We start from the raw sequence: 41,572 nt of genomic DNA, 5'->3' as shown, positions 1-41,572 counted from the left end.
GGCACGGCGCTCCGCGCCCTCCGAGACGGCGCGCGCCACGGCCGATGGGCTCGTCCCGGGCACGCGACCGCCGGGACGCTCCTTCAGCGGCCAGCGGAGCAGGATGCCGTTCGGCGAAGCGGCAGCGGCCGCAGCCGCCGCGGCGGCCGGCGACAGCGGGGGCGCCGGCGCCGCATCGCCTTCCGCTCCTTCGCTCTGTTCCCCGGCCGGCGCCGCCGGCAGCTCCTCCAGCTTAATCCCGGCCCCTTCCGGGATCGTCGCCGGGTCGGCCTTCTCGAGCACGAAATAGGCGCAGCCGAAGTTGCAGTATTCGTTGATATAGTCGGCGAGGCTCGAGATGAGCGCCTCCCTGGACGCCTTCGGCTGCTGCTCGCGGAAGAATCCTCTCAGTCGAAGTTGACTGTAGCCCCAGTCGCCGACCACGTAATCGTAGCGTTCGAGCACTTCGCTGAATCGCTCCCGGAACGCCTCGGCGTTCCAGCCGCTTTTGTGGTCGTGCACGAGCTTGTATGCGTTTCCTCCGGCCCAGTAAATCACGAGAGGCCCTCCTTCCACCACGCCGTTTCCGGCTCCCTTAGATTAGGCCTTGCCTGCCGCGGTGGCGCCGGATGCGGCCGCGGACTTCACTTGCGCGTGCGCATGGTATGAGCTGCGCACCATCGGACCGGACTCGACATGCGAGAATCCGCGCGCGAGACCCTCCTGCTTGAGCTTGGCGAATTCGTCCGGGTGGACGTACCGCTCCACGGCCAGATGCGCGGGGCTGGGCTGCAGGTATTGGCCGAGCGTCAAAATATCGCAATCGATCGCGCGCAGGTCGTCCATCGCCTGCACGACTTCTTCGTAGATCTCCCCGACGCCGAGCATGATGCTCGATTTGGTGGGGATGTCCGGCTGCTGAAGCTTGGCTTGGCGCAGCAGCTCGATCGACCGCCGATACTTCGCCTTCGCCCGGACGCGGTCGGAGAGGCGCTCGACCGTCTCGATGTTGTGGTTCAAAATGTCGGGCTTGGCGTCCATGACGATGCGCAGCGCTTCCCAGTCGCCCTGGAAATCCGGGATCAAAACCTCTACGCTGCAGAACGGCAATCGCTTGCGGATCGCCTTGATCGTCGCGGCGAAGATCGAAGCCCCCCCGTCCTTCAGGTCGTCCCGCGCCACGGACGTGACCACGCAGTGCTGCAGGTTCATCTGCTCGGCGGCTTCGGCCACCCGGTCGGGCTCCTGCAGGTCGAGCTCGGTCGGAAGCCCCGTCTTGACCGCGCAGAAGCGGCAAGCGCGGGTACAGATGTCTCCCAAGATCATAAAGGTGGCCGTTCGGTTGGCCCAGCATTCGTATATGTTCGGGCACCTCGCCTCTTCACAGACGGTGTGCAGCTTCTTCGTGCTCATCATTTGCTTGATTTCCTGGTAGTTCTCCCCGGTCGTCAGCTTGATGCGAAGCCAGTCGGGTTTGGGCGTCTTGGCGCTAGTCTTCATACGTATTCCCCCGCTTTCTGTCCTTCATTATAACATGAATCACATAAAAACCAATGATTTGCAAACCCTAGCCGTATGCGAAAAAAGGAGGGGGAACGTATGCAGAAGCAACCTGGGAAAGCCCGCGGCCGGGGCCCGCTGCTCCGCCGGCTGGCCGCCGCCGCGACGCTGGCCGCCGTTCTGCTGGATGCCGCGAGCGCGTCGGCCGCCCCTCGCGCGGCGAAGAGCGAGGCGCCGCAGAACCCGTATCCGGCCCGGCGCGAGCTGTACGACCGGATCGGCCTGGCGACCGGGCTGGCTTGGTACGACCTCGCGGCCATCGACCAGTACGAGCGGACGATGTCCCGGGCGCATCCGCGAACCCGGCCGCTGCGCGAAGGCGCGGTCAGCGGCGTGTACATTCCGCCAGAGCGGTGGGCGGGACCGCTCAATCCGGACGAGAACGACAAGCAGCCGCTGTCGATCCGCGTCTTCCAGGGGATCGGTCAGGACGGCTCGGGCGACGGAAGGGCCGACCGGACGAACGACGCCGACCTGCTCTACGCCGTCGCCAGGCGCGTCATGGTGCAGGGAAGCACGCGCGACGACTTCGCCATCGGCGTGTGGGAATATTACCACAATACCCGGGCCGTTCAGCGCATCCAGCAATTTTCCAAGCTGTACCGGACCTTCGGCAAGCTCGACCTGGTCCAGCACGTCTTTCCGCTTCCGCAGGGGACCGTCTATGCCTATCGAAGCACGTGGGGCAACCGGCGGGGCTGGGGCGGCGCGCGCATTCATGAAGGCACGGACATCTTCGCCGGCTACGGCGTCCCCGTTCGCAGCACCTCCTACGGCGTCGTGGAGATCAAAGGCTGGAACCGGTACGGCGGCTGGCGGATCGGCATCCGCGACCTGGACAACCTCTATCACTACTACGCGCATCTGTCCGGCTTCGAGAAAAGCCTGAAGCCCGGCGACGTCGTCCGCCCGGGCCAGTTGATCGGATGGGTGGGCAGCTCGGGCTACGGCAAGCCGGGCACGCAAGGCAAATTCCCGCCTCATCTCCATTATGGGGTATACCGCGACCGCGGGCTCGTCGAGTGGGCATTCGATCCCTATCCGCTGCTGCGCAACTGGGAGCGCGCGGAGCAGCGCTCCCTGCGCGTGCACAGCTGAGCCGACCCGGCGGGGGCGGTCATTGGGACAGCAGATCCTCGATCTCTTCGCGCGACGGGATCGAGCTCTGGGCGCCTGCCCGAGTCACTGCGATCGCCGCGGCAGCCGCGCCAAACCGGAGCGCCTCCCGCGTCTCCAGGCCATCGGCGCGCGCCGTCGCGAAAGCGCCGATGAACGTATCGCCCGCCGCCGTCGTGTCGACCGGACGGACCCGAAAGGCCGGGGTCTCCCAAGCTTCGCCGCGATCGTTCGAATAGTAAGAGCCCTTGCCGCCCAGCGTGACGATGACTTGCCGGATACCGGCCTCCGTCAGCGCCCGGGCGGCTTTTGCCGCGCTCTCGATGCCGTCCACCGGAATGCCCGTCACCGTCTCCGCTTCGGTCTCGTTGACGACGAGCGTATCGATGAGCGGGTAGGCCTCCTGCGGGATCGGAGCTGCAGGCGCCGGGTTGTAGATGATCTTGGCGCCGATGTCACGGCATAGCGCCATAACCTGCCGGTTCGTCTCCCACGGGATTTCGTTCTGCAGGAGCACGAGATCGACCCCGTTCAGCTTGTCTCCGGCGACGTCTTCCGGGGTCAGCTTGCCGTTGCTCCCCGCGGACAGGATAATCTGGTTCTCCCCCGCCTCGGACACGGTAATGAACGCGAGCCCCGAGGTGCCCTCCTTCACGAGCACGCCATCTGCGTCCACGCCGCCCTCCCGCAGCGAGCCGGTCAGCGTCCCCCCGAACGGATCCTCGCCCACCGCGCCGATCATCCGGACCCGTCCGCCGGCGCGGGCCGCCGCGACAGCTTGGTTCGCTCCCTTGCCGCCCGGCTGGTACGCCGTCCCCCGGCCGTGGATCGTCTCGCCCGGCTGGGGAAAGTCCCGTATCTGGTTGACGATGTCCATGTTGATGCTGCCGACGACGGCAATTCGTCCTGTCGATGCCATATCGATATGCCCTCCGTTCCATCAAGTCTTCCATAGCCATTGTCCGGTTCCGGGCCGGTCTTGTCAATCCGGCGGGCGGCTCGCCCTGTTTCGAGCGCCGGGACTCTCGTTTCATGGCGGTTTGCGGTTTGCAGTCTGCGGGATGCCGTGCCTTGCCTGATGCTTCGCAAAACTTTGGCGGGAGGACGAGCAAAAGCCGCCCCGGCCGCCAGCGTCTTGCTGTGACAGCCGGAACGGCCCGATTCGGCGTCCGTTTCCGATATCCGATTAGCGCACCATCCAGCCGCCGTCGACGCAGAGGACGTGCCCGTTCATATAGTCCGAGGCGCGGGACGCCAGGAACACGGCGGGGCCCGCCAAATCCTCGTCGGCGCCCCAGCGGCCCGCCGGGATGCGCTCGAGAATTTGGCGGCTGCGGACGGGGTCGTTGCGCAGCGCCTCCGTGTTGTCCGTGCTCATATAGCCGGGGGCGATGGCGTTCACCTGAATGCCCTTCGGCGCCCACTCGTTGGCCAGCGCCTTCGTCAGGCCGGCGATTGCGTGTTTGCTAGCCGTGTAGCCCGGGACGTTGATGCCGCCCTGGAAGCTCAGCATGGACGCCACGTTGATGATCTTGCCCGCGCCTTGGGCGATCATCGTACGGCCGACCGTCTGGCTCAGGACGAATACCGCGTTCAGATTGACGTCGAGCACTTCTTGCCAATCGGCGTAGGCATGCTCGGCCGCCGGCGTGCGTCGGATGATGCCGGCGTTGTTGACCAGTATGTCGATTTTGCCGAAGGCGTCCAGCGCCGCGTCGGCGATGCCCGCGAGCCGGTCGCGGTCGCCGACGTCCGCCTGAACGGCAACGGCGCGTCTGCCTGCCGCCTCCACCCGGCGCTTCGTCTCCTCGGCCGGCGTGCGGTTCGTGACGAGCAGAACGTCGGCGCCCGCTTCGGCGAGGCCGACCGCGATGGCCTGTCCGAGGCCCCGGCCCGCGCCGGTCACGACGGCCGCGCGGCCCGTCAGATCAAAGAACTCTTTCAATGCGCGTCGCGCCTCCTTCTTCGTAGCGGCGGACGGACTCGTCGTCCAGCCCGCCGTCGGTGATGAACGTATGGATATCCTTCAGCTCGGCGAACGTGAGCAGCGCCGCGCGTCCGAACTTGCTGTGGTCCGCGACGCAGTAAATTTCCTTGGCGTTCGCGAGATACGCTTTTTTGAGCTCGATCAGCTCGCCCGTGAACACGGTCAGCCCGTATTTGTCGTGCACGCCGGTCGCGGAGAGGAACAGCTTTTGCACGTTCAGCTTCGCGAGCCAGTCGAGCGCCTCGTTGCCGATCAGCACGTTGCGCTGGCGGTAGCCGCCGGGCACGACGAGCCGGATCCGGTCTTTGCCGATCAGCTCCCGCATGATGTGCAGATCGTTCGTCAGCACCGTCAGCGGCTCGTTCGGCAGGCGCCGCGCGATCTCGAGCGTCGTGCTGCCGGCGTCGAGCGCGATGACGTCGTCCTGCCGGATGTAGCGCAGCGCGTGGACGGCGATCGCTTCTTTCTCGGAAAGATGCTTCGTATTCGGAATCTGCAGCGGCAGCAGCGGCTCCGCTTCCTCCGCGGGCGACACCGCGCCCCCGTGGGTCCGGACGAGCAGCCCTTTTTCCTCGAGCTTCTCGAGGTCCTCGCGGATGGTCTTCGGCGTGACCCCCATCCGTTCGCTGAGGTCCGAAACCTGGACGCTCCCCTTCTCCTGGAGCCTCTCCAATATCGCTTGGTGTCGTGCGGCGGCCAGCATCTTCCGTTTCCTCCCTATGCGCGTCCCGTTCGCGCGTCGTTGCTTTTTACTTTAACCGATCCATCGGGACGGCGTCCATGTCCTTGAACGTATAGTTCTCGCCGGCCATCGCCCAGATGAACGAATAATGGCGGGTACCTGCGCCGGAATGGATGGACCAGCTCGGCGAGATGACGGCCTGCTCGTTGGCGACGACCAGATGGCGGGTCTCCTCGGGCTGTCCCATCAAATGAAAGACGCGCGTGTCGTCCGTCAGATCGAAATAGAGATAAGCCTCCATCCGCCGGTCATGCAGGTGCGAGGGCATCGTGTTCCAGACGCTGCCGGTCTTGAGCTGGGTGATGCCCATCATGAGCTGGCAGCTCTGCACCCCGTCGGCATGGATGATCTGGTTCAGGTCGCGCTCGTTGGACGTCTCCAGAGACCCGAGATGGAGCGTGTTTGCTTCCTTGATCGAGACCTTGCGGGTCGGTATGGACGCATGGGCAAGCGCGGAGCAGAAGTACAGCTTCGCAGGCGCCGAGGCGTCTTTGCTGGCGAGCCGCACGTCGCGGACGCCTTTGCCCACGTACAAAGTGTCAAGCCGCTCAAGCGCGAAGCGCTCGCCGTCCACCGTAATTTCGGCGTCTCCGCCGATGTTGACGAAGCCGACCTCGCGGCGCTCCAGGAAATACTCGGTCTTCAGCGCGTCGGCCGCTTCGAGCGTCAGCGTCATCTCCACAGGCAGCGCGCCGCCGATGATCATACGGTCTTCGTGCGAATAGGTCATGCGGACGCGATCGGCTTCGAACAGCTTCTCGATCAAGTAATGCGCGCGCAGCTCTGCGGTGTCGTAGCGCTTGGCGTCGGACGGATGCGTGGCGTGCCGGATATCCATGGGGGAGCCTCCTCGTTTGTTTATGTTCGATTTCATCATAACACACATTAACGAACATTTACGAACATAATTTTTCAGCCAAGTAAACACGGCTCCGCCGTCTTCAAGGAAGATGGCGACACGTTTTTATCGGAGGCCCTATTAAAAGAGGGAGTCTCAAAGGTAAGTCTGTTCACAGGACAGACAGTTCTCCTCCATCCCTAAACGTGTGAATACGAAGGAATGGCGGTGTTTGGGGAGATGATCCCTGCGCCGCCGTTTCTCGCTTTCGATCCACTGCTTTCTTCTTCGACAAAAATGATGGGCAAGCGAAAACCATCCGACCTCCAAGCTTACCTTCGACAAGACGCGAAGCAGCAAACGCCGGAATCCGCTTTCCGTGTCACCTATCCCGCATCCAATGATATAGATGCAAATGTACATCTAATTTTGCTATATTCCCTGCTTAACGGTCACTTAGTTGCAAAAGTACAACTAAATCTCCGTTTTCTGCGTATAGGCCGGATTTACGATAAATTAGATGTACTTTTACAAGTAAACCGCTCCACCCTCCTGAAATGGCCCTAATTAGATGTACGAATGCAACTAATTGACTGAGCGACCCCGAACCGAGCGCAAACAAGGCCAATTGGCATACGCCAGAGTTGGGAACCATCGGCAGGAATCCGACGAATTTGCACCAAAACCCAACTGATTCATTCGAAACCAGCACGTAGAAGGCCACGCGTCCGAGGCAGCCGTCAGGAGTGGAAAGATCGTCAATTGATGTCAATTGAGCCGCATTGAAACTCGCGCTGCTGACTCTAGGGCCCCGTTACAACCTTATGAGGCAGCCTCTTCTAATTGGCAAGTAAAAACGGCTTCGCCGTCTTCAAGGAAGATGGCGGCACGTTTTTGTCGGAGACGGAACAGCGAAGGATAGGTGAACTTACTTTCTGATCCGTCGAAAATAGACGGACCCGCTCGCGGCGTCGGCCGCGAGACGGGTCCGCCGTCTTCGCACGTAGTTCTCGATATGCCGTTACTTCTCCCCGACCAAGAAAACGATGTCGCCTTCCTTGCAGTCGATGGTCAGCTTCTTCTGGTCCAAAAACCAGACGTCCTTGTTTTCCATGTAGAAGGTCATGCGCTCCGCGACGACCGTCGTCGCCGGGTCCATCGGATCGTCCAGCATGATGCCGAAGCCGTAAGGCTCCGTACCGCCGCTAATATAGCGGACGAAGATGCGAATGCGGTCTCCTTGACGGTATCCCCACTCTTGCTGAAAACAGGTAACGGCGGATGGCGAGACGCTCAGCTCCAAACCACACACCTCTTTTCCGGGATCGTAAAATGCCGGCTCGGGCCCGCTGCGGACCCGCCGGGAATCGGTTGCGCCTTCATTATAGCAGTCGGGCGGATGGCCCCACAACTGCAATCCCCATCGCGGATCGCGACTCATTCGTTCGGTTCAATGTCCATCCCGCCGGTAGGCGGACGGGCTGCTCCCGTAGGCGGCTTTGAACAGCGCAGCGAAGTGGTTGTAGTGGTTGAAGCCGACATCTCCGGCCACGTCCTCCGCGCGCCGGGTCGTGTGCCGGAGGAGCAGGGCAGCCTGCCGCAGGCGCATCCGGTTCAGCGTGTCGATGATCGAGGCGCCCGTCTGCTCCTTGAACAGATGGGACAGCCGGGAGGCCGACAGCCCGACCGCGCGCGCGAGCTCCTCGACTTGCAGCGGCTCCTTCATTCGGGCGGACAACAGATCCAGCGTCTCCGCGACGCGGGCATCCATGGGCGGCCGCGCCTGCTCCTGCTCGAGCAGGAGCAACATTTCCTGGAGGGCGTTCATCGCCAGCAGCTGGGCGTGCAGCCCGGATTGCCGGCTATCCTGCACGACGCGCCGGAAGGCGCGAAGAATGCGCTTGCGCAGCTGCGGATACGCCACGCTGCGCAAGACGAGCCCCTCGGACGCTTCGGGGAGTCCGTTCCAGCGGTACGCCATTTCCCCCGGTACGAAGTGGGCCCAAAGGAAGTTCCAGACCGCGCCGTCCGGCGTCCCGTAGCGGTGCGGAAATTCCCCTTTGACGATGGCGAGGTCTCCGGCGAACTGCCGCCTTTCGACGCCTCCGGCGACCTCGATGCCCCCCTCGCCGGCCAGCGTGTAGATCATGATCCAGTCGGCCATCCCCGCCGGCCGGCGCACCTCGTAGTCGTCGCGCTCCTCGAAGTGATCGGCGATGACCCGGCCGCTGCCGTCCCCGGACGGGCGGGCGGGATCCACGCGTTCGCGTCTGTCCATTTCGGCTCCGGTACGCTCCTTTGCGCGCCTTGATTCGCGCGCTATCCTTCTCCTCACGATAGCGGAGTCGTACGCCGTCCGCAAGCCCCTTTAACGGCCGGTGCCGGCGTTCGCCGAATCGGCCTCCCCGGACGAGCGGCCGTCGACCGCCTCGCCGTCCGTTTTCTCCCCGTGGGACCCGCCGCCGGCCGTGCCTCCCGGGGCAGCGCCGGCGCTTTGCGCCGCGTTCGGCAGCGCGAGCGCGGGCGCCTGGGAAGCGCCGCTGCCGACGGGATTGCCTTTTCCGTCGTAGTAATACATCGGCGTATCCCCGACGACGAGCAGATAGGAAAGCGGGATGTCGGTCTCGATCGTGTTCGGCTCCCGGTCGAACGGAATGACGATGGCGATGTCGGTCTTGATGTGGATATAAACCTCTACGAGCAGCATATTGATGCCCGCGCTGGATTGCCGGGTCCTCACTTCGGCCAGCACCGCGCTCATCGGATGGAAGCGGACAGACACCGCTGGCCCGAGCGAGGAAAGAAAAGGACTGTCGATCGCGTGGCCGAGCGGGATGCGCTCGTGGATCGCCTCCTGCGCCTTCAGGGCCGCATCGACGACCCGCACCGTCTCCGCGGTGATTTTCATTTGTTCCTTGTAGTCGATTAAAAACCCGGCCGTCTTGCCCGTCTCGTCCGTCTGCCAATGCACCATCTTGCTGCTGTCGGCGCCTGCGGCGATATTGTCGGTGATAGCCGTGTTGATCGCTTCGGTCGCCATTTGCGTGATTCTGACCTTGGCCAAAAACATGAGCGGCTGTCGCAAGTAGCGGTCGAGGAACAGAAACGACTGGATCGTGACAAACAGGCAGATGAGCGTCATGATCAGCCAAAAGTGCCGGCGGCGCATCCGCCGTCGCGGCCGGGTCACCCACCCTTGGGAGGGCGGCGGGCCGCCGACTCTTACCGTCTTCCGATTCCGGCCGCCCGCCACAAAGCCCCTGCTCTTCGGCGCATGCGGGCCGCCCATCCGCAGCCGCGGCCCCCACGCTCTCGGCCGCGGGCCCCAACTCTTCGGCGGGGCCGTCCATTTCCAGTTAAACAACGATGGCCGTCCCCATCTTCTCCGCATGGCTAACCTCCCGCGCTGTCGCCTTGTTCGCAAGTAAACCATGCTCATACCTATGCGAAAATGGGACAAAAAAGAAGACGCCCCGCCTGCCAGGCGGAGCGCCGTCCCTACATCCGCGGCAAAAAGCCGACGATTTCGTCTGTCTCGGCATCGATAATCGTCACGTGCGGGCCGAGGAGCGCATCCATTTCCGTATGGAAGGTGACGGAGACGAGCGGCTTTCCTTCGAGCGACGCGGTCTTTTCCGCCTTCGCTTGCCCCTTCGGATCCGGCGCGATGAGCCACTCGGTCGAATCCGTATACGGCTCGACCGCTGCCTCCCGCCAGTCCTCCGTCACTTGCCGTCGCTCGGTGTCGCTCAAGACGTCCCATGCCATCTTCCGGTAGGCGGCCGCTTTGTCGGTATCCACCGCCGGCTTGCCTTCGACCTCCAGGAAGTACGGGACCCTGCCTTCCGGCCATTCCGCGTTCACGACGTACAGCCGTTTGCCCGCCGCCGCCGCAAAGCCGCCGTCCCGGATTTCCACCGACTCGGCCAGCTCTCCCCCGCGATCTATCGAGAGCTGCAGCGAAGTCGGCGCCCGATCGAACGCCAGCTTTACGATCTCGCCCGCCTGCACGGCAACGGACGCGCCCGCCTCCGCCAGCTTCGGCGGATAGGGCATATCCGCGCATACCCCGCGCCCCTCCGAACTCCAGCAATAGCTGCCAAGCGGCGCTTCGAACGTAGCGGCGCCCGCCGTCACCCGCAGCGGCGGCGGCTGCGGAAAGTCCTCTTCCGCCTTCGCCTCCGGCAGCGGCTCGCCGGACGAAGAGGAGGCAGGTGGCTGCGCCCCCGTCTTCGTCCCCTGTTCCCCGCAGCCGGCCAGTCCGACGATCGCCAGCAGCAGGAGCAGAGCCGCCAAAGCGGCGGCGCCTTTTCTTCGCAAACGCATGCGGATCCCCCTCATTTTCCCAGCTTTACATTCTGGACGCGAGAGGAGGACGAAAGGTTGCAGCCGGCGCGTCAGATCCCGAGCAGCGCGATGACGACCGCGACCGTCACGGTGCTGAGCACGGTCGAGACGAATACCGCCTGGGATGCGAATTCGGGCTCGTTGTCGAACTCGACGGCGAGCAGCACGCTGCTGAGCGAGGTCGGCACGGCGGACGAGACGATCAGGGCGGCCGCCATGAGGCCGTCCATCCCCATCAGCGTGACGGTCGCCCAGGCCAGCAGCGGGCCGCCGACGAGACGCAGCAGGACGGCGGTACCGACGTCTGCAAGCATCGCGCGCCGGATCGTCCACGACATGCTGCCGAGCTGGACGCCCAAGGTGATGAGCGCCGTGCCGATAAAGGCGTTCGACAAGTACTCCACGGCCGTCCCGGCCGAATCCGGCAGCGGCACGCCGAAATACCGCATCACCAGCGCGATCGGAATAACGTAGATGACCGGCATCGACAGGATGACGCGGCGGATTTCCCGCCAGTCGGCCTTGTGCGCGTTGACGTTGTAGACGCCGTACGTATTGGGGATGAGCGACTGCATCATCATGATGAGCACTTGGACCGAAAGCGTGTACGGATTGTTGGCGAAGGCCAACTGGTTCAGCGGAATGCCGTAATTGGCGCTGTTGTAGAACAGCACGCTGTTGCGCATCGCGCTGCGCATCCCGGGACCGTACCGCCTAAGGCGCACGGCCGCTTCGACCATGCCGTACTGCAATGCCATGAAGAGGACGAAAAAGAGGATCACTTGACCGAACAGCTGCAGCGAGATCGCGGTTCCGTACAGGAGCTTGAACATGATAGCCGGCGAAAACAAGTAGAAGTTCAGCTTGGACAGCGTCCGGATATCCAGATTGAAGCTGCGCTGGAGCACGATGCCAATGCCGATCAAGAGGGAGATGGGCAGGACGTTGTCGCGCAAAATGGTCAGAAAAATGGTCATGAGGACTCCCATCCCGGACAGTGTGAAATCGCTAGCGTCAATGCCCTATTATAGCATCGAATCGCATCCGCGAGAGATGCGATTCGTTGCGCCGCTAATGCGCGGAAGCGTCAGACGGCGGTCCCGGACGATGCCTCCACCCGGCGGTCCAGCCCGCGCTGGCGAAAGAGAAGGACGGCGGACAGGAGCAGGATGGCGCCGTTAACGACGAAAATCCAGCGGATCGGGATCCACCCGGCGAGCGCGCCGCCGACCATCGGTCCGAGCATCGTCGCGAGCTGCGTGGAGGACTGGCTGAGGCTGAACGCCCGTCCGCGGAACGCCGGCTCGGTAACGCGCACGATCATCGCGTTCAGCGCCGGGTAGACGCCCGCGAAGAACAAGCCGTAGACGAAGCGGAGCGCGCCGAACTCGGCATAGTGGCCCACGAAAAATTGCAGCAAGTTGCCGAGGCCGCCGCCTAGCAGCCCGATGATCAGCACTTTCATAAAACCGAAGCGCTGCCCGAAGCGTCCCCACTGCGGCGCCGCGATGAGCGTGGCGATCCCGACGGCCGAGAAAATAATGCCGGACTGCAAGGACGCGTCGTGCTGGCTGCCGCCGATCTCCAGGACGTAGACGGTCAGCAGCGGCTCCAGGATCATCACCGAAAAGCTGCTGATCCCGACCAGGAGAAGCAGGTTGACGAACGTGCGGTTATGAAGCGCGTGCTTCAGATCGTCGCGGATGCTGGACCGTTTGCCCGAACGATTGAACTTGTCCTCGCGGACCAGAAAGGTGGCGATCAGCGCCGCCACGAGCACCACCCCGCCCGAAAAGAGAAACGCCTCCCGGTTGCCTATCAGGTGGCTCACGAAACCGCCGACGAGCGGGCCGAGAATGCTGCCCGTGGCGCCGGACGTCGCCATGACGCCGAGCGCGTAGCCCGACTTTTCCTCCGGCGTGTTGGTCGCCACGAGCGCGATCGAGGCGGGAACGTAGCCGGCCAACAGACCCTGAAACACGCGGAGGACGAGAAACAGGTACGGATCGTGCACGAAATAGGTAAGGACGTACAGCGCGGCCAGGCTGTATCCGGAGCGGATAAGCATCGGCTTGCGTCCATACTTGTCGGCGAGCGAGCCCCAGTAGGGCGCGATCAGCGCGCTGGCGAGAAACGTGATGCCGAACGCGAAGCCGGACCACAGCTCGAGATGGGTGGAGACACCGAGATCGTGACGGAGAAACAGCGGGATGAACGGAATGGAGATGGAGTAAGCCGTGCTGCAAAAAAAGACGCCCAGCCACAAGACGTACAAGTTCTTTTTCCAGGAAAATGACACCCGTCTACCTCCTCTGGCTGTCGTGCCCTTCCCGCGAGCAAGCAAAAAACGGCTTCGCCGTCCTCATGAAAGAGGGCGAACCCGCGCTTGCCGGGGAGAATGAAAGCGAGAGGCGGCATCGCGCAGCCTCTCAACAAAAGATGACCCCTCGTCGAGGAGTCCGTTCTTTTGCCATTATAGCATATCTGGAGGGCAGGCCCTACGGTTCTTGCCGAATTAGGCGCGGGAAGCCGCCCATTGATCGAGCTGCCGCTGCGCCTCGGCGATCAGTCGGTCGATGCCCGCCTGCCGCAATTCGCGATTCAGCGCGGGGAGCGCTTCGTCGGGATCGACCGCCCCCGTAACCAGCCCGGCCCGGTGCTTGCCCATCACCGAGGCGCACCGCGCCAGCTCTTCCCGGACGTCGGACGGATCGAAATGAAAGCCGAGCAGCGGGGAGCGCGGCGCCTCGGCGTTGCGCGCCGGTCCGGCCTGCAGCCAGGCCTTCTCCCGATGGGCACGGGGGAGCGCGCGAAAGGGGTTGCCGAACCGCCAGCCCGCATCCGCATGGTAGCCGCTATCCGCGATCGGCTCGGCGTAGTCGCCGTCAACCAGATTGTAGTGCACGCCCTCGATACCGTAGCTCATCAGGCTGTACAACTGCGGATCGGAATAGAGCAAATTGCACAGCATGAGCGCCCGCGCCGGATCCGCCGAGCTTTGGGGAATGGCCGTCAGCGAGCTGCCGATCGATTCGTTACCGATTTTTGCCGGGCCGGCGATCGGCTGAATTACGTATCGACTGTCGGCGTCGTCCGACCAATCGGAAGCCGGCGTCGCGATATACCGATCTGCGGCGACATCCGCCGCATCGTCGACGATCGTCGGCGCGTCCTTGCGGATCCACCCTTTGTCGTACCACTCGTGCATCAGCTGCAAATAGCGGACATACGACGGCTGTCCGTACAGATTGACGGCCCGAAGGCGTCCGTCCTCTTCCGTCGCGACGGCCGGATTGCCCTCGCCCAGCGATTCGATGCCCAGCGCCGCTTCGTATGCGGACGGGTAATCGGCTGACGCGTCGGCTCGAAATCCGAACTTTTGAGCGCCTTCGTAAGACATCGCCTTGTCCAGAAAAGGGGTCAGATCGCCCAAGTCGCGGATGTTCAGCGCCTGGAGATCGAACATATCGGCCATCTCCCTGGATACCCGAATCGCCGGCTTCTTCGTCCAAAGCTGCACGTTGACGATCCCGTACAACCGGCCATCCACGCGGGCGGCATCCCAAGCGTAATCCGGGACCTGCTCCCGAATGCCCGATCCGTATCGGGAGAGCAGATTCGTCAGATCCCGAAGCTCGCCCGCGCGCGCGTGCGCGGCAAAATCGTCCTTCCGGTACGAGAGGAAAACGAGATCGGCCTTCGCTCCGGAAGCCAAAACGGCTTCGAGCTCGTCCGCGTAATGCGCCTCGTCGATCCATGTCAGATCGACGGTCGCGTTGATTTTCGTACGCAGGATCCGGTTCATCTCGTCCAGCACGCGGCGCCCGTCCGCTTGCGGATGTCCGGGCAAATACCATTTGATCACGTACGGAGGGAGCCGGACCGCCGCGGACGAGCCGGACGGCGCGCCTTGCCTCGGCTCCTCGTCCGCGCCGCATCCCGCGATCAGCAGCAGGCCGGCGATCGCCGCAGTCCCTAGAACATGTGCTCCCGCCCGCATCCGCCGCTTCATCCTCGATCCCTCCCCCGCTTCCGTTCTTGCTTTCCGTGCCGTCAGGGCGTGAGACGCTTGCCCGCGAGCTGCGAGACATAGTCCCGCGGACCGAAGCCGTACCGGGCTTCGAACTGCCGGTGGAAATGTCCGACGTTCGTCCAGCCGGTCAGCCGTACGATCTCCTCCAGTTCAAGCTTCGTATTTTCCATCAGCTCCACGGCTTTGTCGATCCGTACGTGATGGATGTATGCCGGAATGGCCATGCCGTAGCTCGACTCGAACAGAAGATTCGCGAAGGGCACCGTCCGATCGAATGCGGCCGCGATCTGGGCTACGCCGAGATTCGGATCGGCATGTCGGTCGAGGATGTATCGCCGGATCGACTCTGCGAGCGCCGTCTCCTCGTCGCTGGGAAGAACCGCCGCTTCGAACGTCTCATTGACGGCTTCGATCAGCCGCTGCCGGAATTCTTCCATCGTCTCCTGCTCGAACAGGCGGCGGCTGTCGAACAGCTCGTCAATCTGCGGAGCGCGCAGCGGGATCGTGTCCGCCTCATAGAGCGCGTGCTTCAGACTGTTGACCAGATGCAGGAGCAGATAACGCATGTCGTGATACGCCATCTCGGAGACGAGCCGCAGAAGCACATCGAGCTGTTCGCCCGCCGGACGCAGGTCTCCCCGGATCAGCAGGCCGATGAACTTCCGCTCGATCTGGAAGACCGCGTCGACCGAAAGCGGCACGACGCGGCGCGAAACGTCGGCGGGCACGAGGAAGGCACGCTTGCCTTGGACAAACCGGTAATGCGAGATCTGCTCGGCTTCATGGCAAGCCGTCGGCGCTTGACCGACATCCTGGACGAGGCTGCTGCAGGCGACGGTGACCGATACCTTGAACCGCCGCATCAGGTGCTGTTGGGCTTCCCGAATGCGCGCGCCCAGCCGCTCTGCGTCCGCATCGGCCTCCTCCTTGTTCCGGGAAAAAGCGACGATCAACGCCGTCCGGTCGTCGCCCAGATCGACCGCCTCGACCGCGAATTCGCGGGAGACGATCTCGGTCGCGGCTTGTCCGACTACGAAACGCATCGCGTTCAGCTCGTCCGGCTGCATGCGGCGAGCCTGGCTGGCATAGTCGTCGATCCGCAGCAGACAGACGAGAATCGGCGCCTGCGGCGTCAACCGCAAATCGTATTGCCGTCTCGCGCGCGCCAGCTCGTCCTCCGTGACGGCGCTGCCGCTTTCCAGCAGCCGGCGCAGGAAATATCGCTTCATGACGCTCCGGCTCGACAGCCGTTCCCTCATAAGCGCCCGGATGTCTTCGCCGGCTTCCTCCAGGACGCGGAGAAACCCGGCGGCGTCCGCCGGTTCCGGTCCGGCGCCCTTCGCTTTCTGCTGCCCCTCGGGTGGAAGCCGGTCCATCAGCGGACCCGGCGGCTGCAGCACCTTGCGGGCGAGAAGCCGATAAGCAAACGAGAGCGCGGCGAGCAGCGCTGCCGTTCCGACGATCGCGCCGGTTCGCACCGCGTGCAGAGCCGGAGGCTCCGGCTCTGCATATGCGGCATACAGCAGCACCCACCCGGTACCCGGGTCGGCGGCGGCGACGCGATAGGTTTCCCCGTTCGCGCGGACGGTGAAGGTGCCGACGTGCGCCGACGTCTCCGCCGAGCTGGAGGACGCGGCGGCCTCATAGCGAGCCTGCACGGCCCGGCCCACCTGTTCCCCCGCTTCGTCCGCGGAGGCGGACAACGGCACGAAGCGACTGCGAGCATCGTAGACGAATACGCGATCTTGGCGACCACCCGCTTCCTCGTCCGCGTCGTCCCGGAAGCCGGGCAGCGCGTCCAGCCGTACGTTTAGGATGACCGCGCCTCCTGCGTTGCGCCCGCCCGTGCTATCCTTCATCAAATAGGTGAGGACACGCGCTGCCGTCGCATCCGATCCTCCGCCGTCCACCGGGTTCCAAACCCGGATGATCGGCTGGAGAACGGGCAGCTCATCATCCGAGGACATCAGCTTGTCCCATTCGCGATCGCGGTCGTTCAGCCTGCCCGACGTCGAATAATATTGCGCTTTCAAAGGATTGTAGATCCAAATCGATTGAATCTCGGGATGGCTCTTCAGATAGGTCGCGTTCAACGCATTCAGCACGCCGAGCCGTTCATAGTCTTCTTCTCCGGTTAAGTACATCAGCGCGCGCACGTCGTTGTCGGCGTAGAGCATCACGCACAGCCGTTTCATCGCCTGGTCGAGGGAACCGAGCTGCGCTTGCCACTGGGCGGCCATCTTGCGGCTTCCGGCGGCTTCCCCGTCCGCGATCCGATCCCGGACGTAGCCGCAGACGAGGGTGGTCCCGATTCCGGCCGTCAGGACAAGGGCCGCGGCGAACCCGAAAATAATCTGGACCAAAGTATTCCGGGAACGCATCCAACGCTTGAAAAACATGATGATCACCCTCGTGCGGATCGTAAGCAACTATTCTTGTTCCATCCTATCACACGACCGGCTATATGGACTATCGGGATAAAAATATACACCGCCCTCCCGCGAATCGCGAGAGAGCGGTGCTTTTATCCGATGCCGTACAGCACAAGCGAGCTAGTGACATTCTCGAGGCGATTCGGCCGATTAAGCGACCGTTTCGGCCTCTTGGCGTTGCTCCGGCGCCCGTTGGCCCATGATGGCAATCATCGCCACACCGCCGATCAGGAACAGAATGCCCGCGCCCATATAGATGGAGACGAGGGAGAACGAATCCTTGAGCGAGCCGGCCACCGACATGGAGATGACCATCATGCCGACGAAGAGCGGGTTCAACACCCCGTTGACCCGGCCGACGATCGAGGCGTCCGACCATTTCAGGATCATCGTGCTGATCCCGATATGGATGCAAGGGAAGACGAGCCCGTTGATGAATTGAATGACCATCGTCAGCGGCACGCTCGTCGAATAGCCGACGATGATCGTGCAGATCGCTCCGGACAGCATCCCGATCGCCAACAGTAACTGTGGAGGGACGCGCTTGGCGAACATGGCGACGATGCCCCCGCCGATGAGCATGGCGGCCCCGCTCACCATGAGCAAATATTGCAGAAAGTCCTTCGATTGCTGAAGACGCTCCGTCACGATAAACAGCGTGAGCGCCTGCGTCACGCCTACGGCGAGACCGGCCAGGATAAAGGCGAGGCCCAGCATCCGCAGCACCTTGCTGTTCCACACGTAGCGGAAGCCTTCGGCGAACTCTTTGCGGAATTGTCCTTTGCCCTGCGCCCCGCGCGATTCCACCTTGTCCTTCGGCAGACGGACAAGGACGAGCGCGGACAGCAGAAACGCCACGCCCATGACGGAGATCGAGTCCTCGAGCCCGAACTTGCTGTACGCGAAAGTACCGAGCATCGGACCGAGCACCATGAAGATCGCCATCAGCGATTGGAACAGCGCCATCCCTTGCTGCATCTGCTCCTCGGGGACGTGCTGCTTAAACAGCCGCATGCCGGAAGGCTGCGAAAATTGAGAAAGGATGGCCGAGATAAACGTCACGAGAAAGACGGATTTCCAGGAGCCGAAGTGAATCGTCAGCAGCACGGCAAAGACCGATACGGCGGATAGCAGATCGCACCAGATCATCGTCCGCCGGGGCCGCCAGCGGTCGGCGAACGTTCCGCCGATGAACGAAAAGACGAAGATGGGCGCGAACTCCGCCACGCTGATCAGCGAGATGGCGTACGGATCGTTGTTGGTCTTGTCCGCGACAAAGAGCAGGATGGCGAAGTTGCGCACCCAAATGCCGATTTGCAGCAGCACGTTGGAAAGAAGAATGGTCTGGAGGAAGCGGTTGCCGAACAGGCTCGGGCCCTTGGCGGCAGTCGTTGTCGTACCCAGTTCTAACACTCCTTTGAAAATGGTGTGGTCGCTTCGCGAAAAAGGCGAACCGACGTTCGATTGGCGGCTTTCCTAGAATAGCATGCAAGTCATTCGGTCATTTCTTCTGGATTGCGGAATTTGCGTAGTCGGCGGAGAGAAATGATGGGTGAACGCGGACGCGATTCACCGCTTCGAAAGGGCAGAATTTTATATTAGGGCAAACGAAGGCGATTTGTCTACCGGCATTTTTAAATAAACTCGTTTTTTCCCAATTCCCGTTTTTTCCTTTGCCGGATACGCCACTTTGAGGGGAGATCGTCGATTTTTCCGCACATCTCCGCACCGGACACGCCACTTCGAGAGGAGTTAGTCGATTTTTCCGCACATTTCCGCGCCGGACACGCTACTTCGAGGGGAGTTAGTCGATTTTTCCGCACATCTCCGTGCCGGACACGCTACTTCGAGGGGAGATAGTCGATTTTTCCGCGCATCTTAGCACCGGACACGCCTCTTTGAGGGGAGATAATCGATTTTTCCGCACATACCGGCAAGCAGATTGCAATGCGGATGAAAGAAAAAACGATATCGTCCGGCAGAGGGCCGGACGACATCGGTTTCGGCAAGTCAGGTCCCGCGGGACGGGGACGCGGACAACGATGGAGATGCCTGCGAAAGACGCTGGCGCTGGCACTCGAACAGCAGCACGGTCGCGGCCATCGCGACGTTAAGCGATTCGGCGCGGCCGCTCATCGGAATGATGACGGGACAATCGACCAAAGCTTCGATCGCGGGAGAAAGGCCGCTGCCTTCGTTGCCGAAAAGCAGCCAGACGCCCGGGGCCGCGAGGTCGCACGCATAAACGGACTGCTGCGCCTGCAAGCTCGTGCCGAACAACTTCGCGCCGCGGTTCCGGGCCTCGGGAAGCAGCGCGGTCAGCTCGGCTTCGACGATCGGCACGCGGAACAGCGTCCCCATCGTCGCGCGCAGCGTTTTGGCGTTGTACAGATCGGCCGTCCCCTTGCCGAGGACGACCGCAGCCGCACCGCTGGCGGCCGCGCTGCGAATGATCGTGCCGACGTTGCCGGGATCCTGGACCCCGTCCAGGACGACGACCGGTCCCTCGCGTTCCCCGTCCAAAAGGGCGGACTCGTCGGCGGGGCGTTTTACCGCGATCGCGAAGACCGGCTGCGGCGTCTCGGTCTCGCTGCATTTCAGGATAATATCCGGCGACACCGGAACCCACTCGGGACCTCCGGAGGCCCGCTCCAGCTCCGCGTAAGGGAGCAGCTCGTCCGGCAAGCCCAGGCCTTCGTCGAAAGCGACCGCCTCGAGAGGCCAACCGGCTTCGAGCGCTTCCTTGACCAAGTGGACGCCCTCGAGCTTGAATCGGCCTTCCTGGTTGCGGTACTTGCGTTCGGACAGCTTGGCCCAAGCTTTGACCCGCGGATTCTGCACGGAGGTCAAGGCGGGTTCCCAGTTACGCATACGCCTGCTCCAGCTTCGTGAGCTGCTCGTTGCGCCCGACGATCACGAGGATATCCTCCTCGGTGATCGCTTGGTCCGCGCTCGGCGCGACGTTCATGTCGTTGCCGCGTTTGATGGCGAGGACGTTGCAGCCGTATTTGGCGCGAACGTCCAGCTGCTTCAGGTTTTTGCCGATCATCGAGGCCGGCACCCGGAGCTCGACGATGCTATAGTCGGTCGATAGCTCGATATGCTCCAGTATGTTCGGTGAAATCAAGTGGTGCGCGACGCGCAGTCCCATATCCCGCTCCGGGAACACGACCTTGTCCGCGCCGATCTTGTTCAGCACCTTGCCGTGCAGCTCGTTTTGCGCTTTGACGATCAGCTTGGGAACGCCCAAGTCTTTCAGAATCAAAGTGGTCAGAATGCTGGCTTGAATATCCTGACCGATCGCGACGACGACGACGTCGAAGTTGCGGACGCCCAGCGCCCGCATCGCCTCTTCGTCGGTGGAATCCGCCGATACCGCGTGGGTGACGGTATTGGCGACATCCTGGACGCGTTCTTCATCCTCGTCGATGGCGAGCACCTCGTAGCCCATTTGGGACAAAAAAGTGGCGACGCTCGAGCCGAACCGGCCGAGGCCGATAATCGCAAATTGTTTTTTGGGCATGTGCGACGGTTGCTCCTTCCTCTTCCCGTATCCGCTATGATTCCCATTATAACACAAGACGCTTCCGGGATAACCGGAAGCGCGGCGGGGGAATCTAGATCGGACTGCAAGACTGCAATACGTTGATCATGCGAAGGGGGACACCTGTATGAAGACGGTCACGCTGCGCGAAGCGATCATCATGCGCGTGCAGGGCAAAAGCGAGCAAGACATTCGGGAAGTGATCGAGGATTCGGTCGGCAATGCGGAAGTAACGCTGCCCGGTCTGGGCGTCCTGTTCGAGATCATCTGGACGCACAGCGATCCCGGGCTGCAGGGGCAGATGATCGCCACCCTGCACGGACAGCTCCCGCAGGAGGCACCGTCCGCGGAAGCTTAAGCCGTGTAATCCCCGGTAGCCAACACGATCGTGCCGTTCACGATTGTGTGGGTCGCGACCGGGCAATCTCCGATTTTGCGAACGAGGAGCACGTCCGCCAGCTTGCCCGGCTCCAGTGAGCCGAGCTCGCCGTCCCGGCCAAGCGCGCGGGCGGGCGCCAGCGTCGCCATCCGAACGGCATCGGCTAGGGCGACGCCTTCCCGCTCCAGCACGAAGATCGCCTGCAGCAGCGAGGCCGGATGATAATCGGAGCAGACGATCGCCGCCGACCCTTGGCGAATCGCTTCGAGCGCGGATAAGTTATGATCATGCGACCCGCCCCGGACGATGTTCGGGGCGCCTACGCATACTTGCAGCCCCTGATTCGTAGCGTACGACGCCGTCTCGAGGTTCAACGGAAACTCGGATACGCCCGCGCCGAGTGCCATCGAATGATTCACCTGTTCGACCGTATCGTCGTCGTGCGAGGCGACGGCGATGCCGCTGCGCCGGGCCTTGCCGGTCAGCGCGTGGAGCTTGGACCAGTCGATCCGCCTGCGCCGCTCCTGCAGCTCCTCGATAATGCGCGCGCACTCCTCCGCATCGACGCCCTGGTTCTTCATCACATAACGCTCGAAAGCGCCCGGGCGTTTGTACTGGCCCTGTCCCGGCGCGTGATCCATGAGCGAGAGATAGTCGATCATCCCCTGCTCGATGAGTCGTTCGGCCAGCCCGAAGCCGGTTAAATGCGACACTTCATAACGCAAATGAACGCCGTGGCGAATCATAGCCCGCTCTTGCGAGCAGCGATGAATCGTCTCCACCATGTCCGCGACCAGATGCTCTCCCCGCAGGCTGAGCCCGACGCCTAGCGACAGCGAGTGGAACATGGAGGTGATGCCGTGGCCCGCCAGCTTGCGTTCAAACTGCAGAAACGCCATCGCAAGCGGGAACAGCGTATTGGGCCGCGGCTCCGCTTCCTTCTCGATCGTATCGCAATGGATATCGACGAGACCCGGAAGCACGTATGCCCCTTCCGCCTCCAGGACGCGATCCTCGGGCCGCGCCCACTCGCGCGCCCCGTCCGTCGCGATGGCGGCGATCCGGCCGTCCGCCAAGAGCAGATCGGCCGTCCGCGCTTCGTCCGGCAGGACGACGGTTCCTCCCCGTATGATGAGCCGGCTGGACATCCCCATTCTCCTTTACCTTGCGATGTTACCTGCATTGTCACCCTAGTATTCCACATCGGGCGCCAATCGGCAAATCGCTTAGGCGCCGAAGCCTCCCGTAGGCATGATTTCCGGACGCTGCGGAAAGTCCGACAGGAAGACGTGCTTGTCGCCCTCGGACGCATCGAGCAGGCCGTGCATGGCTTCGAGCACGTGGAAGGCAAGCTGTCCGGACGCGCGGTGCGGACGCCCTTCCCGGATGGCCCGCGCCATGTCGATGACGCCGATGCCCCGCATGTTGTCGTCGTATCCGAACGCGAGCGGCACTTCCTCCCAATCGCCGCCGGGCTTGCGGAGCAGCACCGGCCCGCCGAACGTATTCGGATCCGGCACGCGAAGCGTTCCTTCCGTCCCGTAGATTTCGATGTTCGGCAGCCCGCTGCCCCCGGCGATGTCGAAGCTGGTCACGAGCGTCGCAACGGCGCCGGACTTGAAGTCCAGCACGCCGGCGATATGGGTCGGCGTCTCCACCTTGACCTTGGTGCCGTACTTCGGCTGGCTCGTGATCGTCCGCTCCGGCGTCGGGATCGCCGCCGACGAGGTGACGCGGCGGATGCCGCCGAGCAGGAAGATGAAGGCGGTCAGATAGTAAGGGCCCATGTCAAACAGCGGTCCGCCGCCGACTTGGTAGAAAAACGCGGGATCGGGATGCCACGACTCCGGTCCGCTGCCCATCATGAAGCCGGTCGCCGCGATCGGACGCCCGATGGCGCCTTCGTCGATCAGCTTGCGGCACGTCTGGATGCTGCCGCCGAGGAACGTCTCCGGCGCGCAGGCGACGCGCAATCCTTTCTCCTCCGCCAACGCGACGACGCCGCGGCCTTCCTCCAGATTCACCGCCAGCGGCTTTTCCACGTACACATGCTTGCCCGCTTCGAGTGCCTGGCGGCAAACGCTGGCGTGGGAAGCCGGGATCGTCAAGTTCACGACGATGTCGACGTCGGGATCGGCCAGCAGCTCCTCCACGGAATACGCCTTCGGCACGCCGAACTCCCGAGCCCGGGCGCGGGCGCGCTCGAGGTCGATGTCCGCGCAGGCGATCACTTCCACGTCCGCCGACGCCGTCAGATTTTTCAAGTAGATCGCGCTGATATTGCCGCAGCCGATCAAGCCGATTCTGTTCTTCGCCATCTTTGCAACATCCTCTTTCGTATCGGAATGATGATGGAACGGGTAACGTTTTCATTATAACCCGAGCCGCGATTGCCGCGTTTGTCCTTTCCTTCTTCGATTTGGTCATTCTCGGTCCGAAACGCGCCAAAAAAACCGCCCCCGGATTTCTCCGGCGGGCGGCTTGGCTTGCGCCGGGCGTACGGCTTAAGGGGCCGTTTCCAGGAACGTCACGTCCGGCATGCGCTCGATTGCGGTGCGCATCGCGTATTCGTTTTCGAACAGCGCCACGTCGTTGTCGTTTTTGTCCTTGACGAGCGTGGAGTTGATCCGGAACTTCGTCGGATCGAGCTTGGACGCGACGACCCAACGGGCGAACTGGAACGACGTGCGCGCGAGCTGGATGTCGACGCCGTACTCGTTTTTCATCCGATACTCGAAGACGTCGAACTGCAGCTGGCCGACGACGCCGAGATACGTATCCTCGAACGGGCCGACCGAGCGGAACACCTGCACCATGCCCTCTTCCGTCAGCTGGTCCAGACCTTTTAAATATTGCTTTTGCTTCAGCGCGTTTTTCACCGATACTTTGGCGAAGATCTCCGGCGAGAACGTCGGCAGCTCGTCGAACGTCATGCTCGCGCTTTCGGCGAGGCTGTCCCCGATGCGGAAAATGCCCGGATCGAACAAGCCGATGATATCGCCCGGATAAGCGGTCTCGACGATATCCCGGTCCTGCGCGAGGAACTGCTGCGGCTGGGACAGCTTGATCTCCTTGCCGACCCGGACGTGGCGGACGGCCATGCCGCGCTGGAACTTGCCGGAGCAGATGCGGAGAAAGGCGATCCGGTCGCGGTGCGCGGGATTCATGTTGGCTTGAATTTTAAAAATGTAGCCGGAGAATTTCTCACTCTCGGGAGAGACTTCTCCTTCCGTCGTCTTGCGGGACGTCGGCGCGGGCGCGAGCTGGAGGAAGTTCTCGAGGAACGTCTGCACGCCGAAGTTGTTCACCGCGCTGCCGAAAAAGACCGGCGTCAGCTCGCCCGCCCGCACCTTTTCGTAATCGAACGGGTCGCCCGCGACGTCCAGCAGCTCCAGGTCCTGCGCAAGCTGGTCGGCGAGATAGTCGCCCGCCATCTCCCGGATGGCCGGATCGTTGTAGTCCGCGGCCGGACGAACCTCGATCGTGGAATGGTCGTTGCCCTGGAACAGCTCCACTTGCTTTTTCATCCGATCGTACACGCCGCACAGCTCGCGGCCCATGCCGATCGGCCAGTTCATCGGCACCGAGCGGATGCCGAGGACGCGCTCGATCTCTTCAAGCAGGTCGAACGGATTTTGCCCTTCGCGGTCGAGCTTGTTGATGAACGTGAAGATCGGAATGCCGCGTTTGCGGCACACCTGGAACAGCTTGATGGTCTGCGCCTCGACGCCTTTGGCGACGTCGATCAGCATGACCGCGCTGTCCGCGGCCGTCAGCGTGCGGTAGGTGTCTTCGCTGAAGTCTTGGTGGCCAGGCGTGTCGAGGATGTTCACGTGCTTGCCGGCGTACTGGAACTGCATGACGGACGAGGTGACGGAGATCCCCCGCTGCTTCTCGATCTCCATCCAGTCGCTCGTTGCGTGGCGCGCCGCTTTGCGCGCCTTGACGGAGCCGGCGGTATGGATCGCGCCGCCGAACAGCAGCAGCTTTTCGGTCAGCGTCGTTTTCCCCGCGTCGGGGTGGGAAATAATCGCGAAGGTGCGGCGCTTGGCCACTTCCTGCTGAAGTTCTTCGCGGACGGTTTGGCTCATGGATCACGGTTTCCCTTCTTCAAGTAAAAATGGCTTTGCCGTCTTCCCGGACGGCAATACGTTTTTATCGGAGGTGATACAGGAATGGATAGGCAAAAAACCTATGCATGCTGTATGACGAACAAAATGACAGCTTTCATTATAGCACAATACGCAAGCAAAAAAGGCTTCGTCATCGTCCCGGAGCGGAACCGAACGTTTTCATCGCATTAGGCGAAAGCGGCGGCGCGAAAAACGCCGCCCTTTCCCGACGGGAGGGCGGCGTCAAACGCGGCGAGTTTTACTATGCTTGCTGTGAAATCCGGCCCGCTCGCCGCACCGCGTCGGCCGGATGCCGCTCTAGCCTTCTACGAAACTGCCGCCTGCGCTTCCGGAGCACCCGCCTCCGCCTCCCGCTTTTTCAGCACCTCGTTCTTCATGAACCAGCAGATGAGGAACGCGGCGATGACGAAGACCAGCGCGATGCCGTAGATATGCTGGAAGGCGTGCGCGAACACCGCGCGCACGTCCTCCAGCAGCGACGGCGACAAGCCTTCCGGGATGCCTCCGGTCATGATATCATCCGACGTGCCGGCCGGGAATTGATCCTTCATCCCCTGAACGCCGGTCTTGATGTTGTTCGCCAGCAGGCTGCCGAAGATGCTGAGGCCGATCGTGGCGCCGAGCGACTGGAACAGCTGAACCGTCGATAGCGCGATGCCGCTGTCCGCTTTGTCGACGGACTCCTGTACGATCAAGTTGTCGCCCCCGAACAGCGCGCCCATGCCGATGCCGAGGATAAAGAAGCTGACGATTACATAGAGAACGGTAGTGCCGACGCCGAGCTGGGATAGCAGATAAAATCCGATGATCGGCAGGATAAACGAGACGATGAACAGCGTGCGATAGGGTACCTTCGTGATGATAAAGCCGTTCACGATGCTCGCCGGGATCGCGCCCGCCATGAAGGCGAGCATGAGATAGCCGGCCGCGGTCGGTGTCAGCCCCATGACGTTTTGAGCAAAGAACGGGAACGAAGCGATCCCGCCCATAATGCCGAGCATCAGGACGAAAACGAGCAGGGACAGCACGACGACCGTCCGGTTTTTGAACAGATGGAGCGGAATGATCGGCTCCGCTGCGCGCTTCTCGATCCGGACGAGCAGGCCGACGAGAAGCGCGGAAAGCGCCAGCAGGCCGATAATGAGCGGCGACGACCACGACAGGCCTTGATTGTCGATCAGCACCGGCGCCAGCAGGAACGTGAGGAGCGCGAGCACGAGCGTCGCCGAGCCGGCCCAGTCGATCCGTTTCTTCTCCTCGCCGCGCGTCTCCCGCATGCCGGCCGCGATGACGGCGGCCGCGAGCAGGCCGACCGGAATGTTGATGAGAAATACCCAATGCCAGTTGACATGGCCGACCAGATAGCCGCCCACCGTAGGGCCCAACAGCTGCGGCAGGATCATGAGCGGACCGACGAGGCTTTGGATTTTGGCCCGCTGCTCCAGCTCGTAGGTGTCCCCCAGGATGACCATGGCGAGCGGCATGAGTCCGCCCGCTCCGATCCCCTGGATTCCCCGTCCGAGCAGCAGGATCGGCATGGAATGCGCCAGCCCGCTCACGATCGAGCCGGCCATGAACAGTGCCAGACAGGCCAGATAGACGCGCTTGCGGCCGTACAGGTCGGCTAGCTTGCCCAGGATCGGCATGAACAGCGTAACGGAGAGCATGTAGACGCCCGCTACCCAGCCGTACAGGGACAGGCCGTGCAATTGCTTGATGATGGTCGGCATCGCCGTCGATACGATCGTCTCGTCGAGCTCGGCGAAGATCAATCCGAGCATGAGCCCGATCAGGACGAGCACCTTGTTGTTTTTATTCGGAACCGCTGTGGTCATATTGCCTCCCCTATCTCTCTTAATGCATAGCGGACACGCTGCTCGCGGCTGCTGTCCCCTTCTCTTCCGGTTGGTCCGTCGACTTCTTCAGCATGCGATCCCCGCCCATGAATAGGCTGCAGGCGAATCCGATCGCGATCGCGATGATGCCCGTGAGGAATACGCCGGTCACCCCGTGCGAGAACGCCTTCTGCAGCTCCAGCAGCAAGTCGGCTGGAATCTTCGCGCGGGCGGCTTTGTCCAGCAGCGCCTGGGGATTCAGGAACGCCTTCAGTTGGTCGGCCGGCACGGAAGCGAACTTCTTCGCCACCGACGGCATCTCGGCGGTCAGCCTGTTCGTCATGACGACGCCCATGATGCTGACGCCGATCGTGCCCCCGATGGACCGGAAGAACTGCGGCAGCGAAGAGACGATGCCCCTCTGCTCCGGTCCGACCGCGCCGATGACCGCCGTATTCAGCGTCGGCATGATGAGCCCCATGCCGAGTCCCGCCAGAACCATGTACAGGCTGACTTGCAGGTTGGTCGTCTCCACGTCCATCGTTGCAAACAAGGCAAAGCCGGCGGCCATCAGGACCATGCCCGTAAGGATAAACGTCCGGTAGGAGAACCGGTCCAAGAACCGTCCGCCCACGACCGCGGTGAACACGACCGCCAGCATCATCGGCGTCAGGATATAGCCGGCGATGGACGCCTTCACGCCGATGACGCCCTGGACGAACAGCGGGATATAGGTGATGGCGCCGAACAGGCCGACGGTGCTGAAGAAGCCGACGAGCGACGCGACCGCGATCGTGCGTTTGCGGAACAGGTGCAGCGGGATGAGCGGCTCTTTGACTTTGGTCTGAATCCATAGGAACGCTGCGAGCAAGACGGCGCCGATCACGAACAGCCCGATGATCTGTCCGGAGCCCCAGGCATAGTGCGTGCCGGGAGATTCCGTATTGCCGCCGAGCACGAGCGCCAGCAGGATCGAGATGATCGAGCCGCTGAGCGTGATCGCCCCCAGCCAATCGATCGAACGCTTCTTCTTGCTTACGTTTTCGTGCAGCGCGATGCCCAAAATGACCATGGCCGCGATCCCGAACGGCAAGTTAATATAGAACACCCAATGCCAACTCAGATGATCGACGAACAAGCCGCCGATCGCAGGTCCGATGATGCTCGCGATCGTCATGACGCCGCCGAACATCCCCTGCATCTTGCCCCGCTGCTCGAGCGAGACGACATCGCCGATGATCGTGATGGCCAGCGGCATGAGCGCGCCCGCCCCCAGGCCCTGGATGCCCCGAAACGCGATCAGTTCCGTCATGTTTTGCGACAGCCCGCTGAGCGCGGAACCGAGGATGAACAGTCCCATCCCGATCATATACATCCGTTTGCGTCCGTACAGGTCCGCCAGCTTGCCGAAGATCGGCATGCTCGTCGTCGACGTCAGCATGTAGATGGAGAACACCCAACTGTAATACGTAAAACCGCCCAGGTCTTCCACGACGGTCGGCATCGCCGTCGCCATGATCGTTTGGTCGAGCGCGGACAACAGCATGCCCAGCATCAGCCCGACGATGACCAGAGGCAAATTGGTCTTTGATTGCGACATACGCCAGCTCCACTCCTTTTCTCTCCTTACAAGGACTGGTGCTAGCGTACGACGGATTTATGAACTCAATATGAACCGAATCTCCTCATTCTTCCAGCGCGCGCGTGCCGGCGACGACCAGCGTCTGCCGCTCGGCTTAGTGCCCTGCGCCCCAATCCGCCTTCGCGCCTTGTTCTCCCTTGGCCGGCAAGATCATGCGGGCTTTGCCCATGAAGGCGACCGCGATGAGCGCCAGCACGGCCGGCACCAGCGACCACATGAACATGTGCGCGATCGAAGACGACATCGCGTCGATGATCTTGTTCAGAATATCCGGAGGGATCGCCTTGCGTTTCTCCGGAGACAGCGTCTCCCGAATATCGCCGATCGGCGCCGCGCTCGCATCCCCGCCGCTGAACGCATCCGTCAGCTTGCCGGTCAGCGTATTCCGCTGCATGATGCCGAATATGGTCAGGCCGACCGTCATGCCCAGCGACCGCACGAACGACATGGTCGAGCTCGCCGAGCCCCGCTGCCGTGCGTCGAACTCGTGCATGCTGGACATCCCCAGCACGGAGAACGAGAAGCCGACGCCGACGCCCGTAATGATCATGTAGATGACCAGCGTCGTCTTGGACGTGTCCGGTGTAATCGTGGAGAGCAGCGCAGCCCCGAGGATGAGGATCAAGGCGGACGCAATCATGACGTTGCGGTAGGACGTCTTCATCGCGGCGAACGCGCCGATCTGCGATGAGAAGACCGAACCCAGCGTCAGCGGCAGCAGGATGAGCCCGGAATTCGTCGCCGACCCGCCTCCCACTCCTTGCACGAAGATCGGGATGTACATCGCGAACGTGATGAAGGCGGCGCCGTAAAAGAGTCCGGCCAGCGTCCCGAACGCGAACAGCCGCTTGCGGAACATGCCGTACGAGATGATGGGTTCGGCCGCTTTGGTCTCGACGAATAGGAAGACCGCAAGCAGGATGGCCGAGACCGAGAACAAGCCGATGATTGGCGTGGAATTCCAGGCATACTCATGGCCGCCGAGCTCCAAAGCGAACATCAGGCAGACGATGGCGCCGACGAGCGTCGCCGCCCCCCACCAGTCGATCCGCTGCTTTGCATGCTCGACCGACTCCCTGTAGAACAGCAGGATCAGTCCCAGCGCGACAAGACCGAGCGGCAGGTTGATGTAGAAGATCCATTGCCAGGCGATATGATCCGTGATATAGGCGCCGAGCAGCGGACCCGCCAGACTCGACGTGCCGAAGACGGCGCCGAAAATGCCGGACATCGCGCCCCGCTTCTCCGTCGGGACGACGTCGAACAGGATCGTGAACGCGACCGGGACGAGTGCCCCGCCGCCGATGCCCTGGATCGCGCGGTAGATGCTCAGCTCGACGATGCTGGTCGCCGTGCCGCACAGCACCGATCCGAGCAGGAAGACGATGATGCCGAAGACGAAGAACCGTTTGCGGCCGTACATATCCGACAGTTTGCCGAAAATCGGCATGCCCGCCATCTCGGTGACAAGATAAGCCGAGGTGACCCAGACGATCTTGTCGTAGCCTCCGAGATCGGAGACGATGGTCGCCATCGCCGTGCCGACGATCGTATTGTCGATCGCCGCCACGAAGATACCGAGCATGAGGGCGGCCAGCACGATGCCCATATGACTTTTGGCGTTACGCGCCATGCGATTGCACTCCTTTTTGATCTTGCTTTTGATAGGCCCGGCGGATGAACAGACCGAGGAAGGACTCCTTGCTGTACGTTTGTCCGGTTAAAGCTGGATTCGCTCTTGGACGTTGGAATGCCGGTCGACGCGCAGCTCCTGCCGGTATTCGATCCGGCCGATGCTGCACCCCGGTCCGACGATAACACGGTTGCCCCGGACGACGCCGGCCTCGGTATAATTCACCTCGACGACGTCGCCTTCGATGACGTCCGCTTCCAGCAGCGGCCCCCTCGTGCCGATGATTCCTTTGAGCGCCGCGAAGCGGCTCCTGCGAATGCGGATGGCGCCTCCGCCAATCTCCTGCGCGCGGCAAGGGCCGTACATGCTGAGCACGAGACTGCCGGCGTTCAGCAGTCCGCCGATCCGGAAGGCGCCGGACAGCTCCGCCTTCTCCAGCTCGCAATCGCCGTTCGTCTCCAGGTTGCCGTTGAACTTGAGTGCGTCTCCGCGCACCCCTTTTTGAACGTCTATGTTGCCCGTCCCCCGAATCTCTCCGCTGCGCAGCGCACCGGACACCTTGCATTCGCCGGTCAGCTTCAGCGTTTTCTCCACGCGAAGGCTGCCGGACACGTCGAGCTCTCCCACGCAGTTGATTTGCGTGCAATCCGCGTCGTTCGCCATCTCGCATTCCCCGATGAGCCGGACCTTGCCAAGAAGGCCGCCGATCGAGGAGGTCGTGCCCACCATGCGTAGATCGTTTCTCTTTCCTGTCATCCGAGCTTCTCCTCCTTTTCGATCTTGGCCGTCTTGTGCGTCTTCAGCTCCGTCCGGTATTCCACCCGGCCGATCGTGCAGCCTGGCCCGATCGTGACCCGATTGCCCCGCACGACGTCGGCGACCGTGTTCTCGAGATCGATATCGTCGCCTTCGATCAGCTCCGTCTGCAGCTCGGGCACGAGCTTGGGCATCATCCAGCGCCACAGCTTGCTGTTGCGGAACGTCGTCTGCCGGCGCACCCGGATCGACTCCCCGCCGATTTCCTTCACTTTGGACTGGGTTTGAAGCCAAATGTTGACCCTCCCCGCATTCAGCATCCCGTCAGTCGAAAAGCCCCCGACCGCCTCCAGCCGCTCCAACTCGCAATCGCCGGTCGCCTTGAACATGCCGTTCATGACGAAGTGTTCCCCGCCGATGCCGCCTTCGATATGAACGATGCCGTCGACGCGCATCTCATGGGCCTGCAGATGCCCGTAGACCTTCAGCTTGCCGTTGGCCTTGAATCGATCGGCTTGCAGATCGCCGGCAACCCTGCACACTCCGTCGATCAGCACGTCGCCGTATCTTCCCCCGGTCGCCTTGCCGACGCCGTTGATTTTCAGGTCCGGCCATTTTTGCGTTTCCGTCATCATGGATGGCCCCTCCTATCCCAATTTGCCGCGCAGCTGCTCGGCTATCTCCGTCATGGACAATCGCACGACCAGCTTCACGCCCGCGTCGTAATACACGTCGGACGGCGCCGAGGCGAGCGCGAACGTCGATACGCCCATCTTGCGCGCGAACAGCAGCTCGCACGGCTTGCCCTCGAACTTGGGCAGATGCTCGCGCAGCGTTTCGGCCAGCACGCCCGCTTCTTCCAATCCCAGCTCCCCGTCCTGCAGCAGACGATCTACGGCGAACAGCGTCAGCAGCTGCTCGAATGTGTACGATTCGCTGCCTTCCAGCTGCCCCCGCGTGCTGAACCGTTCGACGACCAATCTCGAAACAATGTTACGTTCCACTAGCTCATGATGCGCAACGGCCGTCTCGTACTGAAGGGGGGACAGCTTCCCCGCCAGCTCGTCGAGCGAGAGGTCTTCCTTCAAGTTGACGATCTTGTCGATCCGCGCGAGGATCAACTCTTTAGGGAAAAACGTCTCCTGCCCGGTAAACGTAGACTTGCGGACGAACCACTCTTCCGGAATGAGCTGCTTGCGTTTCCAGCGGTACAGCTGTCCGTACGAGATGCCCGTCAGCTCCAGCAGGTCCTTCTTGGAGATCAATTCTCGATCCATAGGGCTCACCTCTGAAGATAATGTAACATAACATTGTTACGATATAAAGAGGGTTGTTACGTTAAATTTAGGGGTTATTACGCGATTTATCGGGGGTTGTTACGCGGAATCGTAGGGTTGTTGCGAGACAAAGCGCAAAAAAGCCGCCGGCTCCGCCAAGAAGGGCGGAAACGGGCGACTCTCGAAACGGGCGGGAAGCCCTTGCTCAGTCTCCGATCAGCAGCGCGCGCGCAGGCGCGGCGTCGATGCCGGTCAGCTTCAGCGGCGCGACAACCAGATAATAATTGCCAGGCTCCACTTCGCGGAGCCGCAAGCCTTCGACGATAACGGCGCCGGCGCGCATCAGCGCGCGGTGCGTCGGAAACTCGTCCTGGGCGCGCTCGATGCCGAGCGCGTCGGTCCCGACGACCGCGACGCCGAGCTCCGCCAAATAGCGGGCCCCGTCTTCGCGGAGATAAACGAAGTCGTTCAAAAATGTCTCGCTGTACGAGCTGCTCGTCTTGAACAGAATGCGCTCGCCGCGCTGGATACGAAACGGCTCGAGGTCTTCCCGGGTGATGGCGTCCCGCAGCTGCGTCAGATCGAGCACCCGCGCGGGACCGACCAACCGGTCGAGCCCGATCGTCTCGATCGTCTCGCCGCCCGCGAGCATATGCAGAGGCGCGTCGACATGCGTGCCGCAATGCACGTCCATATCGAGACGGCTTTCGTGCGGCTTGCCTTGATCGTGATTGGTCACATTCGAGATCTTGGGCTTTTTCGGCGCCATGTCGTTCCATACCTGCATACTTTCTTCGATTGTCATGCTGATATCGTAGATGCGGAGCATTCTAGTCCCTCCTCGTTCAGGCCAACATCACTTGCCCGTATTCGACACCCAGATGACGTTGTCCTCGTCCTGTCCGTTGACCGGCCACCAGAAGTAGCCGTCCTCCTCCAGCAGCCGGTGCGCCTGCTCGGGGCCCCATGCGCCGGCGGGGTAGAACCTCAGATCTTCCGCACTCGTCCGCCAGGCGGCTGCGATCGGGTCGACCAGCTGCCAAGCGGCCGCGAGTTCGTCCCAGCGCGTGAAGTAGGTCGAGTCGCCGCGGGCGGCATCGAAGATCAGGCGCTCGTAGGCTTCCGGGGTGTTGATGCCGACCTGGCAGCTCTGGCAAAACTCCATCGCCACCGGCTGTACGGTCATTTCGTTGCCCGGCTTTTTGGCGTTGATCTTGATGTAAATGCCTTCCATCGGGTTGACGCGAATGACGAGCAGGTTCGGCTGCAGCTGCTGCTTGCGCGCGAAGAGCACATTGTTCGGCACGTTCTTGAACTCGATGACGATTTCTGTCGACTTGACCGGCAGGCGCTTGCCCGTCCGAACGTAGAACGGCACGCCGGCCCAACGGAAGTTGTCCACGAACAGACGCGCCGCGAAGAACGTCTCCGTCGTCGAATCGGCCGGGACGGAGTCTTCGCCGCGGTAGCCCTTGATGGCTTTGCCCTTCCGCTCGCCGTCCGCGTACTGGCCGCGAACGACGCGCTCCCGGACGTCGTCCGGCGCGGCGAAGCCCCGCAGGGAGCGCAGCACCTTGACCTTCTCGTCCCGGATGTCCTCCGGATCCAGCCGGCTCGGCGGCTCCATCGCGATCATCGTCAGCATCTGGAGCATATGGTTCTGGACCATGTCCCGGAGCGCGCCGGATTTATTGTAATAAGCGCCCCGCTCCTCGACGCCGACCGTCTCGGCGAGCGTGATCTGCACGTTGGCGATATGGTTGTTGTTCCACAGCGGCTCGAAAAAGGCGTTCGCGAAGCGGATGACCTCGATGTTCTGCACCATTTCCTTGCCCAGGTAGTGGTCGATGCGGAACACTTCGTCCTCGCGGAACACGTGCCGGATTTCCTCGTTCAGGCGCTCGGCGGACGGATAGTCGTAGCCGAACGGCTTCTCGATGACGAGGCGGTGCCAGCCGGCGCTCTCCAGCATGCCGCCGTCGCGCAGGTTGCGCGACACCGTGCCGAACAGCTCGGGCGCCAGCGCCAAATAGAACAGCCGGTTGCCCGGAATCTCGTAGCGGGCTTCGAGCTCCTCGGTCAGCGACTGAAGCTCGCGGAAGCCGTCCACGTTGCCGATGTCGAGCGAGTGGTAGGTAAACCGCTCGGCGAACTCGCGCCAAGCCTGCACTTCGTTCGGCTTGTAGCGGCAGAACTCCTGGATCGACTCGTAGACGTCGTCGCGGAATTGCTCGGCCGTGCGCGGCCGCCGCGCCAGGCCTACGATCGCGAAGCGCTCGCCGAGCTTGCCTTCGCGATAGAGGCTGTACAGCGCAGGGAACAGCTTGCGGCGGGCAAGGTCTCCCGTCGCCCCGAAAATGAAATAGACCGCGCCTTCGGCGGTGAGTTGTTCGATCGTTTTATCGGCCATGATCCTCAACTTTCTGTGGGAGAGAATGGGTCGGCGCCAGGCGCGCCGTCATCGGCTGTACCGCTTTAAAGCGGAGAGACAGGCCGATCTCATGTACTGTAGTTTATCACAATTGATCGGGCGACGCTACGCTTTTAGCGGCTTTTTCCAGGCCGCCGCCGGCAGGGGCCAGGAGCCTGTCGCGAGCCGCTTTTCTTCCGTATCATGCCCGATTTCGGCGTTTGATCCGTTCGATGAAGAAGGCGCGCTTCATAAGCTAAGTTAGGTACGCGAAACGACCTGTCCGGCGACGTGTTCAACGGACCGTTTGTCGGGTAAGGAAGGGTAAAGAACATCTTTGGGGGAAAAATCGAAGGAGGTTTGCCGGATGATCCCGCGCATCAACCGAATCGAACGCTATCGTCCCGTCTCGCGGATCGATCCCGTCTATCCGCTGTATCCGTTCCGGGAGGAGCCCGCCCCGCCGGAGCAGCCTCTTCATGTGCCCTCGGCACCGATGCGGGACGGTCGCCCCGCCGCCTGGGAGGGACCGCTGCGCAGCGCTGCGAAGGCCGCGTTTACAGTCGTCCGCCAAGCGATCGAAGTCCGGGAGGCCGCCGAGCGCGTCGCTTTGGCGGCGACGAACGAGGCGATGCTCGATCTGCAGGCGAAGGCGGAGCGCTTCCGGCAGCGGCTCGCGAAGGGGCGCGAGCTTCGGCTGGACGCCGAGCTGCCGGCCCGGCTGGACAAGGCGCTGACGCCGGCGGATTGGCGGGCGATCGCCGCGCCGTTCGCGGCGGAAGCCCCGGAGCATCTGCTTCCGATGCTTGCCGGGATCTACACGGCCGACCGGGGGTATCGGCCGCTGCAGGACGCCTCCGGCATGATCGTGGCCGAACGGGTATAGAGTCGTGCCGCTCCGGCCGGGTCCTAACCACCGCTTCCCGGCGGCGGCAGGGCAGCAAAAAGGGAGAGCCTACGTAGGCTCTCCCTTATTCGGCCAACCCGTTGCGATGGGCGTAGATGGCCGCCTGGGTGCGGTCCTCGACGCCGAGCTTGCCGAACATGTTCGTCAAATGATACTTGACCGTCTTGATGCCGATGAACAGCTCGTCGGCGATCTCTTGGTTCGATTTGCCTTGCGCGATAAGCTTTAGCACTTCCATCTCCCGCTCGGTCAGCTCCTCGTGGGGCTGCGCTTCGGCCTGCGCCGGCTTGCGGAATCGGTTCATCATTTTCGAAGCGACCTGCGACTCGAGCACCGATTGGCCCCGGGCGGCCGCGCGGATCGCGTCCGCAATCTCCGAGGCGCGCGAGGTCTTGAGCAAATAGCTGAATGCGCCCGCTTCGATGACGGGATACATCTTCTCGTCGTCCAGAAAGCTGGTCAGCACGATGACGCGGCATTCCGGCTGCGCTTCGAGCAGCCGCCGCGTCGTCTCGATGCCGTCCATCCCTTCCATGACGAGATCCATGAGCACCACTTCGGGCTCGTAGGCTTTGGCCAGCCGGAGTCCCTCCATGCCGTTGCCCGCTTCACCGACGACCTCGATGCCTTCTTCGGTTCCAAGCACGGCCGCGAGGCCGATCCTCACCATCTCGTGATCATCGACCAGCAGCACTCGGATCGGTTGTTGATCCGTCATCTTCCCACCCTCTCTCTTCCGTCAAGATCGGTACCCGAATTTCGATGCGCGTTCCTTTGCCCGGTGCGCTGGCCACGTTCAAGGAGCCCCCGAGCTCGGTTACGCGTTCTTCCATGCTGACAAGCCCGTACGAAGCCTGTTTCTTCGCTTGCACGTCGAAGCCGACGCCGTTGTCCCGGATCGCCAGCCTGACGGTCTCTCCACGCCTATGTAGGGCGATGTCCATCTTCGTCGCGCGGGCATGACGCAGCGTGTTGGACAGCGCTTCTTGCACCATCCGGAACAGATGGTTCTCCACGCCTTTGTTGAGCGGGAGATCGTCGTCCATATCGAGCGCGATATCGACGTCGACTTTGGCCTGCATTTCTTTGACGAGCTCCGGAATCGCCTGCGACAGCCGCTTGCCTTCCAGGTGAACCGGCCTTAGATGCAGCAACAACGCCCGCATTTCAGACTGGGCGACCGAGGACATCTCCTCGATCAGCTCGATCTGCCTGCGCGCGCGTTCGAAGTCTTGGTCCAGCGTCCGTCCGACGGCCGTCGCCGTCATCGAAATGGCGAACAGCTGCTGGCTGACGGCGTCGTGCAGTTCGCGAGCGAGCCGCTGGCGCTCCTCTACGACCGCGCTCATTCGCGCTTTGGCCGCGAGCTCCGTGTTGTTGGTGGACAACCGCTGCAGCGACGTAACCTGCTCCTCCCACTTGCGGCTGATCCGGTTGAGCTGCTCGGCCAAACGGCCGATCTCGTCCTTGCCCATCTGCGGCAGCGGCTGGATCGAGCTGCCGCGCTCCAGCATCAGCATCGTATCGCGCATCTGCTCGATGCGATTGCGGATCGGAAAGCTGCGGATCAGGCCGAAGGCCGCCCCCGCGACGATCAGCACCCCGACCGCCGTCAAGCCGAACGTGACGATGGACGACCACGACTCGAAGGGCGCCGCCAGTCCTTGGCTCTCCAGCAAATACACGACGATGACGCCGACGCCGAGGGAGAACAAGACGGCTTCGCCCATATGACGCCAAACCATGCCTATTCCCCCTTAGATCGGCCTGATTCTAATATTGCCTGCGAGATAAAACAATTGCAGTTTCACTTGGTAAGCCTGCTTGTCGTAATCCGGAGAGCGCCAGTCGATGCGGTGCATCATGCCGTTCTCCTGCTTCCCGTTCCACGCGACTTGCCCGACGAGGACGTTGGACTCGATCTGCAGGCCGTAGTCTTCCGGAACGATGAGATCGATGTCCCCGACGACGCCCTGGAGGACGATCGTCGTCTCCTTTTCCTCCGGCACCGCCCGGGAAAGGTCCATGCGTATTTCGCCGAACAGGTGCCAATACCCCATCGAATGCATGACCCAGCTGGGCTGGTCGAGCCGCAGATTCAGGATCGGCCGGTGCCTGCTGACATAGTTGCCTCTGGCGGGCGGTTTGGCTTTGAGGAAATAGATGGCAAGCGAGACCAGCACCAAGACGAGAACGAGACCGATGTTGTTCGCGACGAGAATGATGGCGCAAATCGCGATCAGCGCGACCGCGAGCCGGCTGCGATCGAAGCGATACCGGTCGATGCCGAGCCAGAGCAAAAGCACGGCATTCATCGTCGCGTATCCCGCCAGGCCCCCGAGCGCAAGATAAAGGCCGGCTGCGATGAGCACCATCGACGTTTTGGATAGATTCTTCATGTCAGCCGCACCTCCCGCTGCGCAATTTCCACCATCGTTTCCGGACGAACCGACGAAGCGGACATCCGTACGATCAAGCAAAGCCATAACGGATCCGAAGAGTCCGTTATGGCTCGAACACATCTTTGCTAGCATACCATACATCCCCCGATTCCGGGAATGCCCGCTTCCTTACTCTTCGTCGGCTTTCGGCGCGATCCGGCTCTTGAGCGCCGCGAGCTCCTGGTCGACGCGGAATGCCTTCTCGGGATCGACGGACGAAGCGGATACGGCTCCGAACGGCGTGCCCGGCAGACGGGCGACGTCGGCTTCGGCTTCCATCTGCATGATCTTCTCTTCCATCCGGTGGAACCCGCGGGACGCCGTGCCGCTCTCGATCGTGTGCAGGGAGCTGACTTGCGCCATTTGCTTGCGGGCCTTGGCCATTTGCGCACGGGCCGCGAGCTCGTTGCGCTTGTTGCGCAGCTTGTAGTACTCTTCCTTCATTTCATGGAGCTGCGAGGTCAACTCGGCGACTTGGGCGCTCGATTGCTCGTGCAGGCCGAGGAGCGTGTTCGCTTGGCCTTCGTAGTAGACCTTTTCTTCGAGGAGCTTGCGGGCAACGATCTCGTTGCCGTTCACCAGCGCTTGCTCGGCTTGGCCTACGCGTTCGGTGCTGATGCGCACCGCTTCGTCCAGGCGCTGCTTCAGACGTCTTTCGGCCGCCATTTGGCGTGCGACCGTCACTTCGGCGTCGCGGATCTCCGTCTCCATGTCGCGGAGATATTGGTTCAGCATGACGACCGGATCCTCCAGCTTATCCAGCAGTTCGTGAATCGAGGCCTTCGTCATATCCTTAACGCGTTGAAATACTCCCATTTGTCATTCTCCTTTCGATTGCTGTTCAAATTTGGTGATGCGGGCTTTCAGATCTTCGATTTCTTTCTTCAGCGCTTTTTTTTCGATGTCTTCCATCATCGCATCCAGCTCGGGGGCAGGGGCGTTGGCCGCCGCGGGCCGAGCGGCCGGACGTGCCGCGCTGGCCGGATCGTGGCCGCGAGGGCCGGACCAGGACGGCGGATTCGGATTCCATGCCGAGCCTGCGGGAGGCGTGTTCTGCTGCGGCGGAGGCGTCCAACCGCCCTGCGCGGGCCGCCAGCCGCCGGCCGTTCCGAACGGATCAGCCGAGAACGGACCGCCGTAAGGCTCTCGCGGAATGACGAATCCGGCGATGATGTAGACGAAGACGACGGAACCGGCCGAGAATACGGCGATGATGATGAGCAGGATGCGTAGCAGCGTCGCGTCGACGCCCAGGTATTCGGAGAGACCTCCGCATACGCCGAACAGCTTGCGGTCCCGCGTCGAGCGGTATAGTTTGCGCATCGATTACCCTCCTTGCTGCAGTTTGCGTTTCAGATTCTCCATCTCTCTCTCCACGACGTCCTGGACGACCGTGCCCGCCTGGTACAGCATCTCTTGTCCCATGCGGCGCAGGTCGCGCAGGCTCTTCGTCTCCAGCTCCAGATCCGTCAGCTGCTCATCGACTTTGCGCAGCATCTGGGAGGGATCCGTCGCGCCGGGACTGAAGCGTGCGTTCAGGCGCTGCTGGAGGCGAAGCGACTCCATCCGGGCGATGTAGAACTGGCGGCGGTCATAGACGTTGCGGTACTCGTCCCGCAGCTCCTGCAGCAGCTGCTCCAGTTCGAGCAATTCGCCGCGGCTTTGCTCATAGAGACTGCGATAGCGCTCGGCGCGTTCCGCATGCGCCACCTTGTCTTGCAGCGCGAGCTTCGCGGCGTTTTCTTCGCCCGCCTTCAGGGCCGTCAGCGCCTGCTGCTCGCGACGTTCCGTCCATTGCTCGGCGTCCTGCCACTGCCTCTTGAGCTGGTCGGTATGCGAAGCATATTGCCGATACAGCTGCTCGCACTGGCCGATCTCCTGGTGCGTCGACCACAGGAACTGATCGATGAGGCGGACCGGGTCATCCGATTTTTCCAGCCTCTCGTTCAACGTGGCCACCGTCATGTCGCGTACTCTTTTCATTACACTCATGCTTCGATCCTCCTTTGCTTACCAACGTCGGCTGCGTCTGGAATCGCCGCCGAGCATCGAGATGCCCAGCAGGATCAAGCCGATAACCGCGATCCAAAAGATGACGACGGACAGCTTGCCCAGCAGCATGAACGCTCCGATGATCCCGACGATGCCGCCGATCAAGCGGTAGCCGTTCCGCCAAGCCAACACCCCAACTCCGATGACCAGAATCGGAACCAGCAGGCCGATGAACCAGCCTACGACGTTGCCCAGCTTACCGAAGAGCAGCAATACGCCAATCACTATCAATACGACAGCCCATCCATTGTTCTTTTTCAATCGTCTCTCACCCCTTCACGGAATCCGTCTTTGTTTACCTCACAAACTCATTGTAAACGTTCCGCCCTTTCGACATAACGGACCAACGCACGTTTTTGATCCTAGACTGGAGTCGGGGCAGCCCACCGTCTAAGGTGCCGGACCGCCCGGACGCGCGTCCGAGCCGTGCCGGGACGGGCCGTTCCGGCGCGGTTTCTTCCTCCGAAAACGCCAATCCGGCGCCGCCTCGGGCGGTCGCCGGATCGATTTCGCGCAGACGCGTTTCAGAGCGCAATATGTCGAAGCGCGAGAAGGTCAGAGCGGTGTCCACCCCGGGAACATGGCCGCCTGTCCCATGTATGTCCCGTCCGCATCCGTCAGGTTCCAGATGACGGCCCGCTCGATGCGGAACCTCCGGCCGCTGCGGGATATCCGCACCCCTTGATATGCATCCGAGTACCCCTGGCGCCTTACCTCGTCCAGCAGGCGCTCCCGCTCCTCGCGATCCATCGGTTCCGCCGTGAGCCGCGACGGCATGGACGTGAACGTTTCCCAGTCCGTCTCCCAGAGCGCGAGCGCGGCCCGATTGCCGTAGTTCAGCACAGGGTCCTCCTCCGTCCCGTGCGACAGCAAGACGAACGGCGCCTCATTCAGTCGAGCCTCGAGCGACGCCGGGGCGCGCTCCTCGCTTCCGTCTACCGGCGCTTCCGGCAGCAGCGCGCACCCGGTTGCCCGCCGGTAGCTGTCCGTCAAAAGCAGGCCGTGCGCCTGCAGCCATTGTTCGTTACCGCGGTCCATGTCCGATCCCCCCATGCATAGCGTGATCCTCGCATCCCGGATGTCGTTGCCGTCCCGGATACGGCTTGATCTGACGATAACGCGAACGCGTCCGCGGCGTCAAGCTGCGCCCTGCCGCGTCCAGCGCGCCGTCCGTTTTGGTTTCACGCCTGGCGAAGTTGGACAAGAAAGTAGTAGCCGACGGTTGGAAGGGAGGAGAACCGCCATGCCTTGGACCAAAGACGACTATCCAGACTCGCTGCAAAACTTCATGGCACCGGTGCGCAACAAAGCGATCGAGATCGCCAACGCGCTGCTGGAGGAAGGCTACGGGGAAGGCAGAGCCATCGCCATCGCCACGGCGAAGGCCAAGGAGTGGGGCGAAGACCACCACAAGCAGATCCGCAAGAAAGGCCATTAACGGCAACATCGTTCTAGTGACGCAAAAACCCCATCTATAAGTCCAGCGGTATGATGTCAAGTCCCTGATTCAATCGAATTGGAAATTTTCT

The 41,572-nt window shown here is 62.2% G+C and carries 40 protein-coding genes; 4 read left to right on the top strand and 36 right to left on the bottom strand.

Features of this window, described 5'->3' with window-relative positions:
• Together LKX83_RS28685 and lipA are read right to left on the bottom strand one after the other, a co-directional pair.
• The coding region (locus tag LKX83_RS28685) for a YutD family protein (RefSeq protein WP_227886271.1) at positions 1-537 on the bottom strand (537 nt) is incomplete at its 3' end.
• Between the two features lie 42 nt (positions 538-579).
• On the bottom strand, positions 580-1,479 hold the full coding sequence (gene lipA, locus LKX83_RS28680) for a lipoyl synthase (protein WP_227886270.1): 900 nt from the start codon (positions 1,477-1,479) through the stop codon (positions 580-582).
• Positions 1,480-1,578: 99 nt separating this feature from the next.
• Between lipA and LKX83_RS28675 the strand changes: the two genes are divergently transcribed.
• Positions 1,579-2,637: a M23 family metallopeptidase gene (locus LKX83_RS28675; protein WP_227886269.1), complete on the top strand. Its 1,059-nt coding sequence runs from the start codon at positions 1,579-1,581 to the stop codon at positions 2,635-2,637.
• A gap of 19 nt (positions 2,638-2,656) precedes the next feature.
• Here LKX83_RS28675 and rbsK read toward each other — a convergent pair whose 3' ends face one another.
• The 15 genes from rbsK to LKX83_RS28600 form a co-directional block, all read right to left on the bottom strand.
• A complete protein-coding gene (rbsK, locus tag LKX83_RS28670; RefSeq protein WP_227886268.1) occupies positions 2,657-3,574 on the bottom strand; it encodes a ribokinase in 918 nt (305 codons plus the stop codon).
• 267 nt (positions 3,575-3,841) lie between these two features.
• Complete coding sequence (gene kduD, locus LKX83_RS28665) at positions 3,842-4,600, bottom strand: 2-dehydro-3-deoxy-D-gluconate 5-dehydrogenase KduD (protein ID WP_227886267.1); 759 nt, start codon at positions 4,598-4,600, stop codon at positions 3,842-3,844.
• Positions 4,584-5,345 carry a DeoR/GlpR family DNA-binding transcription regulator gene (locus LKX83_RS28660; protein WP_227886266.1) on the bottom strand — a complete coding sequence of 254 codons (762 nt, stop codon included), beginning with the start codon at positions 5,343-5,345 and terminating at the stop codon, positions 4,584-4,586. The genes kduD and LKX83_RS28660 overlap by 17 nt, the downstream gene beginning before the upstream one ends.
• Positions 5,346-5,391: 46 nt before the next feature.
• The gene (gene kduI, locus LKX83_RS28655; protein ID WP_227886265.1) at positions 5,392-6,222 is read right to left on the bottom strand and encodes a 5-dehydro-4-deoxy-D-glucuronate isomerase; all 831 of its coding nucleotides are present in this window, start codon (positions 6,220-6,222) and stop codon (positions 5,392-5,394) included.
• A gap of 1,021 nt (positions 6,223-7,243) precedes the next feature.
• Positions 7,244-7,525 carry a HesB/YadR/YfhF family protein gene (locus LKX83_RS28650; protein ID WP_227886264.1) on the bottom strand — a complete coding sequence of 94 codons (282 nt, stop codon included), beginning with the start codon at positions 7,523-7,525 and terminating at the stop codon, positions 7,244-7,246.
• Positions 7,526-7,672: 147 nt separating this feature from the next.
• Positions 7,673-8,500: a helix-turn-helix domain-containing protein gene (locus LKX83_RS28645; protein ID WP_227886263.1), complete on the bottom strand. Its 828-nt coding sequence runs from the start codon at positions 8,498-8,500 to the stop codon at positions 7,673-7,675.
• 90 nt (positions 8,501-8,590) lie between these two features.
• A complete protein-coding gene (gene yunB, locus LKX83_RS28640; RefSeq protein ID WP_227886262.1) occupies positions 8,591-9,613 on the bottom strand; it encodes a sporulation protein YunB in 1,023 nt (340 codons plus the stop codon).
• Positions 9,614-9,720: 107 nt separating this feature from the next.
• The gene (locus LKX83_RS28635; protein ID WP_227886261.1) at positions 9,721-10,548 is read right to left on the bottom strand and encodes a hypothetical protein; all 828 of its coding nucleotides are present in this window, start codon (positions 10,546-10,548) and stop codon (positions 9,721-9,723) included.
• Between the two features lie 71 nt (positions 10,549-10,619).
• The gene (locus tag LKX83_RS28630; RefSeq protein WP_227886260.1) at positions 10,620-11,546 is read right to left on the bottom strand and encodes an AEC family transporter; all 927 of its coding nucleotides are present in this window, start codon (positions 11,544-11,546) and stop codon (positions 10,620-10,622) included.
• Between the two features lie 110 nt (positions 11,547-11,656).
• Complete coding sequence (locus LKX83_RS28625) at positions 11,657-12,868, bottom strand: MFS transporter (RefSeq protein WP_370639145.1); 1,212 nt, start codon at positions 12,866-12,868, stop codon at positions 11,657-11,659.
• A gap of 216 nt (positions 12,869-13,084) precedes the next feature.
• Positions 13,085-14,581, bottom strand: coding sequence for an ABC transporter substrate-binding protein (locus LKX83_RS28620; protein ID WP_227886258.1), 1,497 nt, complete (start codon positions 14,579-14,581; stop codon positions 13,085-13,087).
• Between the two features lie 41 nt (positions 14,582-14,622).
• Positions 14,623-17,001: a helix-turn-helix domain-containing protein gene (locus LKX83_RS28615; protein WP_227886257.1), complete on the bottom strand. Its 2,379-nt coding sequence runs from the start codon at positions 16,999-17,001 to the stop codon at positions 14,623-14,625.
• Positions 17,002-17,184: 183 nt separating this feature from the next.
• Positions 17,185-18,438: an MFS transporter gene (locus LKX83_RS28610; RefSeq protein WP_227886272.1), complete on the bottom strand. Its 1,254-nt coding sequence runs from the start codon at positions 18,436-18,438 to the stop codon at positions 17,185-17,187.
• Between the two features lie 606 nt (positions 18,439-19,044).
• Entirely contained in the window at positions 19,045-19,905 is an 861-nt protein-coding gene (locus LKX83_RS28605) for a TrmH family RNA methyltransferase (protein ID WP_227886256.1), read from the bottom strand.
• Positions 19,898-20,614, bottom strand: coding sequence for a potassium channel family protein (locus LKX83_RS28600; RefSeq protein WP_227886255.1), 717 nt, complete (start codon positions 20,612-20,614; stop codon positions 19,898-19,900). The genes LKX83_RS28605 and LKX83_RS28600 overlap by 8 nt, the downstream gene beginning before the upstream one ends.
• A gap of 91 nt (positions 20,615-20,705) precedes the next feature.
• On the opposite strand from LKX83_RS28600, the gene sspI reads away from it, so the two are divergent.
• Complete coding sequence (sspI, locus tag LKX83_RS28595) at positions 20,706-20,936, top strand: small acid-soluble spore protein SspI (protein WP_227886254.1); 231 nt, start codon at positions 20,706-20,708, stop codon at positions 20,934-20,936.
• On the opposite strand, the gene LKX83_RS28590 is transcribed toward sspI, so the two are convergent.
• The 11 genes from LKX83_RS28590 to zwf all read right to left on the bottom strand — a co-directional run bounded on the left by LKX83_RS28590 (position 20,933) and on the right by zwf (position 34,643).
• Positions 20,933-22,105, bottom strand: a complete 1,173-nt coding sequence (locus LKX83_RS28590; RefSeq protein WP_227886253.1) for an alpha-D-ribose 1-methylphosphonate 5-triphosphate diphosphatase — start codon at positions 22,103-22,105, stop codon at positions 20,933-20,935. The two genes, sspI and LKX83_RS28590, sit on opposite strands and share 4 nt — an antisense overlap.
• A gap of 78 nt (positions 22,106-22,183) precedes the next feature.
• Positions 22,184-23,275: a Gfo/Idh/MocA family protein gene (locus LKX83_RS28585; protein WP_227886252.1), complete on the bottom strand. Its 1,092-nt coding sequence runs from the start codon at positions 23,273-23,275 to the stop codon at positions 22,184-22,186.
• Positions 23,276-23,461: 186 nt separating this feature from the next.
• The gene (locus tag LKX83_RS28580) at positions 23,462-25,048 is read right to left on the bottom strand and encodes a peptide chain release factor 3 (protein ID WP_227886251.1); all 1,587 of its coding nucleotides are present in this window, start codon (positions 25,046-25,048) and stop codon (positions 23,462-23,464) included.
• A gap of 347 nt (positions 25,049-25,395) precedes the next feature.
• The gene (locus tag LKX83_RS28575) at positions 25,396-26,925 is read right to left on the bottom strand and encodes an MDR family MFS transporter (protein ID WP_227886250.1); all 1,530 of its coding nucleotides are present in this window, start codon (positions 26,923-26,925) and stop codon (positions 25,396-25,398) included.
• A 19-nt stretch (positions 26,926-26,944) separates the two neighbouring features.
• Positions 26,945-28,525, bottom strand: coding sequence for an MDR family MFS transporter (locus LKX83_RS28570; RefSeq protein WP_227886249.1), 1,581 nt, complete (start codon positions 28,523-28,525; stop codon positions 26,945-26,947).
• Positions 28,526-28,661: 136 nt separating this feature from the next.
• On the bottom strand, positions 28,662-30,200 hold the full coding sequence (locus LKX83_RS28565; RefSeq protein WP_227886248.1) for an MDR family MFS transporter: 1,539 nt from the start codon (positions 30,198-30,200) through the stop codon (positions 28,662-28,664).
• 87 nt (positions 30,201-30,287) lie between these two features.
• Positions 30,288-30,956, bottom strand: a complete 669-nt coding sequence (locus tag LKX83_RS28560; protein WP_227886247.1) for a hypothetical protein — start codon at positions 30,954-30,956, stop codon at positions 30,288-30,290.
• Positions 30,953-31,591, bottom strand: coding sequence for a hypothetical protein (locus LKX83_RS28555; RefSeq protein WP_227886246.1), 639 nt, complete (start codon positions 31,589-31,591; stop codon positions 30,953-30,955). Before LKX83_RS28555 ends, LKX83_RS28560 begins: the two co-directional genes overlap by 4 nt.
• Positions 31,592-31,603: 12 nt before the next feature.
• Entirely contained in the window at positions 31,604-32,233 is a 630-nt protein-coding gene (locus tag LKX83_RS28550) for a YhbD family protein (protein WP_227886245.1), read from the bottom strand.
• A 205-nt stretch (positions 32,234-32,438) separates the two neighbouring features.
• Entirely contained in the window at positions 32,439-33,062 is a 624-nt protein-coding gene (locus LKX83_RS28545) for a cyclase family protein (RefSeq protein ID WP_227886244.1), read from the bottom strand.
• Positions 33,063-33,089: 27 nt separating this feature from the next.
• Complete coding sequence (zwf, locus tag LKX83_RS28540; RefSeq protein ID WP_227886243.1) at positions 33,090-34,643, bottom strand: glucose-6-phosphate dehydrogenase; 1,554 nt, start codon at positions 34,641-34,643, stop codon at positions 33,090-33,092.
• 367 nt (positions 34,644-35,010) lie between these two features.
• Between zwf and LKX83_RS28535 the strand changes: the two genes are divergently transcribed.
• Positions 35,011-35,529 carry a hypothetical protein gene (locus LKX83_RS28535; RefSeq protein ID WP_227886242.1) on the top strand — a complete coding sequence of 173 codons (519 nt, stop codon included), beginning with the start codon at positions 35,011-35,013 and terminating at the stop codon, positions 35,527-35,529.
• 85 nt (positions 35,530-35,614) lie between these two features.
• Here the strand turns inward: LKX83_RS28535 and LKX83_RS28530 are convergent, their stop codons facing one another.
• The 8 genes from LKX83_RS28530 to LKX83_RS28495 form a co-directional block, all read right to left on the bottom strand.
• Positions 35,615-36,268, bottom strand: a complete 654-nt coding sequence (locus LKX83_RS28530; protein WP_227886241.1) for a response regulator — start codon at positions 36,266-36,268, stop codon at positions 35,615-35,617.
• Entirely contained in the window at positions 36,228-37,295 is a 1,068-nt protein-coding gene (locus LKX83_RS28525; protein WP_227886240.1) for a sensor histidine kinase, read from the bottom strand. The genes LKX83_RS28530 and LKX83_RS28525 overlap by 41 nt, the downstream gene beginning before the upstream one ends.
• A gap of 12 nt (positions 37,296-37,307) precedes the next feature.
• Entirely contained in the window at positions 37,308-37,949 is a 642-nt protein-coding gene (gene liaF, locus LKX83_RS28520; protein WP_227886239.1) for a cell wall-active antibiotics response protein LiaF, read from the bottom strand.
• A 171-nt stretch (positions 37,950-38,120) separates the two neighbouring features.
• Entirely contained in the window at positions 38,121-38,807 is a 687-nt protein-coding gene (locus LKX83_RS28515; protein WP_227886238.1) for a PspA/IM30 family protein, read from the bottom strand.
• Between the two features lie 3 nt (positions 38,808-38,810).
• Complete coding sequence (locus LKX83_RS28510; RefSeq protein WP_227886237.1) at positions 38,811-39,314, bottom strand: PspC domain-containing protein; 504 nt, start codon at positions 39,312-39,314, stop codon at positions 38,811-38,813.
• 3 nt (positions 39,315-39,317) lie between these two features.
• Positions 39,318-39,983, bottom strand: coding sequence for a PspA/IM30 family protein (locus LKX83_RS28505; RefSeq protein WP_227886236.1), 666 nt, complete (start codon positions 39,981-39,983; stop codon positions 39,318-39,320).
• A gap of 18 nt (positions 39,984-40,001) precedes the next feature.
• The gene (locus tag LKX83_RS28500) at positions 40,002-40,304 is read right to left on the bottom strand and encodes a LiaF transmembrane domain-containing protein (RefSeq protein ID WP_227886235.1); all 303 of its coding nucleotides are present in this window, start codon (positions 40,302-40,304) and stop codon (positions 40,002-40,004) included.
• Positions 40,305-40,598: 294 nt separating this feature from the next.
• Positions 40,599-41,081 (bottom strand): MEKHLA domain-containing protein, encoded by a 483-nt coding sequence (locus tag LKX83_RS28495; protein WP_227886234.1) that lies wholly within the window; start codon positions 41,079-41,081, stop codon positions 40,599-40,601.
• Positions 41,082-41,286: 205 nt separating this feature from the next.
• Here LKX83_RS28495 and LKX83_RS28490 point away from each other — a divergent pair, with 205 nt between their 5' ends.
• The gene (locus tag LKX83_RS28490) at positions 41,287-41,481 is read left to right on the top strand and encodes a DUF2188 domain-containing protein (protein WP_227886233.1); all 195 of its coding nucleotides are present in this window, start codon (positions 41,287-41,289) and stop codon (positions 41,479-41,481) included.
• Positions 41,482-41,572 lie beyond the last annotated feature (91 nt).

Origin of the sequence: Cohnella baijiui (genome assembly GCF_020731285.1) — a bacterium.
Classification (GTDB): Bacteria; Bacillota; Bacilli; order Paenibacillales; family Paenibacillaceae; genus Cohnella.
This window is presented reverse-complemented; position numbering and strand designations above follow the sequence as displayed.

Coding starts and splice junctions, on each gene's coding strand:
- lipA (WP_227886270.1), bottom strand. CDS start 1,479: ATGAAGACTAGCGCCAAGACGCCCAAACCCGACTGGCTTCGCATCAAG.
- LKX83_RS28675 (WP_227886269.1), top strand. CDS start 1,579: ATGCAGAAGCAACCTGGGAAAGCCCGCGGCCGGGGCCCGCTGCTCCGC.
- rbsK (WP_227886268.1), bottom strand. CDS start 3,574: ATGGCATCGACAGGACGAATTGCCGTCGTCGGCAGCATCAACATGGAC.
- LKX83_RS28660 (WP_227886266.1), bottom strand. CDS start 5,345: ATGCTGGCCGCCGCACGACACCAAGCGATATTGGAGAGGCTCCAGGAG.
- kduI (WP_227886265.1), bottom strand. CDS start 6,222: ATGGATATCCGGCACGCCACGCATCCGTCCGACGCCAAGCGCTACGAC.
- LKX83_RS28645 (WP_227886263.1), bottom strand. CDS start 8,500: ATGGACAGACGCGAACGCGTGGATCCCGCCCGCCCGTCCGGGGACGGC.
- yunB (WP_227886262.1), bottom strand. CDS start 9,613: ATGCGGAGAAGATGGGGACGGCCATCGTTGTTTAACTGGAAATGGACG.
- LKX83_RS28635 (WP_227886261.1), bottom strand. CDS start 10,548: ATGCGTTTGCGAAGAAAAGGCGCCGCCGCTTTGGCGGCTCTGCTCCTG.
- LKX83_RS28630 (WP_227886260.1), bottom strand. CDS start 11,546: ATGACCATTTTTCTGACCATTTTGCGCGACAACGTCCTGCCCATCTCC.
- LKX83_RS28620 (WP_227886258.1), bottom strand. CDS start 14,581: ATGAAGCGGCGGATGCGGGCGGGAGCACATGTTCTAGGGACTGCGGCG.
- LKX83_RS28615 (WP_227886257.1), bottom strand. CDS start 17,001: ATGTTTTTCAAGCGTTGGATGCGTTCCCGGAATACTTTGGTCCAGATT.
- LKX83_RS28605 (WP_227886256.1), bottom strand. CDS start 19,905: ATGCGTAACTGGGAACCCGCCTTGACCTCCGTGCAGAATCCGCGGGTC.
- sspI (WP_227886254.1), top strand. CDS start 20,706: ATGAAGACGGTCACGCTGCGCGAAGCGATCATCATGCGCGTGCAGGGC.
- LKX83_RS28590 (WP_227886253.1), bottom strand. CDS start 22,105: ATGTCCAGCCGGCTCATCATACGGGGAGGAACCGTCGTCCTGCCGGAC.
- LKX83_RS28585 (WP_227886252.1), bottom strand. CDS start 23,275: ATGGCGAAGAACAGAATCGGCTTGATCGGCTGCGGCAATATCAGCGCG.
- LKX83_RS28580 (WP_227886251.1), bottom strand. CDS start 25,048: ATGAGCCAAACCGTCCGCGAAGAACTTCAGCAGGAAGTGGCCAAGCGC.
- LKX83_RS28575 (WP_227886250.1), bottom strand. CDS start 26,925: ATGACCACAGCGGTTCCGAATAAAAACAACAAGGTGCTCGTCCTGATC.
- LKX83_RS28570 (WP_227886249.1), bottom strand. CDS start 28,525: ATGTCGCAATCAAAGACCAATTTGCCTCTGGTCATCGTCGGGCTGATG.
- LKX83_RS28565 (WP_227886248.1), bottom strand. CDS start 30,200: ATGGCGCGTAACGCCAAAAGTCATATGGGCATCGTGCTGGCCGCCCTC.
- LKX83_RS28560 (WP_227886247.1), bottom strand. CDS start 30,956: ATGACAGGAAAGAGAAACGATCTACGCATGGTGGGCACGACCTCCTCG.
- LKX83_RS28555 (WP_227886246.1), bottom strand. CDS start 31,591: ATGATGACGGAAACGCAAAAATGGCCGGACCTGAAAATCAACGGCGTC.
- LKX83_RS28550 (WP_227886245.1), bottom strand. CDS start 32,233: ATGGATCGAGAATTGATCTCCAAGAAGGACCTGCTGGAGCTGACGGGC.
- LKX83_RS28545 (WP_227886244.1), bottom strand. CDS start 33,062: ATGCTCCGCATCTACGATATCAGCATGACAATCGAAGAAAGTATGCAG.
- zwf (WP_227886243.1), bottom strand. CDS start 34,643: ATGGCCGATAAAACGATCGAACAACTCACCGCCGAAGGCGCGGTCTAT.
- LKX83_RS28535 (WP_227886242.1), top strand. CDS start 35,011: ATGATCCCGCGCATCAACCGAATCGAACGCTATCGTCCCGTCTCGCGG.
- LKX83_RS28530 (WP_227886241.1), bottom strand. CDS start 36,268: ATGACGGATCAACAACCGATCCGAGTGCTGCTGGTCGATGATCACGAG.
- LKX83_RS28525 (WP_227886240.1), bottom strand. CDS start 37,295: ATGGTTTGGCGTCATATGGGCGAAGCCGTCTTGTTCTCCCTCGGCGTC.
- liaF (WP_227886239.1), bottom strand. CDS start 37,949: ATGAAGAATCTATCCAAAACGTCGATGGTGCTCATCGCAGCCGGCCTT.
- LKX83_RS28515 (WP_227886238.1), bottom strand. CDS start 38,807: ATGGGAGTATTTCAACGCGTTAAGGATATGACGAAGGCCTCGATTCAC.
- LKX83_RS28510 (WP_227886237.1), bottom strand. CDS start 39,314: ATGCGCAAACTATACCGCTCGACGCGGGACCGCAAGCTGTTCGGCGTA.
- LKX83_RS28505 (WP_227886236.1), bottom strand. CDS start 39,983: ATGAGTGTAATGAAAAGAGTACGCGACATGACGGTGGCCACGTTGAAC.
- LKX83_RS28495 (WP_227886234.1), bottom strand. CDS start 41,081: ATGGACCGCGGTAACGAACAATGGCTGCAGGCGCACGGCCTGCTTTTG.
- LKX83_RS28490 (WP_227886233.1), top strand. CDS start 41,287: ATGCCTTGGACCAAAGACGACTATCCAGACTCGCTGCAAAACTTCATG.